Raw genomic sequence first — 57,671 nt, 5'->3', positions numbered from 1 at the left:
AGTGCGTTGTTAAGATAATTGTTTTTCCTTCACTTGCTAACTTTCGAATTGTTTCCCAAAACGTTCTTCGAGACGTAATATCCATTCCAACTGTCGGCTCATCTAAAAATAACAAATCAGGATTTCCTGCAAGTGCAAGTGCAAAGTTTAACCTTCTTTTTTGCCCACCTGATAATTTCTCACATCTTTGCTTTCGCTCCGATTTTAAATTTGATAACTGTAGCAACGTTTCTTTCGCTACCGGATTCGTATAATAACTACGGAATAACTCAATTGCCTCTTCTACTGTAATACTATCAATCACACTTACTTCTTGTAGCATCGCACCGAGGCTATTACGAACATCTCTATGCTTGGGACTCTTTCCAAATATAGAAACAGTTCCTTCCGTCGGATCCTTTAATCCAAGCATCATCGACATCGTCGTCGTTTTCCCTGCACCATTCGGTCCAAGTAGTGCTACAATTTCTCCTTTATTCACATAAAATGAGACGTTATTTACTGCCTTTTTATATTTAAATGTTTTAGAAACACCATTTACTTCTATAATCTTTTCCATCTCTCCACCCCCGCTGTTTCTTATATTTACATTGTATGTTTTGGAAAACTTAGGAAACAGTATGATGCGTCATGACATCGATATGACAATTGTCATGTATTCCTTATGAGAGGAATCAACCTACATACCGCAAGCGAGTAGCAGGACGAAAATAAACATGATACAATCGGGTAAGATATATATTCGAGGAAGGACAGTGGTTTTCATGATTATTCGTAATGAACAAGATTTAGAAGGCTTACGAAAAATCGGCCGCATCGTTGCACTTGCACGTGAAGAAATGAAAAAAGAAGCGAAGCCAGGTATGACAACGAAAGAGCTTGATTTGATCGGTAAAAAAGTATTAGATGAGCATGGTGCTATTTCTGCACCTGAAAAAGAATATGATTTCCCAGGTGTAACTTGTATTAGTGTAAACGAAGAAGTTGCTCACGGTATTCCAGGAGATCGCGTATTAAAAGAAGGCGATTTAGTAAATGTCGACGTATCTGCTGCACTTGATGGCTATTATGCAGATACAGGTATTTCATTTGTACTTGGAGAAGATGAAGCAAAAGAAAAGCTTTGCCAAGCAGCGGTTGATGCATTTTGGGCAGCAATGAAAAAGGTGAAAGCTGGTTCCAAACAAAACCAAATTGGTCGTGCTGTTTCAAACTTTGCACATAAAAATGGATATAATGTGATTCAAAACTTAACTGGTCACGGTATTGGTCTTAGCTTACACGAAGCACCAAACCACATTTTAAGCTACTTTGACCCAATGGATAATGCGCTTCTAAAAGACGGTCTTGTTATCGCTGTAGAACCATTCATTTCTATGAAAGCTGATCACATTATCGAACGTGGCGATGATGGTTGGACATTCGTTACACCTGATAAAAGCCTTGTTGCACAATGTGAACATACAGTTGTCGTAACGCGCGGCGAGCCGATAATCTTAACAGAAATATAAAATTAAAAATGACCGTTTTTTAGAATTTTTCTACTAAAACGGTCATTTTTAATTTTTGGAAAATATTTGTTAAACTGCTGTTGAACTCTTTAACATTTAAGTATATAATCTTTAGCGAAGGTTACTTCAGCTTATCTTTACTAAAAAGATATTGTAGCTAAGGAGGAAAACACCTTCTTTTTTATTGTTTAAACAGTATCAAAAATGACCGTAGTAACGGATTAGTCGAATATTCTGTAATTCTTATATTCCTCTAACAATGTAAGAAACTATCGTCTTTCAACTTCGGTCCACTAATCGTACAACTCTCTTTAGACAAAATAGATGACTATTTTCAAAGTACATATTGTCTTCATTCTGACCAAAAACAACCCTATCTAGATTTTTATTTCCACATAACTTTAAGGCAAAAATAAGCCTTCACAAGGGGATACACTACCTTGGTTAGTATGTATCGTAAAACTTACCTTTATAACCATTCTTTTTTACTAGATATACATGAAAACTATCTCACATATAAAGGTCTGATATCATTCTTTATATCAGTATTTTTTTCGACATTTTTTGTCGAATTGTGTATATTTCCAAATAACTGTGTAAATATACATTTTGTTTTACGTTAAATAATATTACTTTGAACATAATCCAGTTTGTCTGAGAACGCGTATAGAAACGGAGGGATAGCAAAAACAAATAGCTTATAACAAATACTTTTAATATTCCATTTGTTCGTGTGGAATAAGTCCCCAATGGACAAATGAATGTTCAGAGGAGGAAAAATGAAAAAACTTTTCAATGTATGTTTAATTGTATTCGTACTATTTTCGCAACTTGCTAGTTTTCCATACAATCAAGTAAAAGCGGAAACCTTAACAGGAGATTCCTTATTTGACACTGTTGAAATGAAAGATGCAACGAATCATATTATTGACGAAGCAAAAAATCCTACCAACTTAATAAAGATAGGATCAACCATTCAATTAGAATACGCTTGGTCAATAAAGGATCAACAAGTTGCACATGCAAATGATACAGCAGTAGTTCAAATACCACTTGCATTAAAAGTATCTAAAGATTTGCAAGGGGATTTAGTAACAGATCAAAAAAATATTGGTCAATATTTTATAACAGCTAAAGATAATAAATTAAAATTAATATTTAATGATCAAGTAGAAAATTTGAAAGACGCTAAAGGAAAAATTAAAGTTGATACCGTGTTTAACTCAACTTTAAAAACTGGAGAAAAATCAGTTCAAATCGCTTTTCCTTTAGGAACAATGGTTCAGCCTATATCAGTTCCTGTTCAGGTAGAAGACTCTAAAGAAGATGGCACCAAACAGGATACTAATAAACAAACGCAAGATCCAGTAGCTAAACCTGTTACTGACAATCCGGAGCAGGATCCAGCAACTAAGCCTGTTACTGATAATCCGGAACAAAACACAGCAACTAAACCTGTTACTGACAATCCGGAACAAAACACAGCAACTAAACCTGTTACTGATAATCCGGAACAAAACACAGCAACTAAACCTGTTACTGATAATCCAGAACAAAACACAGCAGCTAAAATTGCTACTGACAATCCAGAACGAAAGCTAGCAAGCGACCCTGCTGAAAATACAAATTCAGGTCCAAAGCAAATAACAACAAACATTTTAACCGGTGTAAAGTTGACGGATAAAGACGGAAAACCATTTACAGAGGATAACCGTCCAAGTACAGATTCCCCTGCCAATATTGAATTTACATGGGAGCTTTTAAAATCAATGAATGTGAAAAGCGGAGATTACTATATCTTTGATCTTCCTAAACATTTTAAGATTTACAATACAATTAACAGTCCTTTATATGATAGTGAAAACAATCAAATTGGTAATTTTACTGTTACAAAAGACGGAAAAGTCACGATGACATTCAACGATTATGTTGAAGAGCATCCAGATGTTGCTGGTAACCTACAATTAAAGACAGAATTTAATAAAGCTGAAATTAAAGGTACAACAACACAAGAAATTCCTTTCCCAATTAAAGATAAGGATGTTTCTATTACAGTTGACTTTAAGCCTAATGTACAAACAGCTACGAATAAAAAAGGGTTACCTGATAGACCAATTAATACAAATGAAATTAATTGGAAAGTAGAGATGAACAAAACGAAAGACACCCTTAAAAATGCTGTTTTTAAAGATAACATCCCACAAGGTACAAGCTTAAATAAAGATTCTATTAAAGTTTATTATTTAGAAGTTGATGTTAATGGGAATGTAACGCGTGGTACAGAAGCTGAGCCAACAGATTACAATATTATTTCATCAGATGGATCAAAATTGGAGATTGCTTTTAAAGATTCTATCAATAGAGCATATCAAATCGAATATGCCACAAAAATTACTGATGAAAATATTAAAAGTTTCCGAAATAACGTTACGATAACGAGTGATAATCAAAAGCAACAAAACGCAAGCTCTACTGTAACGGTTTCTCGTGGTACACACTTAAATAAAACAAGTAAATATGATCCAAAAACGCAAACAATTGAGTGGACAATTACTTACAATGGTGATCAAAGAGAAATCAAAAAAGCAGATGCGATTTTAAAAGATATTTTTGACGATACACACGAACTAGATGCAAATTCTATTGTTGTGAAAAACGCTTCATATAATGAAAAGGGAACGCTTGTAACAGGAGACGCTGTTAATAATTACACTGTAAGTAACAAGAAGAATGGATTCGATTTACAGTTTAATGATGATATTAATAGTGCTTATGTTATTACCTATAAAACCAAGCCAACTAATAAAGTTATAGAAGATGGAAAAGTAAAAAATAAAGTTACAGCTGATAATGATTCAAGTAAAGAAAATGAAGCTAGCTTCAAGCAGCAAAATATTATTAAATCTAATAATAAAGCTGAAACAAATTATAAAGACAAAACAACAACTTGGACAATTATAGTAAATAATAACAACTATCCATTAAACAACGCGATCATTACGGACACCTTTGATCATGGTGGATTACAATTAAAAGATAAAAAACTAGAAATTAAAGACGGAAATTATACCCTTCAAGCTGGGACTGACTATGTTTTAGATGCAACAGATAAAGGCTTCAAAATTACTCTTATAGGTACATATCAGTCTAATATGACAAAGACACTAGTCGTAAAATATACGACAGACTTTGATTATACAAAGCTAGAAAGTGGTAAAACTTCATTTAAAAATACAGGTAACCTATCTTGGATAGATATGGATTCTAAGCCACAATCAAATAAAGTTGAAGCTAATTTCGATCCTGATACTTTCACAAAGGCAAATGGTTATAAATACGGTTCTTATAACGCCCAAACGAAGGAAATTACTTGGATAATAGGCTTTAACTATAATAATGTTGAGATTAAAGATCCTTATGTTATAGACGTAATACAAGATAAACAAAAGTTAGTTCCTGGATCCATTGAAGTGCGCGATATGATTTTAAATGGAAATCCTGATAATGCACAACCTGGTAATGCTGTACCAACTGAGAAATATGAACTTGAAGAACCTACAGAGAAAAATAAAAACACCCTAAAGGTTCATTTCAAACAATCAATTAATTCACCTTACTATATTATCTTTAAAACAAGCCTTGATGGTGAACTTATCCAAGGCACCTACAAAAACGAGGCAGATTTAAAAGATGGCTCTAAAATTGTTAACACCCTTACAGGTGACACTCAAGTAAATAAAGGTGGCAGCTTCGTTACTAAAAAAGCTGTGCAAGACGACAACTATATTAATTGGAGTATCGCAATTAACGAAAGCCAATCAACCATTGCAGATGCGGTTGTAACAGATGACCCAACCGAAAATCAGGTAATTGTAGAAGATTCATTCCACTTATATCCTACAACTGTTGATCCATATGGAAATTTAACAAAAGATACAGTAAACGAATTAAAAGAAGGAACAGACTATAAACTCAAAATAACAACAGACAATAATACTGGAAAGCAACATTTCGAAATTGCCTTCTTGAAAAAAATTGATCGAGCTTATATTTTAGAATATCGCTCACTTATTAATGCAGACGATAAAGAGAAAGTAAGTAATAAAGCGAAAATCACAGGCAATAAGTTGACAGTTAAAAACACAGAAACTACTGAAACGATTGAAGTGAGAATGTCTTCTGGTTCAGGCGGAGGATCTGCTACCAAAGGTCGTGGAAACCTTGAAATTATAAAGGTAGATAACGACAATAAGAACGTACTATTAGCTGGGACAGAATTTACTTTATACGATCGTACAGGTAAAACTGTTATCCGTAAAATTACAACAGACAAAGACGGTATCGCTAAATTTAATAATTTAAAACGCGATAAATATTTATTAAAAGAAACAAAGGCTCCTGAAGGCTATGTAATTAGCTGGGATTTAAAACAAGGGAAAATTGTTGAACTTGGTACACAAGAGACTACAACATATAAACTTGCAAATAAGAAGTTTGTCGGGAAAGTAGTTTTAACAAAATCTGATGACCTGAACAAAAACGCAACACTACAAGGCGCCGTTTTCACACTACTAGATAAAGACAAAAAAGTAATTCCAGAACATGAAGAATTAACAACAAATAATAACGGACAAATTATTATAGATAAACTAAAACCAGGAACTTACTACTTACAAGAAACGAAGGCTCCTGAGCATTATCAATTAGATAGTAAACTTATTCCGTTTACTATCTCTGAAGATCAAACAACAGTAGTAAACCGAACTGCGACAAATACTTTAACTAAAGGATCTGCTCTTTTAACAAAAGTGGATAATTATAATAAAACTTTAGCAGGGGCAGAGTTTACTGTTCAGGATCGCAACGGAAAAAATATTCCTGGATATGAGAAATTAACAACAAATGAACATGGGCAAATAGAAGCAAAAGATTTACGTCCGGGTAAATACCAGTTTGTCGAAACAAAAGCTCCTGAGCATTATGAATTAGACAAAACGCCTATTCTATTTGAAATAGAAAAAAGCCAAACTACAGCCGCTTCTATTACAGCAAAAAACGCTTTAATTAAAGGTGGCGTTACGTTAACAAAAGTGGATGATATTGATGGCACTTCCCTTGAAGGTGCGGTATTCAAAATTGTTAACGACAAAAATGAAGATGTCCGTACAAACTTAAAAACAGAAAAAGATGGAACTTTGACCGTTAAAGATTTAGATCCTGGTGATTATCAATTTATTGAAACAACACCACCTAAATACTATGACTTAAATAAAGAACCAATTCCGTTTACAATTGAGAAAAGTCAAACAAGCATTATCTCAATTACTGCAAAAAACAGTTTAACAACAGGTGCTGTTGAGCTATTAAAAGTCGACGAATTTGATAAAAAGACTCTTCTTGCTGGAGCTATGTTCAAAATCGTGAATGATAAGAACGAAGACGTTCGTACAGAATTAACTACCGATACAAACGGAACTGTTAAAGCTTCTGACTTACGTCCAGGCAAATACAAATTTATTGAAACGAAAGCTCCTGAACATTATGAACTGCGATCAACACCAATTGAATTTACAATTGAGAAAGGTCAAAAAACACCGATTGTTATTACAGCTGAAAATGGTCTATTACCAGGCGATGTTGAACTAACAAAACTCGATGATACTGATGGCACTGCACTTATAGGTGCCGTATTCAAAATTGTTAATAACAAAAATGAAGATGTCCGTACAGAATTAGTTACGAATCAGGAAGGTAAAATTATTGCTACTGGTTTACGCCCAGGTAACTATAAATTTATCGAAATGAAAGCTCCTGAGCATTATACCTTAAATAAAACACCGATTGAATTTACAATTAAGGAGAGCCAATCGACTGCTATTAACGTTACAGCTACTAATAGCTTAATAAAAGGCGGTATTGAATTAACAAAAGTTGATTCTGTAAATGCTAAGGAAACCATTGAAGGTGCAGTATTTAAAATTGTTAATGACAAAGGTGAGGATGTTCGTACGGAACTTACTACTAATAAAGACGGTAAATTAGTAGTACAAGACTTACGTCCGGGTAATTATAAGCTAATCGAGACGAAGGCTCCTACTTATTACGATGTAAATGAAGAGCCAATCGAATTTACGATTGAAAAGAGTCAACAAAAACTCATCCCTATTACTTTCAAAAATAGTTTGACGAAAGGAAAGGTCAAATTAATTAAAGAAGATGACGTGGAGAGCGCGAAAGCTCTTGCTGGCGCTGTATTCACATTACAAGACGCAACTGGCAAAGAAATTATGAAAGATTTAACAACAGATGCACACGGAGTATTAGTCATCCCTGATTTAGCACCAGGTGATTATCAATTTATTGAAGTGAAAGCTCCTGAACATTATAAATTAGATCAAACACCTATTAAGTTCACAATTAAAAAAGGTAGTAAGGAAGATCTTCCTATCCCTGTTACTGTAAAAAACAGTTTACTTACAGGTGGCGTCACTTTAACAAAAGTTGATGATGTTGATGGCACTACTCTTGAAGGTGCAGAATTTATAATCGTTGACGCTCATGATACTAAAAAGGTAATTCGCAAAGGTTTAACGACTGATAAAAACGGTAAAATTACTGCTTCTGATTTACGTCCTGGAGACTATCAATTTGTTGAAGTAAAAGCTCCCAAAGACTATACCTTAAGCAAAGAGCCTATTCCGTTCACTATCGAAAAAAGTCAAAAAGAGAATATTACTGTTACTGCTACTAACAGTTTAAAGAAAGGTGCAGTAACATTAACAAAAATCGATGACATCGATCGTACGATGCTCGAAGGTGCAATCTTTAAGATTGTTGATATGGACGGTAAGGAAGTTCATACGAATCTTGTTACAGATAAAAATGGAAAAATTTCTGTTTCTGATTTACGCCCTGGAGACTATCAGTTCATTGAAACAAAAGCTCCTGAGCACTATGTATTAGAAGAAACACAAATTCCATTTACAATTGAAAGAAGTCAAACGAAAGAGATCAATGTTACAGGTAAAAATGCTTTGAAAAAAGGTAGCGTTGAACTAACAAAGATTGACGATATTGATATAAATACAAAACTTGCTAACGCCGTATTTAATTTATTAGATGCAGACGGAGAGCTAGTTGAAGAAGGCTTAAAAACAAATGATGAAGGTAAAATTGTTGTTGAAAATCTACGTCCTGGTACGTATCAATTCGTTGAAACAATTGCTCCTGAACATTACGATTTAGATAAAACACCGATTGAATTTACAATTAAGAAAAGCCAAACTGAAACTCTTCACGTTACGGCTAAAAACGCTCTAACAAAAGGTGCAGTGGAACTTTCTAAAGTAGATGACATCGATGACACTAAACTTGAAGGCGCAGTATTTAACATTGTTGATATGAAGGGTACTGTAATTCATAAAGGCCTTGTTACAAATGGTAAAGGGAAGATCGAAATTAACGGCCTACGTCCTGGTGATTACCAATTCATCGAAACGAAAGCTCCTAAGCATTACGTTTTAGATGAAACACCAATCAATTTCACTATTGAAAAAGGACAGAAAAAAACTATTTCTTTAACTGCTAAAAATAGTTTAAAACAAGGTAGTATCGAATTAATTAAAGTTGATGATTTAAACAATCAAACAAAACTTGCCGATGCTGTGTTTAATTTACTAGATCAAAACGGGAAAGTACTTAAAACGGATTTAAAAACGAACAGTGAAGGAAAAATCATTGTTGAAAACTTACGTCCTGGTACGTATCAATTTGTCGAAACAACGGCTCCTAAACATTATGATTTAGACAAAAAGCCAATTGTAGTTACAGTTGAAAAAAGCCAGAAAGATATTGCTACTATTACTATGAAAAATAGTTTAACAAAAGGCGGCGTGGACCTTACTAAAGTGGACGACGTCGATGGTACTACTCTTGAAGGCGCAGTATTTAACATTGTTGATATGAAGGGTACTGTAATTCGCGAGAAGCTTACTACAAATTCAAGAGGTAAAATTAGCGTTTCTGACTTACGTCCGGGTGATTATCAATTCATCGAGACAACGGCTCCGAAACACTACGATTTAAACAAAGAGCCAATTCCATTCACAATCACAAAGAGCCAAGCTGAGCCTATCTCTGTTACAGCTACAAATAGCTTAACGAAAGGCACTGTGGAGCTTTCTAAAGTGGATGATGTTGATGGTACCGCTCTTAAAGATGCGATATTTAAAATTACTGATATGAATGGTAATGACATTCGCACTGAGCTTACAACAGATGTACATGGAAAAATCTCTGTTCCTGATTTACGTCCAGGGGACTATCAGTTTATTGAAACGAAAGCTCCTGAACATTATAAATTAGACAGTACACCGCTTAAATTTACAATTAAGAAAAGCCAAGCAGAGAAGCTACAAGTCACTGCCACTAACAGCTTAATTGAAGGTGCGGTAGAGTTAATTAAAGTTGATGATATAAATCCAGACACAAAACTTTCTGATGCGGTATTTAACATCATTGATGCGAAAGGTAAAGTTGTTCGCACGGATTTAACTACTGATAAAGACGGGACAGTTTCTGCTTTTAATTTACGTCCAGGAGATTATCAATTCGTTGAAACGAAAGCTCCAAAAGATTATGATTTAAATAAAAAGCCGATTCCTTTCACTATCGAGAAAAGCCAGCCAACTCATATTTCTGTTACTGCTAAAAATGGCTTAACTAAGGGTGGCGTGGAATTAACGAAAGTTGACTCTTTAGATGCGAAAGAAACGCTGGAAGGTGCGGTATTTAAAATTACTGATATGAACGGTAACGACATTCGTACGAATTTAGTTACCAATAAAGACGGAAAAATCATCGCTAAAGACTTACAACCTGGAGACTATCAATTTATTGAAACGAAAGCTCCGAAACATTATGAATTAAATGAAGATCCAATTAAGTTCACAATTGAAAGAAGTCAAACAAAACATGTCTTCGTTACAGCTACTAACAGCTTAACGAAAGGTAGTGTGGAGTTAATTAAAGTTGACGATATTGAAGAAAACACAACACTTGAAGGTGCAGTATTTAAAATTGTTAATAAGGATGGACACGACGTCCGTACTGATTTAACTACTGATAAAAACGGCCGTTTAGTTGTGGATGAATTACCACCAGGAGACTATGAGTTTATCGAAACAAAGGCTCCTAATCACTATGACTTAAACGAAACACCTATTAAGTTCACAGTTAAAAAAGGACAAGAAAAAATCGCTTCCGTTACTGCTACGAATAGCTTAACGAAAGGCGCGGTTGAACTTTCTAAAGTGGATGACGTTGACGGTTCGGTCCTTAAAGATGCAGTATTTAAAATCGTCGATATGAACGGGCACGACGTTCGTTCTAATTTAACTACTGATAAAGATGGAAAAATTTCTGTTTCTGATTTACGTCCTGGGGACTATCAGTTTATTGAAACGAAAGCCCCTACTGGATACGATTTAAGTGCTAAGCCAATTCCTTTCACAATTACGAAAGGACAATCTCAAGTTACTTCTGTTACAGCTTTAAATAGTTTAACAACAGGTTCAATGGAGTTAACTAAAATTGATATTGATCACCATGGAACACTTGAAGGTGCCATTTTCAATATTTTAGATCACGACGGAAAAGTAGTACGAGAAGGTCTACAAACAGACGGGCATGGTAAATTAATCGTAAATGATTTGAAACCTGGTAATTATCAATTAGTGGAAACAAAGGCTCCTACAGGCTATCAATTAAATGCATCACCAATAAACTTTACAATTGAAAAAGCTCAAGCTACACCACTACAAATTACAGTTTCAAATAAAAAAATCGATTCTTCATCAGGTGGAGATGATAAACCGATTACTCCTCCTAATAAAGAAGAGGAAACAGGTAAAGAAACTTCTGAAGAACTAGAAAAAGGAAATCCTGACACACATGGTAAAGAAACTTCCGAAGAACTAGAAAAAGGAAATCCTGACACACATGGTAAAGGAACTTCTGAAGAACTAGAAAAAGAAAACCCTGAAACACAAATAAACAAACAGCAAGATGACCGAAATAAGGGTAAAGAACTTCCAAATACAGGTCACAAAAATGATCCTACTCAAACAGTAGGCATCTTACTTCTACTAGCTGGTTTGTTAAGTATTTTAGCTACAAAACGAAAAAAATATTATTAATAGTTTTTCACACCTAATCAAATGAACATTTGATTAGGTGTTTTTTTATGCAAAAAAGGACGATACATAGAGTATCGTCCTTTTAACGGGGTGAGGCTGCCCAAAAGTACGGAAAACCTTTGAACAGCCTCGTATTTTCATATGGATGCCTTACATATATCACTGATAATAAGTATGAAATGCGGAAACATATTTATCATCACATGATTCAAACATGAGAAAAGAAACCCTATAGGATTCTTTTCTCTACATAATCTAAAGTTTGGGTACACTAGATTCATGCAATGTAGGAGCTTTCCAATCAGAAAGCGAACCTTCATTTAAAATGATAGCATACATATCTCCGTCAAAAATATGCAAATATGCATATAGAGTTTTTTATTTATCAATGTCAGAATATTGAAAAACAAAGAAGATAAAGATAAAATAAAGTCATTATCCGTCTTCTTTTGTCAGTCAGAGAGAATAGAAGAATAGGAGAGGAAAAATGAAAAAATCTTTGAAACAAAAAATAGTAAGCTCTTTGCTTGCTGTATCACTCGCTGTTAGCTTAGCTCCAATTGGACAAGCCAAAGCTGATTCCACGTCAGAAATCACACAGACTTCACCTATCACAAAACAAGTTGATGCAAGCCGCGCCATCGAACACATCCGTTTCTTATCCGAAACAATTGGTCCTCGCCCTGGTGGGACGAAATCAGAAGAATGGGCTTCTCGCTACGTTGGTATGCAGCTTAAATCAATGGGCTATGAAGTAGAATATCAACCATTTCAAGTGCCGGATCAATACGTTGGATTTATTGAATCACCATTATCCACAAAACGTAATTGGCAAGTCGGCGCTGCCCCTAACGCACTAATTTCTACAGAAGCTGTTACAGCTCCTCTTATCTTTGTTCAAGGTGGAACAAAATTAGAGGATATCCCAAATGAAGTAAACGGAAAAATTGTTCTGTTTGAAAGAGGAATAACAGTCGCAGACTATAATAAACAAGTTGAAAATGCTGTTAGCAAAGGAGCAAAAGGTGTCCTTTTATACAGTTTAATTGGCGGACGTGGAAATTATGGACAAACCTTCAATCCCCGCCTAACGAAAAAGCAGTCTATCCCTGTCTTTGGTCTTGCTTATGCGCAAGGAAATGCATTTAAAGAGGAAATCACTAAAAAAGGGACCACTCTTCTTTCTCTAAAAGCGAGACATGAATCTAGCTTAACATCACTTAATGTCATCGCTAAAAAGAAACCAAAAAACAGCAAAGGTAATGAAAAAGCTGTCGTTGTAAGTTCGCACTATGATAGTGTCGTTGGAGCACCTGGAGCAAACGATAATGCTTCTGGTACAGGATTAGTATTAGAACTGGCTCGTGCTTTTCAAAATGTAGAAACTGATAAAGAAATTCGTTTTATTGCTTTCGGTTCTGAAGAGACTGGCTTACTTGGCTCCGATTATTACGTTAATAGTCTATCCCAAAAAGAACGCGATCGAATTTTAGGTGTCTTTAACGCAGACATGGTTGCAACAAATTACGATAAAGCAAAGAATTTATATGCTATGACGCCTAACGGTTCTCCAAACCTTGTAACAGACGCAGCCTTACAAGCAGGTAAACAATTAAATAATGACCTCATACTACAAGGTAAATTCGGCTCTAGTGATCACGTACCATTTGCTGAAGTTGGTATTCCTGCCGCCCTATTTATTTGGATGGGTGTCGATAGTTGGAATCCATTAATCTATCATATTGAGAAGGTATACCATACGCCTCAAGATAATGTGTTAGAAAACATTTCGCCTGAACGTATGAAAATGGTATTAGAAGTTATCGGGACAGGAGTTTATAATACACTTCAAAAATCTGTTGCTCAAACTGAACAGAAAGCTGCTTAATCATTTAAAAGACCACTGATTTTTATCAGTGGTCTTTTATTGAGAAAATATATATATGCATAAAAGCATATTCCCTCCTGCTCATTATCCTATACAATATTAAGTGTAACAAAAATGATTACAACTAATAAGGAGGCCTTTTCTACTATGAAAAAAATGATTTTAGCCAGTGCTTTAACTTTAGCAGGAATTACTGGCGCTACCGCTTTTATTCCTGAAACAAAAGTCGCTGCTGCCACTCAAGAACAAAGCTTTACAAAATTTTATTCTTTGCAAACTGGAAGTAGTTCTGAACAAGAACCTATTTTCCTTCAAAAAGGACAGGAACTAACAATTCAACCTAACAGTAAAACTCCTAGTTACAGTGTTTATGACTCAAATCATAACCTTATTGGACGCTATTCTGATGGTTACGGCCGAATTTTCACTGCAAAAACAGATGGAAATATGTATGTTCAATTTCATGCACCTTTCGTTTACTATAGTCCTGTTAGCTTTTCCGTTACGTATACAATCCAATAAAGTGAAACTTTAATCAGTGGGGGTTTTCTTCATCCACCACTGATTATTAGTTGAACCAATCGAACTTTTATGGGCAGTTGATCCCCCACCTAAATTCTTTGCTTTCGCTGAATTTTGAGGTGGGGGTCTTACTGCCCATTAAAGCGGGATAAAATAAAGGGCCTTTCTCAAGGCCCTTTATTTTATTTCCCAATTCACTTTTACAAAACCATCTTTCACCATTAAACCACTTATATTAAATACATACTTTTCATTTGCTTTTAATGTAGCTTTGAAAGTACCTTTTTTCGATTCACAGATCTCTTTTAATTCTCTTATACCTTCTCCTTGCCTTTCATACAAGCTAAAACATAAACTCCCACGTTTTGCATCTGTCTCATAAGAAAATGTTACTTCTGTATCTTTTGCATACTCAAGTTCAATATCTTTCCCAGCGATATCCCATGATGAAAATTTTGCCTCGTAACTGGTCTCCCCTTTCTTCTCATTTTCTAAATATATATCACCAGCTCTCCACATATCATCTAACGTTTGAACGAAAGCAAAGCCGCTCAGTAATACAAACATCGCACTTGCAAATATGACAACTAATGTTATCTTTTGTTTTTTCATAGCCTTCATCGTATGTTGTCCTTCTATTTTCTTGGTACTTCTTCTTATCATATATAACAAAACTCCAATAAAAAATGGCAATACAATCGCTATAACACTCCACCACTTACTTATTCCACGCGTTTTCGCATCTGTATACACCCATGATGCTACACATACTAAAAGTGCTATAAAAGTCAAAAGCATTGTAATCCCAGCTATCTCAAATACTACAAATGGATTAGCGAACTCTATCATGTAATTTATACTCCTTCTTTAAAAATGACTGTATGACAACATATATAGGAACGTATAGATGCATCATAATCACACTTGCTATCAACATAGGGACTTTATGATTCAAATGAGTGACAAACTGCTCCATAACAACTGTTAATAAAATAATCCAAATAGCATGAATACAAATAACCCATCTCTTCTCTAATTTTCGAGCATTTCGTACGCTCTGTTTCGTATTATTTATCAGCTCTTCGCTTGGAATCGTGTCTTCAGCTAAGCTGCTCCTTATCTTCTGATCAAACTTATCTTCTGTCATAAACGAACCCCTCCAAATGTTCCCGCATTTGCTTCTTCGCATAATTAAGGCGGTATTTCACCGTACCAATCGGTATATTTAATATTTCGCTCATTTCTTTATAAGAGTATTGTTCATAATAGTAGAGTACGAGCACGGTTTTATATTTTTCATTCAATAGCTGTATAACTTCCCGTATCATTTCCACTTCCACTTTTTGAATAAATTCTTCTGATATATTCACTTCATCTGCGAAATCTATTTCTCTCCCATCCTCTTTATGAAATAAATCCAATACGCGATCTTTCCACCTTTTCTTCTTACGATAAAAGTCATAAAATGTACGAACACAAATTGTAGTAATCCATTTTTTATAATTTTCCACACAAGAAAGTTGGTGCCTAGAGGAAAAAACTTTTATCCAAGTCTCTTGAAAAATATCTTCTGCATCTTCTTTCGTTTTCGCTAATTTATAGCATAAGGAATATATTTGCTGCTTATATATATCAATTAATTCTTCTACCTTTTCTTCCATCTTAAACCTCCTGTCATTTATATAAGACGACGCAATTTCTCCCTTTGTTTGATAAAATTTTATTTTTTTATTATCTCCATACAAAAAGGCAATCACAACATCGTGTGATTGCCTTTTACTGAAAACGAAAAATCGGCTAGAATACTCGGTGGCTTCGCGCCTTCCTCCGAGGTAAAGTACGCCTCTCTGTCAGGAGCTCCATCCCCCTCCTATTCTGAACGAGTCGCTTCCGCTTTTCTTTATTACATTTTTTCTGGTGCAGATACTCCTACGATTGCTAATGCATTTTGAAGTGTAGTGCGTACTGCTTTCATTAACTCATAGCGAGCTTTACTTAATTCTAAGTTATCTTGGTTTAATACTTTTTCTGCATTGTAGAAGCTGTGTAATGCTGCTGCTAATTCAAATGCATAGCTTGTAATGCGGTGTGGCAGACGTTTTTGTGCTGCATCCGCAACTACAGCTGGGAATTCACCAAGTTTTTTCAGTAACTCTACTTCTTTCTCCGAAGTAACAAGCTTGTAATTCACGTCTCCGCCTGCAGCTAATCCTAACTCTTCACCTTGACGAAGGATACTGCATACGCGAGCATGAGCATACTGTGCATAGTATACTGGATTTTCATTAGATTTTGATACGGCTAAGTCCATATCAAAGTCTAAATGAGAATCACCGCTACGCATTGCGAAGAAGTAACGCATTGCGTCCACGCCTACTTCTTCCATAAGCTCACGAAGTGTAACTGCTTTACCTGTACGCTTACTCATCTTCATTTTTTCACCATTTTGGTACAGTTGTACCATTTGGATGATTTCTACTTCAAGTGTTTCTTTATCGTAACCAAGTGCTTGAATAGCAGCTTTCATACGAGGAATGTAACCGTGGTGATCAGCACCCCAAATGTTGATTAACTTATCGAAACCACGCTCTAATTTATCACGGTGGTAAGCGATATCTGGCGTTAAGTATGTGTAAGAACCGTCGTTTTTAATTAATACACGGTTTTTGTCGTCACCGTAAGTCATAGAACGGAACCAAGTTGCACCGCCTTCTTCAAAGATCTCGTCACGCTCTTTTAATACTGCAAGTGCAGCATCGATTTTTCCGTTTTTATATAATGATGTTTCTGAGAACCATACATCGAATTTAACACGGAAGCTTTCTAAGTCTTTTTGAAGTTTTGCTAACTCATATTTTAAACCGTATGAACGATAGAACTCATAGCTTTCTTCAGCATCAGCTTTTGCATAACGATCGCCAAACTCTTCAGCTAAACGCTTACCGATTCCAATGATGTCCGCACCATGGTATCCGTCTTCTGGCATTTCTTTCTCTAGGCCTAAAGCTTGCATGTAACGAGCTTCAACAGAAAGAGCTAAGTTATGAATTTGGTTACCAGCGTCATTAATGTAGTATTCACGAGATACATCGTATCCTGCTTTTGCTAATACGTTACATAAAGTGTCACCTACTGCCGCACCACGTGCATGTCCTAAGTGAAGGTCACCTGTTGGATTCGCAGATACGAACTCAATTTGTACTTTTTCACCTTTACCAGTATTCGTTTCACCGTAAGCTTCGCCAGCGTTAACGATTGTTGGGATTAAGTCTGTTAAATAGCTATTATCCATGTAGAAGTTAATGAAACCAGGTCCTGCGATTTCAATTTTTTCAATAGAAGCTTTTGCTTTATCGAAGTTTGCAACTAATTCTTCTGCAATCATACGAGGTGCTTTTTTCGCAACACGTGCAAGTTGCATTGCCATATTTGTAGAGAAGTCACCATTTGTTTTATCTTTTGGAGATTCTAATACAACGTTTGGAATCTGTTCTTCTGTCGCTAATTCTGCCTTTAATACAGCAGCTTGAATTTCTTCTTTAATTAATCCTTTTACTTGTTCTAAAGAATTCATTATTTTGCCTCCTTCAAATTAAGTGTAATTGTATATCTGCCAGCTTCTTGTTCACTTAGAAGCAATGCGTACGTTAAGAAGAGTTGTCCTTTTTTCTTTTCATCCGACCATTTAAAAAGAACGTTATCAGTTTTCGTTTGCAATGCAAACGTACCAAGTTCACTCGTATACGTACCAGTTGTCCATTCACCTTTCACATGCGTTTGACGCATTGAAACAGCACCTGAACGCATAATGAGAACTTGTTCACCTTGAATTTTAATAATTGTTTTCACTTCGCCCTGTTCGTTCGGCTCTTGGAATGTTACATATGTACCTTGACCTTTTACATAGTATTGACCATTTGCTTCAAAAGCAACGGTTTCCTTCCTCGCCCCTTCACGGATTTCTGTTACGAAATGAACGTGTACCGGCAAGCCTGCAAGTTGTTTCTCCACGTCTTGCACACCTTTCAAATGTTATAGATATTAAATACTACTTATAATAAATCACTTTTCCTATCATATCAAAAAAAACCTCTGTCTGTCTGCTGAAAAATCAGGAAAACTCTATTTCAAAAAATAATTCACTTCCACTTTATTTCATATGATAAAATGTTTTTTAAATCTAAATATTCTTTCATTTAAAGAGGTGAGTTATGTGCTACCGACAAAATTGAAAAAAGGTGATGAAATTAGAGTTATTTCACCCTCTTGTAGTTTAAGTATTGTCTCAAATACGAACCAAGAGCTTGCAATAAAAAGATTAACCGACATGGGCTTTCAAGTTACATTCTCAACATATGCTGATGAGATCGATCGATTTGCTTCCTCTTCTATTTCTTCACGTGTTCAAGATCTTCATGATGCATTTAGAGACCCTAATGTAAAAGCCGTTTTGACGACACTTGGCGGATATAACTCTAATGGTTTATTGAAACATCTCGATTATGACTTAATTCGAGAAAACCCGAAGTTTTTCTGTGGCTATTCTGATATTACCGCTTTAAATAATGCAATTTACACAAAAACAGGACTTGTTACATATTCAGGCCCCCATTTCTCTTCATTTGGAATGGAGAAAGGTCTCGAATATACGACTGATTATTTTTTAAAATGCTTAACTTCTAATGAACCTATTGAAGTCCTGCCATCTGAAACATGGAGCGATGATTCTTGGTACATCGATCAAGAAAATCGAGAATTTATTAAAAATGAAGGTTATGTTTCGATTCATGAAGGCGAAGCAACTGGAGAGATTATCGGTGGTAATATGAGCACATTGAATTTACTACAAGGTACACCATATATGCCAAACTTACAGGATAAAATATTATTTCTTGAGGAGGATAGTTTAACTGGAAAAGCTACCCTTAACACTTTTGATCGTTATTTACATTCTCTTATGCAGCAACCTAACTTTGAACATATAAAAGGCATCGTCATAGGAAAGATGCAAAAAGGTGCACAATGTACGATAGAAGACATTCAAGAAATGATCGCTTCAAAACCTGAACTTGCACATACCCCTATCATTGCAAACGCAAGTTTCGGGCATACAACCCCGATTTTCACTTTCCCAATTGGTGGACGTGCAAAAATCATTTCTAACAAAGAAAAGACATCGATCACCATTTTAACGCACCATAAAAGGAGCGAATGAGTCGCTCCTTTTATGGTTTTTCTATTTTCTCCAATGCTTTTTGCGGAATTGATTCTTTTGAGATTTCAGCCCATCCTTTTCCTTGCGTACCTTTTGCATAAATTTTTATAAATTCCCCCGTATGCAATTCACGGTTCATCATTCTTTTCACAACTTGTAACTTTCCGTCTTCTGTATACCCTTTAAATGTATACAAGTATTCACCGGCTTTTTTCTCACCTTTATCTATAACCGCATAATAATCTTGTATTTCTTTATTTGAAAAGAAGTTGTCTACAAAAGCATGTACACCTTCTGTTTTTGTGTTTAAATAATATGCTGTTCCCCCTAAAATAATGGCGAACACAGCTAAAACTTTAATTACCAATTTCATAAATGCGCCTCCTGTTTGCACTTCTTTCTCACTAACCTTATGTCTATACATGTATTATACGAAAAACAACATACTATACTCTATCGAAACGCCTTACACTTTCCTTACATTATTGTAAGAGTTTTTCCCTTTATAGCAAATTCCCATCAAAAAAATTTTCCGTTTACCAAACTTTTATATTATTATTGAATGATACGAATTTTTATTACAAAAATCAAAGGAGACAGTTTTCAAATGGCTATCTTGCAAGGTTTAGCACTATTACTTGTTGTACTTTGTCTATTTACACTTTTTAGTTACCGTGCTCCTTACGGCATGAAAGCAATGGGTGCTTTAGCTAATGCAGCAATCGCAAGTTTTCTTATTGAAGCATTTCACCGTTATATCGGTGGAGAAATGTTTCATAATGACTTTTTACAATCAGTAGGAGAAGCTTCTGGTAGTATGAGCGGTGTCGCAGCGGCAATTTTAGTCGCATTAGCAATCGGTGTTTCACCCGTATATGCTGTTTTAATCGGTATCGCTACTAGTGGATTCGGTATTTTACCAGGATTTTTCGCTGGATACATTTGCGCTTTCGTCGTGAAATTTCTCGAAAAGAAATTACCGGCTGGTGTAGAATTCTTAGCAATTTTATTTATTGCTGCACCAATCTCGCGCGGCATGGCCATGCTTATGGATCCGCTCGTGAACGCAACACTCGGTAAAATCGGTTCTATGATTTCAGTTGCAACTACAGAAAGTCCTATCATTATGGGTATTATGCTTGGTGGATTAATAACAGTTATTTCTACCTCTCCATTAAGTTCTATGGCACTAACTGCAATGCTTGGATTAACAGGTTTACCAATGGCAATTGGTAGTCTTGCCGTAGCAGCCTCAGCCCCAATGAACTTTATTTTCTTTAAACGACTAAAGATTTGTTCAAAGAAAGATACAATTGCTGTAGCAATCGAGCCTTTAACACAAGCCGATGTTGTTTCAGCAAATCCAATTCCAATTTATGCGACAAACTTCGTTGGCGGTGCGCTTGCTGGTATTATTACATCTCTGTTCCAGCTCGTTAATAATGCGCCAGGAACAGCATCACCAATCCCAGGACTTCTTGTCTTATTCGGATTTAATGACGTTGTAAAAGTAACAATTGCTGCTGTATTATGTGGAATCGTTACCACTATTGTTGGATACATCGGATCAATCGTATTCCGCAAATATCCAATTCGTTCTGCTGATGAAATTCGCGGCATTACTTCGGAAGAGAAGGTTGCATAAGAAAAAGAGCTATTCTCATCGTTTGAGAATAGCTCTTTTTTTATCCAGTTACGCCTCCTAGACCCTTGCGTCTAAGAACCTTATTCACCGGATCTAAACAGTCGGCTTCACTTTTACTTCACCCAACCGAGCAGCATTTCCCGCACGAATTTGCTTGCTGCGACTGGTGTTTGATCACTATGGTCGTAGACAGGAGCTACTTCTACTAAGTCTGCTCCAACTACATTTATATTTGAATTTGCAATTGCCACGATGGAATCTAATAATTCTTTAGATGTGATACCTCCAGCTTCTAACGTTCCTGTTCCTGGAGCGTGAGCTGGGTCTAATACGTCAATGTCGATTGTGACATAAACTGGGCGTCCTGCAAGTTTCGGTAATACTTCTTTTAACGGTTCTAATACGTCAAATTTATATAAGTTCATACCTACTTCTTTTGCCCATTCGAATTCTTCCTTCATTCCAGAACGAATACCGAAAGAATATACGTTTTCCGGACCAATTAAATCGCACACTTTACGAATAGGTGTAGAGTGCGATAAAGGCTCCCCTTCATACGATTCACGTAAATCAGTATGAGCATCCATATGGATGATTGCTAAATCCGGATATTTTTTTGCCATTGCCTTAAAAATTGGCCAAGACACTAAGTGCTCACCGCCGAGACCTAGTGGAAACTTATCGGCATCTAAAAGTTTTGATACATACTCTTCAATCATGTCTATGCTACGCTGTGGATTTCCAAATGGTAATGGAATATCACCCGCATCAAAATATTTTACCTCTTCTAGTTCACGATCTAAATATGGGCTATATTCTTCAAGACCAATTGATACTTCACGAATACGTGCAGGGCCAAAACGAGAACCTGGACGGTAGCTTACTGTCCAATCCATTGGCATCCCGTAAATAACTGCCTCTGACTCTTCAAAACTTGGATGACTTTTAATAAATACTTTACCTGAATAAGCTTCATCAAAACGCATACTCTTTTCCTCCTTATGTGGAACTTAAGGTATCCCAACCTTTCATTATTTCTCAAATTTGGAGCGAGCTGCTCCTCTTTCTCGATTTACCGGTGTCTTCTTTTTTAACAATAAGAAGACGATTTTCTTTACAGGAGTGTAAGTAGCTAGCATGTTCAAGTCTTCTGGACAAACACCTTAAATGAGCTACCTACACTTTATTTGTTCAAACTCGATTTCTTACTTAATTAAATCGCCAACAAATTTCGGTAATGCGAATGCTGCATTGTGTAATTCTTTTGTGTAGTATTTCGTTTCGATTTCGTGGAAACGCTCTTCACTTACTTCTAGTGGATCATGTTGTTTAGATCCGATTGTGAATGTCCAAAGTCCACTTGGGTAAGTTGGAATGTTCGCTGTGTATAAACGAGTAATTGGGAAGATTTCTTTTACGTCTTTAAACACAGTTGTAATTAGTTCTGGTGTGAACCAAGGGTTGTCCGTTTGTGCAACGAAAATACCATCTTCTTTTAACGCTTTTGAAATTCCAGCGTAGAAGCCTTTTGTAAATAGGTTTACTGCTGGTCCTACTGGCTCAGTAGAATCTACCATAATTACGTCATATTCATTTTCGCTTTCTGCGATGTGTAGGAAACCGTCTCCTACTTTTACTTCTACACGCTCATTATCTAATGCACCTGCAATTGATGGTAAGTATTGTTTAGAGTACTCAATTACTTTTCCATCGATTTCAACAAGAGTTGCTTTCTTTACGCTTGGGTGTTTTAACACTTCACGAATAACACCACCATCGCCACCACCTACAACTAATACGTTTTCAGGGTTTGGATGTGTAAATAAAGGTACGTGCGCTACCATTTCATGATAAACGAACTCATCTTTTTCTGTTGTCATAACCATGCCGTCTAAAATAAGCATGTTTCCGAACTCTTCCGTTTCAACCATATCAAGTTTTTGGAATTCTGTTTGCTCCGTATGTAATGTGCGGTTAATACGCGCCGTAATCCCAAAATGTTTTGTTTGTTTTTCAGTGAACCATAGTTCCATCGTACAATCACGCCTTTCAATGCAAATTTATAATAGGGACATCATTAATGTCCCCTAACAAAAATAAAACAAAACATCCAAAAAGTATAGTTAAAAGTACAAAAATACCGAAAATATATTTTAGTCAGAGGGTTCTAACATATATGCGAAAAGGGATTGCCCTGTAATAGGAAAGAAAACCCTTTCTTAAGAAAGGGCTTTTCTCTCTACTTCTACCGGTTTTCGAACCGGAATTAAAATCATTACACAACCGACTAACACAACAATTCCACCGACTAAAAACGGACTTTGTGGTGAAACAGTGTGGCCGATGATTCCTGATAAGATTGGAGCAATTGCGCCACCCAACCAACGAACGAAGTTATAAACACCTGATGTAACAGATCTTTCATAAGGTGAAATATCCATTACATAACTTGTAAATAATGCATTATTTAATCCAGATGCTAATCCTGATAGAACAATTAATACAATTTGTAACCACATAACTTTCACGAAGAATAGTGCGATTAAGAAAAGCGCAAATACGAGTAAACTGCCTTTCAACAATGCTTTCGGCTCATATTTACCTTCCAGCTTATGAGCTAAAATTGCTGAACCGTAAGCTAACGCTAATCCCCATCCGCAAAATACAAACCCTAATTGAATAGCAGATAAATGCATAATAAGTGGTGAATATGCCAATACAACGAAAAATCCGTAGTAGTATAACATTCCTGAAATCGCACCTTGCATAAACGGTTTATATTTCACTAGGTTAAGTAATTCTCCTACGCCTGCCGCTTTACGCTTCACTTTTTGCTCCGGTTCTTTTACAAAAAAGAAAACTAAAATAAATGCTAAGAAAATTAAAATACTCGTCGCAAAAAATGGGTAACGCCAAGAATGTCCACCTAATATACCGCCTAATAACGGTCCGCCTGCCATCCCTAAACCGATAGCTGCTTCATATAACCCTACCGCTTCATGAACTTCTTTACTTAATGCAATCAATAATGTCATCGCCGTTGCAAAGAACATCGCATTTCCTAATCCCCATCCAGCGCGGAAAAGAGATAATTGAGCAATCGTTTGCGATATACCGCATATAAACGCAAATACAGTCACGATCGCAAGACCGATCGTCATCATTCGTTTATCACCAAATCTCGATGCGAATATTCCAGCTGGTAACATCATAATTGCCATCGTGAAAATATATGCTGTAAATAACATCTCTACTTGCCAATGCGATGCACCAATTTGCTCAGCGATGCTTGGCAAGATTGGATCGACTACCCCTATACCCGAAAAGGCAAGAAAGGTAGCCACCACTGTAATCAATCTCCCTAGTTTTTGTTTGCTCTCCATTTTGATTACTCTCCTTTTGTATTCTCTAAAAATGTCGCTGCGCGATGTAAACTATCCTCGAGTTCCGCCTTTACGCGCTGCATTTGCTCCATTTTCTCGTCTAGCGTTTGCACTTGTTTTTCAAGCATCTCTTTAATTTCTTGAATCACTTCGCGGTCACGAGGGTTCTCACTATTTCTTCTTTGCTCCATTCGTTCTTTTAACGATAAGAAATGTTGCATTTCTTGAAGCGTAATTCCTAACACTTCTTTCGCTTCCACAATTCTTTTAATTCTGGCGATATCCTCGTCTGTATACAGGCGAATGTTCCCCTCACTACGTTCAGGGGGATGAATTAAACCAATTTCCTCATAATAACGAAGTGTACGTTTTGTTAAACCAACTTGCTTTGTGACTTCATCAATTTTATACATGTCTATTCCTCCCTTCACTCAATTATTACATTTTACGTTAACGTTAACTTTTGTGCAACTGTTAGACTTTTGTAAATGTTTTTCCCATTCAATTGTATTTTTCCAAAAGCAGTTTCATAATGAAAGAAAAGAAACGATAAGGAGATTTCCCTATGAATAAACCACTTATTTTCGCCCACCGCGGGGTAAAAGGAACACATCCTGAAAATACGATGATTGCTTTCCAAGAAGCCGAACGCATTGGAGCCCATGGCATCGAGCTTGATGTCCACCTATCAAAAGATGGTGAGCTTGTCGTGATTCACGATGAAACAGTAGATCGCACAACAAATAGTATCGGTCTTGTTTCTGAAAAAACGGTAGCGGAATTACAAGCTTTAGATGCTGGCAGCCATAAAGACCCTTCTTTCCATGAAGCAAAAATCCCAACGTTACGCGAAGTATTCATTTGGCTATCTACAACAAAGTTACAGCTCAACATTGAGTTAAAAACAGATGTCATTCACTATCCAACTATTGAAGAAAAAGCTATCGCTCTCGTTCGTGAATATCATCTATCTAATCAAATTGTATTCTCATCATTTAACCACGACTCTATTTCATTATTAGCAGAAATAGCTCCTGAAATCCCAAGAGCAATTTTATATGACACACCACTTGCTGATCCGATTGCTGAAGCAAAAAATAGAAACGCAACTGGTTTACACCCAAACTTTCAATTATTAACAAAAGAATTTGTCCAATTTGCACAAAATCAAGGGTACGCTTTCCGCCCTTATACAATTAACGAATACAAAGATTTACAAATTATGATTGACTATGGCGTAGATGTTATTATTACCGATTGGCCAGCACGTGCCTTTGAGCTCCTTTCTTAATTGAAGGAGCTTTTTGTTTTCGAAATTTCATTGTTTAAAATAACCGAAAACCCTCAATACTAATACAATAATGTTTGTATTAGTATTGAGGGGCTGAAAAAGATGGATCAAACTATGAATCCGAAACTTAAAAAATATAAACGTCTTTTCTTCACCGTAATGTTTTCTTCTGTTCTTTTTTTCGTTTTTTCCTTTTTTGTTATTATTATAGTTGCAAAAATTATGGGACCTCCTCCTGTTGCTGTCCCGCAAACGAGTGTCTTTTACGCTAATGATGACACTGTTATCGGACAAAATAATGAAATGCAAAAACGTTACAATGTATCTCTCAATGAAATCTCTCCTTATGTAAAAGAGGCGACACTATCTATAGAAGATCAACGATTCTACAAACATCATGGCTTTGATATGAAACGTATTGCTGGTGCTATTGTTGCCGATTTAAAAGCGATGGCAAAAGTCCAAGGTGCTAGTACGATTACACAACAGTATGCTCGTAACCTATACTTAGATCATGATAAAACGTGGAAACGTAAACTATTAGAAGCGATGTACACAATCCGCCTTGAAGTGAACTATAATAAAAATCATATTTTAGAAGGATATTTAAATACAATTTATTACGGACATGGTGCTTATGGTATCGAAGCTGCGTCCCGTCTATATTTCGATAAAACAGCAAAAGAATTAACATTAGCGGAAGCTAGTATGCTCGCAGGCATTCCGAAAGGACCTAGTGTCTACTCTCCCTTTTTAAAAGAGGATCGTGCGAAAGGACGACAATCTCTCATATTAGACGAAATGGTAGAACAAGGTTATATTACGAAGCAACAAGCAATATCAGCAAAAAAAGAGCCACTAACTTTTGCCTCATTAGATACAAAAAAAGTGGCAGAGATTGCACCTTATTTTCAAGATGCTGTACAAGCTTCTCTTCTTCGTGATATCGGATTAGATGAACAAGCCTTACAAAAGGGTGGCCTGCGTATTTATACAACACTAGACCCTAAATTACAATCTGTTGCAGAGCAAGCTGTAAAAGATCACATACCTGACACAACAAACATACAAACCGCACTCGTCTCTATGAATCCAAAAACAGGTGAAGTGGCTGCCCTTGTGGGAGGAACCGATTATAATAAGAGTCAATTTAACAGGGCTACACAAGCCGTTCGTCAGCCTGGTTCTACATTTAAGCCATTTCTATACTATGCGGCACTAGAACGAGGATTCACCCCTGCTACGCGCTTAAAAAGCGAATATACGGTATTTACTTTAGGCGACGGTGTTTCAAAGTATAAACCAAAAAACTATAAAGATTATTATGCAGATGATTTCGTAACGATGGCACAAGCTCTCGCAGTTTCTGATAACATATATGCTGTGAAAACGAATTTGTTTTTAGGTGAAGATATCCTTACAAAAACAGCGAAACAATTCGGAATTACGAGCGCATTAAAAGATGTTCCATCTCTTGCTCTTGGCACATCTCCTGTAAAACCAATTGAAATGGCGAATGCTTATAGCATGTTCGCAAACGGTGGAAAAGAAGTAAAACCGATGTTTATTCGCCGCATTATGGACCAGGAAGGAAACATGTTATACGATGCTCATCTGGAGAGTAAACAAGTTCTCGATAAAAGCAAAGCGTTTGTGATGGAAGAAATGATGACGGGCATGTTTAATAAAAAACTGAGCAGCTATGCTGCTGTAACTGGTCAATCGATGTTATCTAAACTATCAAGAACATATGCCGGAAAATCCGGTTCTACTGAAACAGATAGTTGGATGATTGGATTTACCCCGCAAATCGTAACGGGTGTATGGGTTGGATACGATCAACCTAAATCGATTTCAAACGTAGCAGAACAAGGATATGCAAAAAGAATATGGACCGATACGATGGAAAAAGGATTAGATGGACAGCCTAAAAAAGAGTTTAAACAACCAAGTGACGTCGTTGCAGTCGATATTAACCCTGAAAACGGAAAAATCGCTACAAAAAATTGTCCAATTTCAGTGAAAATGTATTTCGCAAAAGGTACAGAACCGACTGAATATTGTATGGATCATGTTGATGATAAAGAAGAATTTGAAAAGACAACTGAAGAAAAGAAAAAAACAAGTTGGTGGAAAAAATATCTTCCTTGGTAAAAAAAATAGCTGACGGGCATCCGTCAGCTATTTTTTATTCACTTAATAATGCACGGCGCAATTCTTCACTAGATTCGTTCCAAATCGCTTCATTATGTTCTTTCAAGAACGTACCAAGTACTTTTTTAGATACTTCATCCATATGGTCAACCATAATGTAACGCTTCATTGATTTATCCATTTTGTTTACGTGCTCTGGAAGTGATTTATATCCGCGGCGAATTTCACGGTCAACTGTCATTTCACAAGCTGTTACACCTGCATAATAAGCACCTGTCGCCGTTCTTTCAATCGTTACCCACACAAGCCAAAATGGTTTTCCGTTTGGAACTTCATCTTTATTTGTTAAAAACTTAATACCTTTTTCGACTGTACTACGTGCATGCATTGCACCGATATCGACAAATGCTGTTTTCTCTAGTACATCGACAAATACAGGTGAAATGTTTTCTAGACTTAATGCTCCAACACCAAAACCACCATGTCCATCTGTTGAATCATTTTTCACGATATTAAAACCGATTTTTTTCTTTTTCTCTGTCATATGAAAATTCCTCCTCACTTAATGATTATAAAAGGCCAAAAATAGGCGCAATGATACTGTCTAAAAATACAAATACATATGGAATGACAACATTAAAAATAGGTTGAATTGTATAATTGCTAAGCGGTGTAATAACAAGAATTAATAACGCTATTGCTCCATACTTTTCATACTGTGTCATTTTCGCACGAATATTTGTTGGTGCTAGATCTTCCACAACTCGATACCCATCAAGTGGCGGAATTGGCAATAAGTTAAATACAAGTAATACGATATTAAGCATAATAAAAATCCGGAAGAATTGAGCCAATGTATCTGCTACTGCAAATGGAATTGAGTCTAATACACCAAATGTTAATAGGCTATACCAAATAATTAAACCAATTGCACTTAAAATTAAGTTACTAATTGGGCCTGCAATTGAAACTAATATACCTGCAAGACGCGGCCTTTTAAAGTTATATGGGTTAACAGGAACAGGTCTTGCCCAACCAAAACCAAGAATTAATACAGCGATCATCCCAATAGGGTCTAAGTGCGCCATCGGTGATAATGTTAAACGGCCTTGCTTCTTTGCTGTATCGTCTCCAAATTTATATGCAACATATGCATGCGCAAATTCATGCACTGATAACGCAATAATAATGGCCATTGCTACCAACGGAATTTGTTGCAATGGGTATCTAAATAACTGATCCATGATTCATCTCCTCTTCAATCTGTCAAAAAAGAAAATATTTGTTTTTTCGATTGTTCTTCCCCATAATCCGCTATAATAAGAGTGTAACTTACATAAAAGGAGCGATTATATATGCCATACGTAACAGTGAAAATGCTAGAAGGACGCACAGAGGAACAAAAGAAAGCTCTTGCTGAGAAAGTAACAGCAGCAGTAAGCGAAACAACTGGTGCTCCTGAAGAAAACATCGTTGTTTTCATCGAAGAAATGTCTAAAAACCATTATGCAGTTGGCGGAAAACGCTTAAGCGACAAATAATTTCAAGTTCTTTCATAAGAAGCAGCTCTTAGCTGCTTCTTATTTTTTTCCTTCTAGTAACTCGATGATTCTCTCTTTATATTTTCCTTTTCTTCCATCTTCATAGATTAAATCATGCGGATAGAATAGTTTTTGATCCCTTCTCTTCTTACCAGTAATTGCCTCAACAATATCCGATTCACGCGAAAGCTCTCTAAGCTCTCCATTTGGCATAAGGAGTAAGATTGGCAGACGCTCTTCTTCTTCACCAGCACGGTAAAAGTCGTACGGCAAGTCTGATGTTGAATCAACTACTAAATAGTATTCTGGATCAAGTCCAATCTTTTTAAATAAGCTACTTAATTCCATCCAATTATCTAAACCGTGCTTATCTGTAAACTCTACATATTTAAATAGGTTTCGATTCATAAAACGACGGCATAAATCACTTAAAATTGGATCTTCTTCGTCTTGCCATACTTGGAAGTAATAATACATAACGTTCTCGTCTAACTTTAAATAATCCTCTACTGTTACTTCTTCTTCAAATAAAGAATAGAAATGAACCGGATGATTTTTAAATGTATAATACTTCTCATGCAATGATTTTGCACGGTGTAAAATCTTCGTTAAAATAACTTCGGCACTGCGCGTTACCGGATGGAAATATACTTGCCAATACATTTGATAACGACTCATAATATAATGCTCAACAGCATGCATACCACTATTTTTAATGACTACTTGATTTCCATATGGACGCATGACACGTAGTATACGTTCCATATCAAAGTTTCCATACTTTACGCCAGTGAAATACGCATCTCTTAATAAATAGTCCATACGATCTGCATCAATTTGACTGGAAATCATGCTAATCGCTAATTTATTAGTAGATGTTTTCGCGATTACATCGGCTACCTTTTGCGGAAAGTCTTTATCCACACGACTTAATATGCGATTAATTTCCGTATCTCCAACGATAATCTTTTGCGTAAATTTCTCATGATCTAATGAAAATACTTTTTCAAACGAGTGAGAAAATGGGCCGTGACCGACATCATGAAGTAATGACGCACATAAACATAACAATCTATCTTCAGCATTCCAGTTCGGTCTGCCATCAAACACATCATCAATCATACGACGAATAATTTCATATACACCTAACGAATGAGTAAAGCGACTATGCTCTGCACCGTGAAATGTAAAAAATGTCGTTCCAAGCTGCTTAATACGGCGCAAGCGTTGAAATTCTTTCGTTCCGATTAAATCCCAAATAACACGATCGCGTACGTGCACATATTTATGTACCGGGTCTTTAAACACTTTTGTTTCGCTGAGTTTGTCGTTTAAATATACCACCTTCCGACATCCCCCTTTCTTTACTGCATTCTTACTATATATTATAAACGAAATAGGAAACAGAAAGAAATGAAAGACTATATTAATTGCCCTTATATAAAGAAAAAATCACTTTTACCGAAGTAAAAGTGATTTCTGTTTATACATTATTTCCCTAAAACGAATTCAGCAACTTCATCTAAGATCATTTCTTTACCTAGAGGGAAGTAACCTTTGTTTACGTCTTCGTTTTTAATTGTAAATACGTGGTTGTTTTTAACAGCGTTCATATTTTTCCAAATTGATTCTTCTTGGAATTCTTTTAGACGCTGAGAACCGTCACCAGTTGTAAATACGAATAAGTAATCTGGGTTGTAATCGATTAAAGCTTCTTTTTGTACTTGTACTAGTGGTTTATCCGTTGGTGTACCTTTAACTGCTGGTAATTTTAAATCGTTAAAGATTACGCTACCGTAACCGTAGTCACCGTATACGCGGAAAGCATTTGGATATGCAGCCATTTTCATAAATTTAGCATCGCCAGTTTTCGCAACGATTTTATCATGTAATTTGCTTGCTTTTTCATCATACTGTTTGAACCATTCTTTTGTTTCTTTCTCTTTACCGAAGATTTGACCTACTTCTTCGAATTTTGGACGCCATTGATCTAATGGAGTTTTTAACATAACTGTTGGTGCAATTTTAGATAATTGATCATAAATCTTTTCTTGACGATTGTTTACAAGAATTAAGTCTGGTTTTGCAGCAGCTACTGCTTCGATGTTAATTTTATCGCCCCAAGCAGAACCAACTGGTTTTACGTCTTTTAATTTCTTTTCAATATGTGTATCAATTTTTTCTTGAGATGTATTAGCAGTAATAATTGGTTTCATACCAAAAATTAATAATTCTTCTGTTGAACCACTAAGGTCAGCAATTTTCTTTGGATTTGCAGGGATTTTAATTTCCCCTTTTGCGTGTTGTACAGTGCGCTCTTCAGTCTTCGCATCCTTCGCATCTGCTTTCTTCTCTTCTTCTTTGTTAGAACAAGCTGCAAATAGTACAGAAGTAACGACTAGTACCATTGCTAATAGTGCCATTTTAAAATTCTTCATGTTCCCACTCCTTCTAGCTGTATTTATCTTATAAGTTACAATGAACTCTAAGAAACGAGGATAACAATCAATCAATATATATTTATTAATTGTTGCTAATAACCCATTCTAACGGGCGTTCAACCTCCCATTCGTATATAAGAAGCTCAACGTCCATTAGAAGTCCCCCTCCTAAAGAGGGGGTTCTACTTATGCTTTTTTACGTAATTGATTATTAATCATCATTAAATCGTATGTTAAACAAATCGGTTTACAGTTTACTGGACATGGAACGATTTGAGCTTCAATCTCAAATACACTGCGAAGCGTTTCACTTGTCATCACTTCATCTGGCGTTCCTTGTTTCATTAACTTACCTGCTTTTAATGCAATCATATGATCTGAGAAACGAGAAGCATGGTTTAAGTCATGGATAACCATAACAATCGTTCTACCTTCTTCTTCATTTAACTTTTTCAATAAATTTAATATTTCTAATTGATGGGCCATATCTAAGTACGTTGTCGGTTCATCTAATACGAGTAATTCTGTTCCTTGTGCAAGGGCCATCGCAATCCATACACGTTGACGTTGCCCGCCTGATAACGCCTCTGCTGAACGATTTGCGAATTCTGTCATTCCCGTCACTTCAAGTGCCCAATGAATGTAACGATAATCCTCTTCTTTCAACGTTCCAAATCCTTTTTGATGAGGAAAACGTCCATATGAAACAAGTTCAAACACAGTAAGGCCAGTTGGCACTTCTGCAGTCTGTGGTAAAATCGCCATTTTCTTTGCGATTTCTTTTGTTGGTTGTTTCTCGATTGCTTTTCCGTCAAGATAAACAGTACCTTTTTTCGCCTTCAAAATACGAGAAGCCGTTTTTAATAATGTGGACTTCCCACAACCATTTGGTCCAATAATTGTTGTAATTTTCCCTTCCGGAATTTCAACTGTTAATCCATCAATAATTAACCCTTCATTATAGCCAACAGATACCGCATCAACTGCTAAAGTTACCATACAAAAAGCCTCCCTTTATTTTGTCCTCATAAGTAAGTATATGAAATATGGTGCACCAATTACAGAAATAACAAGACCGACCGGTATTTCTGAAGTTGTTAACACGCTTCTTGAAATTACGTCTGCGAATAAGAGTAAAAACGTCCCTATTAGTGCAGCAGTAGGCAGCATAATTTGATGTTTACCACCAACAAGGCGCCTCGCTAAATGCGGAGCCATTAAACCGATAAAACCAATTCCTCCGGCAACAGCGACAGATGCACCAGCTAAGCAAACTGCAATAAATAATAATTTACGTCTTTCCTTTTCTACATTTAAACCAAGACCAACAGCTGTAGAGTCGCCTAGGTTCATTACATTTAATATGTGCGCCTTACTAATAGCAAGTGGCAAGAAAATAACCATCCATGGAAGTACACTTAGCACGAACTTCCAATCTGTGCCCCATAGACTTCCTGCTAACCAAATCGTAGCAAAGCGGAAATCGTTAGATGTCATCTTCATAGAAAAAATTAAACTAACAGCACCAAACCCAGCTGCAACAGCGATACCAACTAGTATTAATCTCGTTGATGAAACGCCGTCTTTCCACGCTAGTAAATAAATAATAATTGCTGCTAATATCGCACCAACCAACGCAAAGAATGGAAGGATAAATACAGATAAAAATGTACCAGTCCCAACTTTCCCGAAGAAAAAGTAGACGAATATAACAACTGTTAATCCCGCTCCAGCGTTAATACCGATAATACCTGGATCAGCAAGTGGATTTCGTGATAACCCTTGCAAAATCGCACCTGACATCGCTAAAGCGGATCCGACTAATATAGCAATAACCATACGCGGCATACGGAATTCAAATAAAATAACAGACTGATCTTCAGCCCCAAGTCCAACCAATGACTTTAATACGTCCATTGGCGGTATTTTAAATGTCCCTGTATTTAAACTTACTAAAAATACAGTAACGATTAATCCTAATAAGATTGTTAAAACAGAAACGTTCTTTTTTGTTAAGACACTTGTCCTCACATTTTCCCTCTCCCTTCGTTACGTGCTAAGTAGAGGAAGAATGGAACCCCAATTAGCGCTGTAATTGCTCCAATTGGCGTTTCAAACGGCGGATTAATAACGCGAGATAACATATCTGCACTTTCAATTAACAGCCCACCTAAGACCGCAGAACATGGAATAACCCATCTATAGTCTGAGCCTACAAGGAAACGAGTCATATGTGGGATTACAAGACCAACAAATCCAACCGATCCTGCCATAGAAACTGCAGAACCTGTTAACACAAGAACAAGTACTGTTCCGATAAATTTAATTAATGTCGTATTTTGACCAAGTCCAATTGCAATTTCTTCACCGAAGCTTAAAATTGTAATATACCTCGACATCATAATTGCAATAAAGAGACAAACAAGGCCAATTGGTACTAACATATTAATACTTTCCCATTTCACTCCCGCAACTCCGCCTGCATTCCACATACTCACCTCTTGGGCAAGGTTGAAATATAGCGCAATTCCAGATGAAATGGCCCCTAATAAAGCACTAATTGCTGCACCGGCTAAAGCTAACTTCACAGGTGTTAATCCACCTGGTGAAGAAGACCCAATTCCATATACAATGCTCGCTCCAAACGCAGCTCCAATAAAAGATGCGATAACGAACATTAAATAAGGTGAATTAGGGAAGAATGCATACATAATTGCAATTCCAAATACAGCTCCATCTGTAATTCCCATTAACGATGGTGAAGCAAGTGGATTTCGCGTCATACCTTGCATAATTGCCCCTGATACCGCTAAAAAGGCACCTGCAACTACGCCCCCTATTGCTCTAGGCATGCGAAGTTCTTGAATTACGTTATGATGCGTAATAGAACCGTCAAACTGAAACACAGCTTGCCATACAGTCTTTAAACTAATATCTGCAGCACCAAACGAAATAGAAACTGCCATGCTTAAAGCTAACAAAACTGTACCTGCTACTAAAATAATAGAAGCAACGAGCGGTCTGCTCTTAATCTCTTTAACATTCACATCTTGATGTTCTATACTCCTTGCGCTCGCTTCCATACCTCAACCATCCTAACCAACAACATATATTTAATAAAATGAAATTTATTCTCAAATAGTAATAAAAAAATTAGGTTAATTGATCTTTTCCTGATAATGATTCTCAGAATCAGACACTTTCTATTCTACCTATCGCTTCAAAAGACTGTCAACCATTATTTTGAAATACAAATTTATATAAATTGAAATTTGAATGAACAGATGATGCCCCTCCTTCATTGAATGTTAATCTACTCAATTGTATTTTCGTAGAATAACTCATTCCTCTTATGGGCATAAAAAAGAAGAGTAATCTATTCACTCTTCTTTTTCTTACTTATTTAACTTTGCTTCAATTTTTATAATTAATTCATCTTCTGTTGGAGCCGCGACTGGACGATTATTTACAAATGCGAATGATTTTTTACGGCCAGGGCCACAGTAAGACTGACACGCAACTTCAATCGTTGCACATGAATCTACTTTTTTTAACTTTGGAATCAACGTTTTAACGTTCGTTGCCTGACAATCATCACACACACGAAATTCGTTCCCCATTATATAACACTTCCTCTATTTTAAACTTTTCTCAAGTACATTTAAAAATAAACACTAAATGGTATTTTACCGCTCTTTGAAGCTCGTTGCAAGTTTCCCTATAAAGCTCTTTCTTCATATTAATGCTACATATTTATATGTTCTCCTACAGAAGCTTACGTCATTCTTGGCAAAATTTATACCTTTCATCGAAATCTACCATATTTTTAAAAGCTTTGTATAAAAGCTCATTTTTTTGCCCATTATAAAAATAGGAAGTTCATAAAAAGAAAGGGAGTTGAATCTATGAAAGTAAGACAAGATGCTTGGACGGATGAGGATGATTTATTACTTGCTGAAACTGTACTTCGTCACGTTCGAGAAGGAAGTACTCAATTAAATGCATTTGAAGAAGTGGGTGATCAATTAAATCGTACATCGGCTGCCTGTGGTTTCCGTTGGAATGCTGTTGTTCGCTATAGTTATGAACAAGCTCTTCAACTAGCAAAAAAACATCGTAAAGATAAAATGCGCGCTGCAAGCGGTGAACAAGCGAAAAAACGTTTACTTTATACACCACCAGCTTCAGATTCGATAACTGATTACGAAGAATTCGTACAAGAAGAATCAATTGTACAATATAAAGAAGTTATTCCATATCAAGAATCTACTGTTCCTGCTGCAAAAAGCTCTATGACCATGCAAGATGTTATTTATTTTTTACAAACAGTCGGATCTTCAAATATAAAAATAACAGCTCTTGAAAACGAGAATACGAGATTGAAGCAAGAAATTAAAGCGCAAATCTTGCGAAATGAAGAACTAGAAAAGAAACTAGAAAAATTAGAACAACAATCTCATACTGTACAAGAGGATTACGAAACACTTATGAATATTATGAACCGTGCTCGTAAATTAGCAGTAATGGATGATGAGGAACGCTCACAAACATCTTTCCGAATGGATCGAAATGGTAATTTAGAAAAGATTGCAGAATAAAAAGGATGCATGCAATGCATCCTTTTTTATTATTTCACTTCCACCATATGCACTTCTTCTACGTTAGAACCTTTCTTTATATCTGGGAAAATCTTTTCCTTTGGATTCTCTTTAAAAGCTGCTAATCCAATCGTTTTTACCGGTTCATTTATCTTTGTATATTCGGCATCACTAACAACTGCATACATATCCGCATATTTACGAGCATCACCGATTACTATATTACCCTCATACTTCATTTTCTTTCCATCAATTACTACATCATTTTGTGTATCTTTAGCAAACACTATTCCCACTTCACCTGAAACAGACGGCAATACTTTAATAGGTTCTACATCTTCTTTCACTACTTTTTTCAGCATGTTTTCTTTTACCATCTTTTCAGCTGTTGTTTTATTCATAATTAAAACCTTTTTCTCATTAACAGTTCCTAATTTTGCTTCAAATGTATTTTGGGATTCAATTTTATCTTTATATTGATCCATTGTTTTTTGAACGCCTGCTTCATCTCCGTACATAACAACTCCTGTTGCTTGTGGTGCGATTATATCCATAATAGAACAACCGCTAAATACAGCAGCGGACATAATTGCTACGATTCCTAATTTAACTTTTTTCATTTGTATTCCTCCTAAAAGCATAATTGCATCTCTTAGTTTAACTATTGCAGCTCGTTTAACCAATTCACTTTCCTTACAACAATATTACAATTTAGTAAGATTTCTTCCTAAAACTACTTTCTACATTTTTTGCTATAATAGAGATTGTCATTTTAAAGATAAGGGGTTAGTTATATGAGCAATTCCCGTTCCATTTTATCTCAGCCAGAGTGGCGTATTGTAGATCAGTCTAGTTTGGGACCAACATTCCATGCATTGCAGTCATTCGCAATGGATGACACACTGTGCATAAGCATTGGAAATGGTCAATCAGCTGCAACAATGCGTTCTTGGGTTCATCACAATACAATTGTTCTTGGCATTCAAGATTCACGCCTACCACACTTGGAAGAAGGTATTTCCTTTTTACAAGAAAACAACTTCAATGTTATCGTTCGTAATTCCGGTGGACTTGCAGTCGTACTTGATGAAGGTGTTTTAAACGTATCACTTTTATTCCAAGAGACCGAAAAAGGTATCGATATTGATCTTGGATACGATACAATGTGGCATTTAATTAAGGAAATGTTAAACGATTACGATGTTACAATCGAGGCAAAAGAAATTGTTGGTTCTTACTGTCCTGGTAGCTATGACTTAAGTATTCGCAATCAAAAATTTGCTGGCATTTCACAGCGACGTATTCGCGGTGGTGTCGCTGTCCAAATTTATCTCTGCGCTACAGGAAGTGGCTCTGAGCGTGCCGCACTCGTTCGTGATTTCTACAACCTAGCCATTCAAGGAGAAGAAACACGCTTTACGTATCCTGAAATTGTACCGAGTACGATGGCTTCACTTTCAGAATTACTTGGCGAAACCATTACAGTACAAGATTTAATGATGCGCCTTTTAAAAACATTGCAGCAATTCGCTCCAAAGTTAACACCATCTCAATTAACAATAGATGAAATACCTTTATATGAGACGAATTTACAACGTATTATTGATCGTAACAATAAAGCACTTGGCTTAGAAAAATAAAGACCGTCGCTATAATAGCGACGGTCTTTATTTCAATTCATTATAGAATTAAAGTGCTTGAGCTGCTGTAATTAAAGCTAACTTGTACACTTCTTCTTCGTTACATCCGCGAGATAGATCATTTACAGGCATATTTAAACCTTGTAAGATTGGTCCTACTGCTTCGAAGTTACCTAAACGTTGAGCGATTTTGTAGCCAATATTACCAGCTTCTAAGCTTGGGAATACGAATACGTTAGCATCACCTTTAATTGTAGAACCTGGAGCTTTTTTCTCAGCTACAGACGGTACGAATGCAGCATCGAATTGGAATTCTCCATCTAAAGTTAATTCAGGAGCCATTTCTTTCGCAATGCGAGTTGCTTCTACAACTTTTTCTGTTTCTGGAGATTTCGCAGAACCTTTTGTAGAGAAGCTTAACATAGCAACGCGTGGATCAATACCGAATAGTTCAGCAGTTTTCGCACTCTCGATACCAATTTCAGCTAAATCTTGGCTGTTTGGTGCAATGTTAATTGCGCAATCAGCGAATACATATTTCTCTTCTTCACGTACCATGATGAATACGCCAGAAGTTTTTGTAACGCCTGGTTTTGTTTTGATAATTTGAAGTGCTGGACGAACTGTATCAGCTGTAGAGTGAGCTGCACCACTTACTAAGCCGTGTGCTTTACCCATGTATACAAGCATTGTACCGAAGTAGTTTTCGTCTTTAAGGATTTTACGAGCGTCTTCTTCAGTTGCTTTACCTTTACGGCGTTCAACGAAAGATGCTACCATTGCATCCATTTCTTCGTATGTAGCTGGGTCATAAATATCAACGCCTGCTAATGTTAAATTCATGCTAGCAGCTTTTGCGCTAATTTCTTCTTTATTACCAACTAAAATTGGTTGTACTAACTCTTCTTTTGCTAAACGCTCTGCAGCGCCTAAAATTCTTTCATCAGTTCCTTCAGGAAGTACGATAGAAATGCCTTTTCCTTGAACTTTTTCTTTTACTGTTGTAAATAAGTTGCTCACGAATAAACCCTCCTATATATGTTAAAAAACTCTATCTTTAAGAATACTGCTTTTCCTCTATATTTTAAACTTATAGCTCCCAAAAAATAGATAAAATGAAAATGATTATATTTTCATAAAATTCAGCCTAGAAATAAATCCCCTTTAAGCCTTATCTTCTCCTATTTTCAAGTAAATTTAAATGTGACAATTTTATGCGCTAAGGCTTTATATAGATGATTTTAAAACTATATATGCTATAGTTAACGTGTAAAACTATCATTAACTGAGGTGAATAGAATGAGTGAAGCAACAACAACGTTAGATGGCTGGTATTGTTTACATGATTTACGTTCTATTGATTGGGCTGCATGGAAAACATTATCTAGCGACGAACGCGGACAAGCTGTGTCTGAATTTTTAAATGTCGTTGAAAAATGGAATGAAGTAGCTACCGGGAAAAAAGGTAGTCATGCAATGTATACAGTTGTTGGCCAAAAAGCTGATATTATGCTTATGATTTTACGTCCAACAATGGAAGAGTTGAATGAAATTGAGACAGAATTGAATAAAACAACATTAGCTGAATATATGGTTCCTGCATACTCTTACGTATCTGTTGTTGAACTAAGCAACTACCTTCCAGCTGATGAAGATCCATATCAAAACCCACAAATCTTAGCTCGCTTATATCCAGAACTACCAAAAGCAAATCACATTTGCTTCTACCCAATGGACAAGCGTCGCCAAGGTGATGACAACTGGTACATGCTTCCTATGGAAGAACGCAAAAAAATGATGTACAGTCATAGTAAAATCGGTCGCCAGTACGCAGGTAAAGTACGCCAAGTTATTTCAGGATCAGTTGGATTCGACGATTTTGAGTGGGGCGTAACATTATTCGCTGACGATGTTCTTCAATTTAAAAAACTTATATATGAAATGCGCTTCGATGAAGTAAGTGCTCGTTATGGTGAATTCGGAACATTTTTCGTTGGAAACATTTTACCAGACGAAAAGGTAGAGAAATTTTTACACATATAAAGTGAAACTTTAATGAGTGGGGGGTTTTGTTCATCCCCACTCATTATCATCCCTCACCAATCGGGCTTTTACGAGCAGTTGATCGCCCACCTAACTTCTTTGCTTTCGCTTAATTTTGAGGTGGGGATCTTACTGCCCGGCAAATAACGGGGCAAATCGTGAAAAAGGAACGAAATTCGTTCCTTTTTTTATTACCCTCTATATTTCTCTTCAAAAAACTTCTTTTCTCCGCAAATTTGAACAAAAATCGACAAATTCCTTTCAAATTCCTTACAAAATTGTAACCTTTCTATATCCAAATTTATGCTAAAATGGTACGAGCTACATGCTAATAACGATGCGAAGGTGATAATCTATATGAAGAAAATCTTGTCTATTTTACTAGTGCTTTTATTGTCAATTTATTCCTTAGGAGTAACAACATCCCATGCGGAAGAAAAAATACACATTGAGGCAGCTGCTGCACTTCTATTTGATGCAGATACAGGAAAAATACTGCATGAACAAAATCCAGATGAATTACTAGCTATCGCTAGTATGTCAAAACTAATTGTTGTTTATGCTGTATTAGAAGCAATTAAAGAAGGAAAAATCACTTGGGATACAAAGGTAAACATTTCTGATTACGCTTATGAAGTTTCACGTAATAATGAATTCTCTAACGTTCCGTTTGAAAAGGGACGTCAATATACTGTAAGAGAGTTATATCATTCTATCGTTATCTTCTCTGCAAACGGATCTAGTATTGCCTTAGCAGAACTTCTTGCAGGAAGTGAGAAAAACTTCTTAAATCTTGCAAATGAACATGCAAAAAAACTAGGGTTAAAGAAATATAAATTTGTAAACGCTACTGGGTTAAATAACGCTGACTTAAAGGGAAAACACCCTGAGGGAACGGATCCGAATGGAGAAAATTCCATGTCAGCTCGCGATATGGGTATGCTTTCAAAAGCAATGATTACAAAGTATCCAGAAATGCTAGAGGATACAAAACAAAGATTTAGAAACTTCCCAGATAATCATCCGAAACCAATTCGTATGGAAAACTGGAACTGGATGTTACCAGGTGCTGCTTTTTCTTATGAAGGAACAGATGGTTTAAAAACTGGTAGTTCTGATACGGCTGGATACGGATTCACCATTACAGCAAAACGTGGTGACTTACGCCTTATTTCAGTAATTATTAAAACAAAATCAATGGACGAGCGTTTCACTGAATCTCGTGCATTAATTGAATATGGATTTAATAACTTTGAAAAACAAAAATTAAAAGTAGATAAAAACAACACAATCTCTGTAGTAAAAGGTAAAGAAGATCAAGTAACTATTGCACCTGAAAAAGAAATAACAGTAATTGCGAAAAAAGGTAGCAAAGATCCTTATAAAATTGGGACTGAAGTAGATAAATCCCTTGCTGAAGATGGACATTTAGTCGCTCCTGTTAAAAAGGATGCAAAGGTAGGTTCCATCGTTCTAGAACCAACTGATAAATATGGATTTTTAGATGGAAATAAAAACATGAAAGTTACTGCAAAAACGACAGAAGAAGTTGAAAAGGCAAATTGGTTCGTATTAACAATGCGCTCTATCGGAGATTTCTTCTCAAACTTATGGTCTAAAGTATTTTAATGATGGAAAGCTAGCTCACGCTAGCTTTTTTTATTTTCCTCTCTCCATGTAAAACTTCGTTTGGTTGTCATATCTGAGTCCTTTTTCTCATACGTATGAACTAGTAATCGTTACACACTTCATCTAGAAATAAACCTCTTTCCACAAGGTATTCCAAAAAGAGAGGTGACACATAATGGGTGTTATTGCTTATAACGAAGAAGATGTAAAGTTATTAGCTAGACTGATGCGTGCTGAAGCCGAAGGAGAAGGACAACAAGGAATGTTAATGGTCGGAAACGTAGGAGTAAATCGTGTCCGCGGAAATTGTTTAGATTTTAAAAAAATACGTAATTTACGTCAAATGGTTTATCAAAATCCTGGCGGTTTTGAAGCAACGCAAAAAGGGTATTTTTATCAGCGTGCAAGAGAACAAGATATCGCATTAGCAAGGCGAACGATTCAAGGACAACGTTTTTGGCCCGCCAACTTTTCCTTATGGTTTTTTAGACCGGAAGGCCCTTGTCCACCAACTTGGTATAATCAACAAAACTCTGGTCGCTTCAAAAAGCACTGCTTCTTCCAGCCATCTGGCGAGGATTGTCCTGGCGTATATTAAGGATTGATAATGAGGAGGGATTTTTGGATGGCACAGCAACAAAACCCGTATTACGGAACAGGTTTCTATCAACCATCTGGAACTTATGTACAACCGCAACAAATGACCCAACAACAACAGCAACAACAGCAAGCGATGCAACAACAAGCTGCGCAAGCTCAATATGCCGTTTCTCAAGGCATGTTACCATTAGAACAGTCGTATATTGAAAATATTCTTCGCTTGAACAAAGGCAAGCAAGCCACCGTTGTAATGACTTATGAGCGTGGTAGTTCACTCGGTACACAATCTTATACAGGTATTATTGAGGCAGCTGGCCGTGACCATATCGTAATTAGTGAGCCCCAATCTGGGAAACGCTATTTACTATTAATGATTTACTTAGATTATGTAGAATTCCCAGAAGAAATTACGTATTTACCTAGTCAACAAGCAACTTATGCTCCAAGACCATAAAAAAAAGCTGGCATATGCCAGCTTTTGTTTTTTATAACCCTTTTACAACTGCAGTTCCGACTAAGATCCATGCCACGATAAACGCTACACCACCAAGAGGTGTAATTGGGCCAAAGAACTTAATACCTGTCGTACTTAATGCATACAAACTACCTGAAAACATAATAATCCCAGCTACCATAAGCCAGCCAGCAGTAGTTAAAAGTGATGATTGAATTTTATCCATTAATAAAGCAACTACGAATAGTCCACCTGCATGAAACATTTGATATGTAACGCCTGTTTTCCAAACTTCTAACATTTTTGCAGAAACTTTATTTTCTAAACCGTGTGCTCCAAAAGCCCCTAGCGCAACAGATAGCCCTGCCGCAATACAACCTAGTAAAAAGAAAATTTTCATCTTAATTCCCCTTTTTTTACCTTTATCATAAGCAATTTTTTCATATAAGCCAAACGATTTATCTTCTAAAAATCAAATAAAGAATTACCGTTTGCGCCTTCTTCTTTTATATAAACAGGTTCTCCAGAAACCGGCATAACTGGTTGAACTGTCGTCATAGGCTGAGATCCAATTACTTGTGATGGAATCTCAGGTTCTCTATACATAGAAGGCTCAGCTTGTTCATCTAATAATAAATCACATAACGCTCGCACAACTAATAAATGCGCTTTTGATTGTTGCCCTTCACTGCTTTTTGCCTTTGCAATTTCATTCGCCATTTTATTTAAAATCTTATCGCTCGATATTTGCATTCCTTGTCACCTCTTACTTTGTAGTTCTTTCTCAAATTGTCCTAGCTTCTCTACTGAACCAAACACTATTATCATATCATGTTCTTGTAGTTTTTCCTGCCCCGTTGGATTATGTATAACATTCCCATTTCTCAAAATCGCTAAAATTGTTACATCAAATTGATTTCTCACATCACTCTCGAGTAATGATTTACTAGCTAAAATAGAGCCCTTTCCTACTGCAATCTCTTCAATTACAAATGACTGCTCCACGCCATACAGTACTGTATCAATATAATGAACTGTTAGCGGATTCGCAATACCTTTTGCAATATGAATTCCTGCCATGCTAGATGGATTAATCACCTTATTCGCCCCAGCCCGCTTTAATTTGTCTTCAGTTTCTGGTTTTTCTGCTCTTGCCACAATTTTAATTGCATCGTTTAATCCTCTAGCCGTTAATGTAATAAATACATTTTCAGCATCATTTGCTACGATGGCAACTAAACCAGCTGCCTTTGAAATTCCAGCATGATGTAACACTTGGTCTTCCGTTGCATCTCCGTGTATATACAAAAGTTTTTCCTTCTCTAATATGCTTTCATCTTTATCCACAACGACAAATGGAATTTTCTTTTCTTGCAATTCATGTACAACTTGAAGCCCTACTCTACCACAACCACATACGATAATATGATTTTGTAACTGCGCTATTTGTTTATCCATCTTCTTCCTCCGCACTGCATGAAATAAATTCCCTTCAATAATCATAGCTGCCACTACACCAATTGCATACGTAACGATACCGACCCCGACCGGTATGATAAGAAGCGCAAAAACTTTTCCTGCCTGTGTTACAGGAACGGCATCTCCGTATCCAACAGTTAATACAGTAATCATCGTCATCCAAAATGCTTGAAACAAACTAATCTCTTCAATCGTCATAAATCCTACCGTTCCTAGAATTACAACAAAGGTCATACATATAACTGCTATCCATAATTGCTTACGTGCATTCATATCGTGTTTCAACTCTTTTCTCTATCTACAATCTTTGCCAGCGGAAATGAAATACATATATACTAGATACGGAATCTATGAAAGAGGTTGATATAATGAAAACATTTCTTTCCGCCTTACAATGGGCGCTATTTATTTTAGCTGGAAGCCTTATCGTACCAATTAGCGTCGCAACTAGTTATGGTCTCGATGGCGCTGAAGCTATTGCATTTGTACAAAGAACATTATTTGTTCTTGGCTTTGCTGGCCTACTGCAAGCTATATTTGGGCATAAACTTCCTATTCAAGAAGGTCCTGCTGGACTTTGGTGGGGGATTTTCTCCCTTTATGCAAGTTTAGGTGTCGTATTATTTGGATCCAGCAATGAAACGCTTAAAGTCCTTCAGTATGCTTTCCTATTAAGTGGTATCATTTGTATTATTCTTAGCATTTTTGGAATCATCGATAAACTAGTTCGCTATTTTACACCGACAGTCATTGGAACATATTTATTTCTTCTTGTCGCGCAACTTAGCGGGTCCTTCTTAAAGGGAATGTTCGGCCTTGACGGACAACATACAGAAGTACAAGCTGACGTATTTATTCTTTCACTCATTGTTATTTTACTATCCTTTTTCATCATGAAGCTACCTATTATTGGACAATATTCCGTTCTTTTCAGTATCGTCTGCGGCTGGATATTATTCGCATGCTTCGGATTATCAAATCCAGTAACGCCTGTGACAGATATAATCCGTTTTCCGTCTCTATTTGTTTTCGGAATGCCTCGTATTGAATGGAACATGGCAATTACAGTCGTTTTCGTTACACTATTACTTCTAACAAATATGTTAGCAAGTATTCGCGTTGTGCAAAGGATTGTCTCTAAGTATGAAAAGAATGCAGCACCAGATCGTTTTAAACAAGCCGGCATTATAACAGGAATCAATCAATTGCTAGGAGGCCTTTTTTCAGCTATTGGACCTGTCGCGATTTCTGGATCAGCAGGATTTATTGCAACGACTAATATTTATAAACGACTCCCATTTATTTTAGGTTCAAGCTTTATTATTTTCGTTAGTATATTCCCAAAGATTACTTCATTCTTTGCGGCGATACCTGTCGCAGTCGGATATGCTGCCATTTATCCTGTATTTGCAAGCATGATTGGTCTTGCCTTTCGCGAATACGAAACAGTACAAGATAAAGAACGATTATTTAAAGTGGCGGGTCTTTCGATCTTTACAGGAGTCGGGGTTATGTTTGTTCCAGCAGAAGCATTTTCTACGCTCCCACCATTTTTAGCATCGTTTTTAAGTAACGGTCTCGTTCTTGGATCTGTAATGGCAATTTTGCTCGAAATACTATTTTCTCGTTCAACAGAAAAACAACCATCGTAAATTGGAAAACTTCCATTATTGCACTCTACCTTTAGAGTTGTTACGATAATGATAAAGTGCAAGCTAATCAGGCGTTAGCGGTATAAATTATCGTGGGCAACACGCTCATGGTAATTTATACTAACAATATAGGACTTTTCCTAACTTCACATAAAGAAGTTCGATGTCTTACTATATATTCCCCAATATCTTCATAAAACTTTATTTCTATTTCAACAAAGAGAGGAATTTTCAATATGACTTATAAAATGATTGTTTTAGATTTAGATGATACTTTATTACGTGACGACCATACTATTTCACCCCGTACGAAAGAGGCTCTAATGACTGCACAAGAGCAAGGTGTAAAAGTTGTACTTGCTTCTGGGCGTCCAACGTTTGGTATGCGCAATGTTGCGAAAGAACTTCGTTTAGAAGAATACGGCAGTTTCATTCTATCTTTTAATGGCGCAAAAATTATTAACTGTAAAACAAACGAAGAAATCTTTAGTAGTACGCTATCTCCTGAAATCGTTCACAACCTATTTGAAATTAGTAAAACTGAAGATGTATGGATTCATACTTATATGGGCGATGATATCGTAACGGAAGAAAATAATCCTTATACTGAAATTGAGGGCGATATTACTGGTATGCCAATTGTTGTAGTAGATGACTTTAAAGCTGCTGTTAAAGAGCCTGTAGTAAAAGTATTAATGAATAAAGAAGCTGAACGCCTTGTTGTAGTAGAAAAGAAACTACAACAACAACTAGAAGGTCAATTAAGCGTGATGCGTTCGAAACCATTCTTCTTAGAATTTACTGAAGCCGGTGTTACAAAAGGAACGAGCTTAAACAAACTGATCCAAAATCTTGGCATTAAGCGTGAAGAAGTTATCGCAATGGGCGATAGCTATAACGACCAAGCAATGATTGAATTTGCTGGTCTTGGCGTTGCAATGGGCAATGCACCAGATGATATTAAGGAAATTGCCAACTACGTAACAGATACAAATATGAACGATGGCGTTGCAAAAGTCGTAGAGAAATTTGTACTAAAAAACGAAGTACTTGTTTAATATTTTCATTCACAAAACCTATTTGAAGTCAAACACTTCAAATAGGTTTTTATTTAAATTACCACGCTTTTGTGACTATATTTTGAACTTTGCACTATTCTCGTAGTGTAAACTTTCTTTTTGTATATAATGAAACAAAATAGACTATTTTATTTTGAAAAAGAATACAAATTTACTATATACAAGCATACATTAAAGGAGGCTACTTCATGTTATCTACACCAATCGGACGATTAAGAGCAATTGGACTTGTTGAGGGGATTTCTTTCCTACTACTATTATTTGTAGCAATGCCATTAAAATATTTTGCAGGATTTGCTACAGCCGTTAAAATTACAGGCATGGCTCATGGTGTTTTATTTATTCTATTCATCTTTGCGGTAATTCAAGTAACAATCGTACACCGTAAATCAATTTTATGGGCACTTGGAGCATTCGTTTCATCAATTATCCCATTCGGTACGTTTGTACTAGATGCAAAATTAAAGAACGAACAACAATAATAACAAAAAGGTAGTTAACGACTGTTAACTACCTTTTCTATTTATAGATTTGGAATTTCCCAATCAATTTCTCTCTCGCCCATATTAGCTAAAATCGTATTTACTTTAGAATATGGTTTACTACCAAAGAAACCACGTCTTGCTGATAGTGGACTTGGATGTACAGATTCGATAATATGGTGCTTCTTATTCGTAATTAACTTTTTCTTCGCCTGTGCATGGCGTCCCCACAATATGAAAATAACCGGCTTTTCACGTTCATTTAATAGCTCAATTACGCGATCTGTGAAATGCTCCCATCCTTTCCCTTTATGAGAATTTGCTTCACCTTGTCGAACTGTTAGTACAGTATTTAATAATAAAACTCCTTGCTCTGCCCACTTTACTAAATAACCGTTATTCGGGATTTCATAACCATATTCATCCCGAAGTTCTTTATACATATTTAGCAATGACGGCGGCGTTTTAATACCAGGTTGTACTGAAAAGCTTAAACCATGCGCTTGATCCGGTCCGTGATATGGGTCTTGTCCTAAAATAACGACCTTTGCATTTTCATAACTTGTATATTCTAGAGCATTAAAAATATCTTCTACTTTCGGATAAACAACATGTGTGCTGTACTCTTCTTTCAAAAAATCAGCTAGTTTGCGATAGTATTCTTTCTCAAATTCCAGTGCCAATAATGGCCCCCAATCATTTTTTAAAACATTTTTCATGCTTTCACTTCCCGTCCAATTAATTCACCATATCCTGCTTTGTAAATACTACAAACGAAATAATAAGGGACACAACGGCCCATACAGTTAAATTCATTAAAGAAAACCCCATCGATAACCCTTGTAATGCAGGTAATTTTCCTGATAGATAATCTGTTAATGATAAATTCACACTAAAAATATATTTCGCACCTTCCCAAGATGTTGCGAATGAGCTTAAAATACCACCTGCAATTAGTGCGGCTAACATAACGCCCATACCAGCTGGTGTATTTCGAATTAAAACGGAAACCATAAATGATATAGTTCCGACAACGATAGCAACAAACCAAGCTAATCCATACGCCATCAAAATATATTGCCACTGCGGAATAAGATGTACAAAATTCGTATTTAACGTTTCCTTATCAATAACAAACCCAGTTAAAACGGGTAAATTCCATCCTGAGTATCCAAATACAAGCCCTGATAATACGTAAGCAAACAAACCGACAAGGAGCAGTATGAGTGAAATGAAAAATAACATCGTCAAGTACTTACTAAGGAGTATTTTCCAGCGCCGAATCGGCCGCGTAAGTAACATCTTCATCGTTCCATCACTTCGTTCTCCTGAAACAATATCAATAGCTACAATCATTACAAGAAGCGGAATAAACAATGTAATTCCTTGCTCAATAAACGCCCTTACAAAAGTGGGTGCGCCCGGTGCCATCGGGTTAATATCATGATCTAAATAATATTGTTGCTGCTCCACTCTTACCTTTAGCCAATCACGCCATTCTTCTGGTAGTCTAGAATTGTTCAAGCGGTTTTGAGAATCAACAATTTGTTGTTGCAGCGAAACTTTCCAATCCGTTGTACCTAGCCTTTTTTGTGTCGTTTCTACTTCACGATACTGCGCATACACAAAAAGTGGGATCAAGATTGCTAAAATAAGCATGACAACAAAAATACGTTTCTTACGATAAATTTTCTCCGATTCATTTAAAACTAGATTCGCAAATTCACGCATGCTGCTCACCCCTTGTGAGTTCAATAAATAAATCTTCTAGCGTAAATACAAGCTCCTTAACGCTATGCACATCTATCCCATTTTCTACAAAGTTTTTATTCCAACTACTTATAGATGCAATATCCATGCGGCATAGTAATCGATTATCTTCTATACTCACTTCTCTTACTTCCTTAGCATCTTCTAGCATATCTTTCGCTTTAGAAATCGGTGTAACAATCCATTCTACACGATCACTTGCTGTTTTAATTAAATCCTCAATCTTGGCAACTGTTATCATTTTTCCTTTATGAATAATCGCAACCCGATCGCATATCATTTGTACTTCACTTAGCAAGTGACTTGAAATAAACACACTCATATTTTCTTCTTTCACAAGCTTATGTATAAATTCCCTAAGTTCTCTAATTCCAGCTGGGTCTAAACCATTTGTCGGCTCATCTAATATGAGCAATTTTGGATTTCCAAGAAGCGCTTGCGCAATGCCGAGGCGCTGTTTCATACCAAGTGAGTACGTTTTTACCTTATCGTGAATTCTTTCATCTAAATGAACCATTTGAGCAATTTCAATAATACGTTCATCTGATATATCACCTAGCATACGGGCAAATTGCTTTAAATTTTCCCATCCAGTTAAATATGTATACAGTTCTGGGTTTTCAACGATACTCCCTATTTGACGCATCGCTTCTCTGAAATTTTCCTTAATTGAATAACCACCGATAGAAATCGTACCTTCTGTTTCTTTAATCAATCCAACTAACATTCGAATTGTAGTTGTTTTTCCGGCACCATTCGGCCCTAGGAAGCCAAACACTTCCCCTTGTTTTACATCGAAGGAAATATTCTCTACAATTGTCTTCTTTCCAATTACCTTCTTCACGTCTCGTACGGAAAGTATCGTCGTCATTTTACCCCTCCTTGTTCTAGTTTTAATTTACTCACAACATTTTGAACTAATCGGTCTGCCATATATGTATACCCTACTTCATTCGGATGAAAATGATCGGAGTATAATAATTCTTTCCCACGATTTTGGAATAAATCAAATGTCGGTGTAATATACACATTTTTATCATTTAGCGCTAATTTTTCTAAAGATGCATTCCAGTCTACAACGATGTTTGAAGAACCTTTTAAATCTTCTACATCTTCAAAAGGATTGTATAAACCAAGCCAAAAAATAGGGCTACCTGTATTTAACTTACGAATTTCTTCTATTATTTTCTTCGCTTCATTTTGGAACGTCGCCGTATCAGGACGGTATGTTTCTAAATCTATCTTTCCAAGCGATTCCCAACCTGGAAATAAATCATTTCCTCCAATTGTTAAAACGATTACATCTGCTTGCTTAATTGAATATTGAGCGCCACTACTCTCAATTTGTTTTAATAGATCGGGCATTTTTGCACCACTAACAGCTAAGTTTGTTAATGCAACCTTTTGCTTATAATCTTTTTGTAAATCCTCTTTCATACGCCCAATATAGCCAATTCCTTCTTTATCACCAACACCACGTGTTAATGAATCACCTAAACTAACGATTTGTAACGTTCCCGTTTTCTTTTTCTCTTTTGCCACTACATCGGTCTTTTTAATTAAATTTGAAGCTTTCGGATTTAACACATCATTTACACCTGAAACAAAGCCATATGCAAATAAACAGAAAGATGCAATTGTAATGAGTAGAATTACTTTTACTACTTTTGATCTCATATCAAAACCCCTTTTAGCCCTCATAGATTGTCCATAATTATACCAAACGCAATTTTGAAAAGCGATTTTCACACCTTATCTATTATGTTGTTTCCCTATGTACTAGTTCTGGCAATAACTCTACGTGCTTTACATCTATTTTCTCATCATTAATCTTTTCATATAATAATTCAAATGCCTTCACGCCAACATTTTTACTAGAATACGAAATCGTCGTAATGCCTAAAATATCTGCGACATCTTGATCATCACAACCGATAATCGTAATATCTTCTGGAATACGAATTCCTTGTTTTTTTGCTTCCGTTACCATTCCCGCTGCAATATGGTTGCAAGATACAAGAAACGCAGTTGGTTTCACTGACATACAGACCCATTCCCTGATTACATTACGTCCATCTTCCACTGTAAAACAGCCCTTAAACTTCCAGGCCTCTATCGGTGTTACAGCAATCTGTTGAAGCGAATCCTCATACGCTTGTTTTCTTCTCTGACTATTAATGCTATTACTTCTTCCAATGCAATACCCAATACTTGTATGGCCGGCATCTATTAAGCTCTTCATGCCGCGCGAAAAGACTTTATAGTAATCAATATGCACACTCGAAATGAAATTCGAGTCTATTTCTTCACACATAACAATTGGACCAAATTTCGTATATTCTTCAAGCTTTTCCTTACTATTTGCTCGGGAACATATAATAACCCCATCAAGCTTTTTCATTTTTAACATATTCAAAATTTCTAATTCTCTTTCCTCACTATAATTCGTCTGACAAAGCATCATATTATAGTTATTCTTTGCTGTTTCCTTTGATATTCCCTCGATAATAGCGCTATAATATTGATCATTTACGTGCGGTAATAAAACACCAATGACATTCGTTTTTCCTTTCACTAAATGAATTGCATTCACATTTTGCGTATAATTTAATTCTTCTATAATTGTTAAAATTTCTTTTCGTTTCTGTTCATTCACATATGGATGATTATTCAATACACGTGAAACAGTTGAAACAGATACTCCAGCAAGTTCAGCAATCTTCCTTATATTCGTCATCTCATTTTCCCCTTCTCGAAAAAATTCTCCCTTGACCTGGTAAGCTTTCCACAATATATCCTTTCCTAGCAAATACATTTTGAAAGGATATACAACTATGCTTCGATTCAAATTAGAATATATATTTTTCATTGGCGGTCTACTCATTCTCGCCATCGGTATTAATATGATGACGACAATTACTTCTTTTGGACTTAGCCCTTATGATTCCTTCTTTATTGCACTATATCAAAATTTCGGGGTAAGTATCGGTTTTTGGATTTTCATGATTAATTTTGCTTTTACCCTTATCGTTCTCTTTTGGAATAAAAAACAAATAACAATTGGTACAATCGTAACGATGGTTCTTATTTCTCTTTTTGTTGATTGGATTGGTTCCATTACAACTATTATGGACACTATCCGTTCTCTTCCAAAATATATAACACTTATTTGCGGAAATCTATTCGTTGGAGCTGGGATTGGTCTTTACGTCTCTACAAACCTTTGCGCAGCACCTCAAGAAGCTTTCGTTTTAACCGTTGCTGAGAAAAAGAAATGGACATTTAGAAGAACAGAAATTTCATTAGCGTTTTTATTTTTAACATTAAGTTTTTTATTAGATGGACCTATCTATTTTGGAACAATCATCTTATCCTTTACAACAGGCTGGATTATCCAAGCATTTATTCAAATTGGTACGCAGATTTTAAATAGAAAAGAGCCTGTTAAGCAAGCTGCTTAACAGGCTCTTTCTGTTTTATGATAAGGGATACTACTTAGCATCCCCTTCAATTCGATAGTTTGCTTTCAAACAATCTATTTCTTCATACCCTTGCAACGTATGTAGAATATAATCATAATCAGCAAGAGACGCACGATGCGTCACGATTACAATTTCAGCCTTCCCTTTCTCTTCAAGCGGCATTTGAATAATCTTTTCAAAGCTAACGCCACGCTCAGAGAATAATGAAGTAATTTTTGCAAATACACCAATTTCATCTTTTACATGAAGTCTTAAAAATTTCTTCACAACAATTTCGTCTGGCTCTTTTAATACTTTTTTATACTGCGGGGATACCGCACTATTTCCGTTTACACCTAATCGAATATTTTGCATTACAGCTACTAAATCTGAAACAACAGCTGTTGCTGTCGGTAAACTTCCTGCACCTGGCCCATAAAACATCGTTTCTCCGACCGCTTCACCATACACATATACAGCGTTATATTCGTTTTGCACAGCCGCAAGAGGATGTGTATTTGGAAGTAGTGTCGGTTCAACTGTCACCTCTAATTTTTCACCATCTCGCTTCGCAAGACCGATTAATTTAATCGTGTATCCTAAACTCTTACTGTATTCAATATCTTCTTCTGTAATAGAAGTAATCCCTTTTACCTTTACATCTCCAAGCTCTACATTTGTAGAAAAACCAAGGGTAGCCAAAATCGTCATTTTTCTCGCTGCATCTAAACCTTCCACATCTGATGTTGGATCTGCTTCTGCAAATCCAAGTTGTTGGGCTTCTTTTAACACTTCGTTATATGCTCTCCCTTCATCTGACATTTTCGTCAAAATAAAATTTGTCGTTCCATTTACAATTCCCATTACTTTCGTAATAAGATCTGAAGAAAGTCCTTCTACGATACTTCGTAAAATCGGAATCCCTCCGGCTACACTCGCTTCATAAAACAAATCTGCTTTATTATCTTTTGCTACCGCTAACAGTTCCGCCCCATGTAACGCCATTAAATCTTTATTGGCAGTCACAACATGCTTCCCACTTTGTAAGGCTTGCAAAATATATGCTTTTGCATCATCAATGCCACCCATCACTTCGATGACAACGTCAATATTTGGATTATCTAAAATTTCATTTGCATCTTGTGTTAATAGAGTAGAAGGTACCTCTACTTCTCTCTCTTTTTCAATATTTTGTACTAGTACTTTCGTTACTTTTACAGGACAACCTACTTGGTGGATAAGTCGCTCTTGATGATCTGTAATGATACGAACTACACCGCTACCAACTGTCCCAAGACCTAATAAACCAATTTGAATTTCTTTCATAATCCTGTCCACCCCTCAAAAATTGTGTTTAGATGAAATTATATGAGTAAAAAATCTGAAAAACAATGTTTTTTGAACATTCGGAAAAATATAAGTTAATCTTTACAAAGAAAACGTTGCCACGTGTTACACAATCTTTTTTTATAATACATAAGGGGTTTCTTGATACACGTAATAATTCAGCCAATTAGAGAATAATAGATTCCCATGGCTTCTCCACCTTACAAGTGGTTTCTCATTTGGATTATTATGCTTAAAATAATTTTTCGGCACATCAATATTTAACCCTTTTTGGCGGTCCCGTTCGTATTCTTGCTTTAACGTATCACAACTATATTCACTATGCCCGAGCGCAAACACTTGCCTTCCTTCTTGCCCAATGACAAGGTGAACACCCGCTTCCTCAGAATTTGCTAATAATGTTAAGTCTGTCACCTCTCTAATATCACTCTCTCGTACTTCTGTATGACGAGAATGCGGGGCAAAAAACAATTCATCAAACCCTTGTAACAATTTCACATGTTGCTCACAGACTTCATGTTCAAATACACCGAACATTTTTTCCTTAAGAGGATGCTTTGGAACACCATAATGATGATACAAGCCAGCCTGTGCCCCCCAGCAAATATGAAGCGTAGATGTTACATTCTTTTTTGAATACTCCATAATACGTTTAAGCTCTTCCCAATAATCTACCTCTTCAAAAGAAAGAGTTTCAACTGGTGCTCCTGTAATAATAAGTCCATCAAATTTCTCATTCTCAATATCACGAAATGTTTTATAGAAACTCGTTAAATGGTCCTGCGCTACATTGCGAGACAAATGTGATTCCATATGAAGTAAGTGAACATCTAATTGCAACGGTGTGTTGCCAATTAAACGAAGTAATTGCGCTTCTGTTTCTTGCTTTGTAGGCATTAAATTTAAGATAGCAATTTTCAATGCCCGGATATCTTGTGTTTCTGCTCGCTCCTTCGTCATTACAAAAATATTTTCCTTCTGCAACACTTTGCGAGCTGGTAAATCTTTATCAATTATGATCGGCATGTTCTTTGCCTCCGACTAGCGCTGCTTCTAAATCTGCAATAATATCAGAAACATCTTCTATACCAACCGATAAACGAATTAAATCTGATGTAACGCCAGCTAGACGCTGATCTTCAGCACTTAATTGTCTATGCGTTGTGCTAGCAGGATGTATAACGCAAGTTCGTGCATCCGCTACATGCGTTACGAGAGTTGCTAGTTTTACATTTGCGATAAATTCTTTCGCTGCTTCTAATCCGCCCTTAATGCCGAATGTTAAAACACCACTAGCACCTTTTTTCAAATACGTTTGTGCTAACGAGTAATTTTCATTGCTATCTAATCCAGGATAATTCACCCATTCAATACGTTCATGGTTAGCGAGCCACTTAGCAACTGCGAGAGCATTTTCACTATGACGCTCCATTCTTAAATGCAGCGTTTCTAAGCCGATATTGCTAATATACGCATTGAATGGGCTCATACAGTTTCCGTAGTCTCTTAATAATTGAACACGCGCCTTCACAATATAAGCTGCTGCACCAAAATTTTGAACGTAACTTACGCCGTGATAACTTGGATCCGGTTCAACAAGTTCAGGATATTTCCCATTTGTCCAATCGAAGTTCCCTCCGTCAATGACAATGCCGCCTAAAGAGCTTGCATGACCATCAATATATTTCGTCGTAGAATGAACGATAATATTTGCTCCGTGCTCAAATGCTTGGCATAAATAAGGAGTTGCTAATGTATTATCCACGATAAAAGGTACTTCTAACTCTTTCGCTGCATCTGAAAATTCTTTGAAATTTAAAACGTTCATCGCTGGATTTCCTAACGACTCTGCATAAACAAGTTTCGTCTTATCATTAGCAAGGGCCACAATTTCATCAGCACTTAAATTCGGATTAAAGAACGTAACGTCAATACCAAGCTTACGCAAACTCACTCCAAATAAATTAAACGTTCCGCCATAAACTGTGGAAGAACAAAGCAAGTGGTCTCCGCTACTACAAATATTTAAAACAGCAAGCATAATAGCAGCCTGCCCAGAAGCCGTTGCAACAGCTCCTACACCACCCTCTAAATCCGCTAACTTTTGCTCAAATGCAGCTAAAGTAGGATTTCCAATACGCGTATATATATATCCTTCTGCCTCTAAATTAAATAGCGCTGCTAAATCATCTGAAGTATCGTATTTATACGTTGTACTTTGATAAAGTGGCAAAACACGCGGTTCACCATTCTTTGGTGTATAGCCACCTTGCACACAAATTGTTCCTTTTCCCCATGATTCTCCCATCTCTCATTCTCCTTTCTTTTATACAAAATAAAAAAACTGCTCCTTTCCTGAAAACAAGAAAGGAGCAGTTTGAAAACACGCTCTAAAGGCTCTTTCTTATCTTTCAGGATTATTACCTGCAGGATTTGGCACAATTCCGTTATACGGCTGTTGCCAAGGTTTCATCGGGCCTGTCCCTCCACCTTTTCTTGATAAGACTATGCAATTACCGTTGATTTTATAGCAATAATTTCCTAATGTCAATCAGTTTTTCTGAATGTTCTAAATTAAATACAAAAAAATTCAACATGCATAACAAAAGAAATATATTCCATATTCATTTGAAAAAGACCTTTTAAAACCCACGATTACTATATAAAATTAAGTACGTAGTTTAACTGTATACATTTCAAATTCTCACGAGACCTCAATATATTGAATAAGCCCACCTCTCAAAAAGATACTATACATATTCCTTTCACAGTAGCATATTTAATCCTTTCGACATTGAAACTTACATAACGGAGGTATAACATGACAAACACAAAGGACATGCACTATATACTCGTCCTATACGGCATTCTTTTAGGCTCTATAGTGGGAGCTACAGTCTGGCTATTTTTAGTTACAATAAATATCGGAATTCACTTTATTTGGGGATACTTACCTACTATTTTCTCTTCTCCCCCGTATTACACTATTTGTGTAACAACTATCGGTGGTATTCTCGTTGGTTTAACCCAAAAATACTTCGGCACATATCCACGTCTTATGCCGGAAGTGATGAGTGAATATAAAAAAACAGGTAGAATTGAATACCGTTTTGTACATAAAGCTACTTTAACTGCAATTATCGTTTTAATATTTGGAGCTAGCTTAGGTCCCGAAGCAGCACTTGTTGGAATTATCGGTGGACTTTGTACATGGGTAGGGGATCGCTTTACATTCGCATTAAAAGGAATGAATGAACTAACAGAGGTTGGAATTGGTGCTACTTTAAGTGTAATTTTTAACGCGCCATTATTCGGTTATTTAGCTCCAAATGAAAATGAGGGTGAGCAAATTAACGAATTTTCTAAAGGAAAAAAAGCAATTGTATATTTAGCTACTACTTTCGCTGGCTTTTCCATTTATTTATTACTTAGTAAATTCGATAATCGCGGATCCTTTATCGTTGATTTTGGGGAAGGTTCCCTTTCTCTTAATGAATGGATTGCCTTTCTACCACTTGCTAGTATTGGTGCTATAGTTGGTTTCTTTTATTTCAAATTTGAATTCACATTAGAGAAATTAATCCATCCCTTCAGGGAATACAAACTATCACTTGGAATTATCGGTGGTATTTTATTAGGAATTACAGGAA

At 36.3% G+C, this 57,671-nt stretch carries 52 protein-coding genes and 1 riboswitch (2 of these 53 running past the window's edge); of the genes, 20 read left to right on the top strand and 32 right to left on the bottom strand.

The window, feature by feature from the left end; all coding sequences use genetic code 11:
* Window positions 1-559 carry the 5' portion of an ABC transporter ATP-binding protein gene (locus MKX31_RS24355; RefSeq protein WP_098101714.1) on the bottom strand. It extends 344 nt beyond the left edge of the window, so 559 of the gene's 903 nt are visible here — the first part of the coding sequence; its start codon is at window positions 557-559; the stop codon falls past the left edge of the window.
* A 157-nt stretch (window positions 560-716) separates the two neighbouring features.
* Between MKX31_RS24355 and map the strand changes: the two genes are divergently transcribed.
* From map to MKX31_RS24335, 4 genes are all read left to right on the top strand, one after another.
* On the top strand, window positions 717-1,511 hold the full coding sequence (map, locus tag MKX31_RS24350) for a type I methionyl aminopeptidase (protein WP_002096176.1): 795 nt from the start codon (window positions 717-719) through the stop codon (window positions 1,509-1,511).
* Between the two features lie 779 nt (window positions 1,512-2,290).
* Window positions 2,291-11,707, top strand: coding sequence for a SpaA isopeptide-forming pilin-related protein (locus MKX31_RS24345; protein WP_340981614.1), 9,417 nt, complete (start codon window positions 2,291-2,293; stop codon window positions 11,705-11,707).
* A gap of 487 nt (window positions 11,708-12,194) precedes the next feature.
* Entirely contained in the window at window positions 12,195-13,595 is a 1,401-nt protein-coding gene (locus tag MKX31_RS24340) for a M28 family metallopeptidase (protein ID WP_340981613.1), read from the top strand.
* Between the two features lie 147 nt (window positions 13,596-13,742).
* On the top strand, window positions 13,743-14,117 hold the full coding sequence (locus MKX31_RS24335; protein ID WP_000738235.1) for a hypothetical protein: 375 nt from the start codon (window positions 13,743-13,745) through the stop codon (window positions 14,115-14,117).
* Between the two features lie 177 nt (window positions 14,118-14,294).
* On the opposite strand, the gene MKX31_RS24330 is transcribed toward MKX31_RS24335, so the two are convergent.
* The 5 genes from MKX31_RS24330 to MKX31_RS24310 form a co-directional block, all read right to left on the bottom strand.
* A complete protein-coding gene (locus MKX31_RS24330) occupies window positions 14,295-14,966 on the bottom strand; it encodes a hypothetical protein (RefSeq protein WP_064476083.1) in 672 nt (223 codons plus the stop codon).
* The gene (locus tag MKX31_RS24325) at window positions 14,950-15,264 is read right to left on the bottom strand and encodes a hypothetical protein (RefSeq protein WP_048560431.1); all 315 of its coding nucleotides are present in this window, start codon (window positions 15,262-15,264) and stop codon (window positions 14,950-14,952) included. Before MKX31_RS24325 ends, MKX31_RS24330 begins: the two co-directional genes overlap by 17 nt.
* Entirely contained in the window at window positions 15,251-15,778 is a 528-nt protein-coding gene (locus tag MKX31_RS24320) for an RNA polymerase sigma factor (RefSeq protein WP_064476081.1), read from the bottom strand. The genes MKX31_RS24325 and MKX31_RS24320 overlap by 14 nt, the downstream gene beginning before the upstream one ends.
* 242 nt (window positions 15,779-16,020) lie before the next feature.
* The gene (gene argS, locus MKX31_RS24315) at window positions 16,021-17,691 is read right to left on the bottom strand and encodes an arginine--tRNA ligase (RefSeq protein WP_001086442.1); all 1,671 of its coding nucleotides are present in this window, start codon (window positions 17,689-17,691) and stop codon (window positions 16,021-16,023) included.
* Complete coding sequence (locus MKX31_RS24310) at window positions 17,691-18,128, bottom strand: DUF1934 domain-containing protein (protein WP_000414871.1); 438 nt, start codon at window positions 18,126-18,128, stop codon at window positions 17,691-17,693. Before MKX31_RS24310 ends, argS begins: the two co-directional genes overlap by 1 nt.
* Before the next feature lie 202 nt (window positions 18,129-18,330).
* Here MKX31_RS24310 and MKX31_RS24305 point away from each other — a divergent pair, with 202 nt between their 5' ends.
* Entirely contained in the window at window positions 18,331-19,332 is a 1,002-nt protein-coding gene (locus tag MKX31_RS24305; RefSeq protein ID WP_064476079.1) for a S66 family peptidase, read from the top strand.
* 10 nt (window positions 19,333-19,342) lie between these two features.
* Here MKX31_RS24305 and MKX31_RS24300 read toward each other — a convergent pair whose 3' ends face one another.
* On the bottom strand, window positions 19,343-19,705 hold the full coding sequence (locus MKX31_RS24300) for a YxeA family protein (RefSeq protein ID WP_064476078.1): 363 nt from the start codon (window positions 19,703-19,705) through the stop codon (window positions 19,343-19,345).
* 234 nt (window positions 19,706-19,939) lie between these two features.
* Between MKX31_RS24300 and MKX31_RS24295 the strand changes: the two genes are divergently transcribed.
* A complete protein-coding gene (locus MKX31_RS24295; protein ID WP_064476077.1) occupies window positions 19,940-20,977 on the top strand; it encodes a PTS sugar transporter subunit IIC in 1,038 nt (345 codons plus the stop codon).
* A gap of 113 nt (window positions 20,978-21,090) precedes the next feature.
* On the opposite strand, the gene speB is transcribed toward MKX31_RS24295, so the two are convergent.
* The 4 genes from speB to MKX31_RS24275 all read right to left on the bottom strand — a co-directional run bounded on the left by speB (window position 21,091) and on the right by MKX31_RS24275 (window position 24,773).
* Window positions 21,091-21,963, bottom strand: a complete 873-nt coding sequence (gene speB / locus MKX31_RS24290) for an agmatinase (protein ID WP_001209823.1) — start codon at window positions 21,961-21,963, stop codon at window positions 21,091-21,093.
* A gap of 219 nt (window positions 21,964-22,182) precedes the next feature.
* Window positions 22,183-23,010, bottom strand: a complete 828-nt coding sequence (gene speE / locus MKX31_RS24285) for a polyamine aminopropyltransferase (RefSeq protein WP_064476076.1) — start codon at window positions 23,008-23,010, stop codon at window positions 22,183-22,185.
* 186 nt (window positions 23,011-23,196) lie between these two features.
* Complete coding sequence (locus tag MKX31_RS24280) at window positions 23,197-24,360, bottom strand: MFS transporter (protein WP_064476075.1); 1,164 nt, start codon at window positions 24,358-24,360, stop codon at window positions 23,197-23,199.
* A gap of 5 nt (window positions 24,361-24,365) precedes the next feature.
* Window positions 24,366-24,773 (bottom strand): MerR family transcriptional regulator, encoded by a 408-nt coding sequence (locus MKX31_RS24275; protein ID WP_061680054.1) that lies wholly within the window; start codon window positions 24,771-24,773, stop codon window positions 24,366-24,368.
* A gap of 152 nt (window positions 24,774-24,925) precedes the next feature.
* On the opposite strand from MKX31_RS24275, the gene MKX31_RS24270 reads away from it, so the two are divergent.
* The gene (locus MKX31_RS24270; RefSeq protein ID WP_064476074.1) at window positions 24,926-25,651 is read left to right on the top strand and encodes a glycerophosphodiester phosphodiesterase; all 726 of its coding nucleotides are present in this window, start codon (window positions 24,926-24,928) and stop codon (window positions 25,649-25,651) included.
* 102 nt (window positions 25,652-25,753) lie between these two features.
* A complete protein-coding gene (locus MKX31_RS24265; protein ID WP_088047726.1) occupies window positions 25,754-27,805 on the top strand; it encodes a transglycosylase domain-containing protein in 2,052 nt (683 codons plus the stop codon).
* Between the two features lie 34 nt (window positions 27,806-27,839).
* Here MKX31_RS24265 and MKX31_RS24260 read toward each other — a convergent pair whose 3' ends face one another.
* Window positions 27,840-28,349 (bottom strand): YwhD family protein, encoded by a 510-nt coding sequence (locus MKX31_RS24260; protein WP_064476072.1) that lies wholly within the window; start codon window positions 28,347-28,349, stop codon window positions 27,840-27,842.
* 25 nt (window positions 28,350-28,374) lie between these two features.
* Window positions 28,375-29,049, bottom strand: coding sequence for a site-2 protease family protein (locus MKX31_RS24255; protein ID WP_000372469.1), 675 nt, complete (start codon window positions 29,047-29,049; stop codon window positions 28,375-28,377).
* A 111-nt stretch (window positions 29,050-29,160) separates the two neighbouring features.
* On the opposite strand from MKX31_RS24255, the gene MKX31_RS24250 reads away from it, so the two are divergent.
* The gene (locus tag MKX31_RS24250) at window positions 29,161-29,346 is read left to right on the top strand and encodes a 2-hydroxymuconate tautomerase (RefSeq protein ID WP_001147171.1); all 186 of its coding nucleotides are present in this window, start codon (window positions 29,161-29,163) and stop codon (window positions 29,344-29,346) included.
* 39 nt (window positions 29,347-29,385) lie between these two features.
* Here the strand turns inward: MKX31_RS24250 and MKX31_RS24245 are convergent, their stop codons facing one another.
* From MKX31_RS24245 to MKX31_RS24220, 6 genes are all read right to left on the bottom strand, one after another.
* Complete coding sequence (locus tag MKX31_RS24245) at window positions 29,386-30,690, bottom strand: HD domain-containing protein (protein WP_000262747.1); 1,305 nt, start codon at window positions 30,688-30,690, stop codon at window positions 29,386-29,388.
* A gap of 146 nt (window positions 30,691-30,836) precedes the next feature.
* A complete protein-coding gene (locus MKX31_RS24240; protein WP_000787720.1) occupies window positions 30,837-31,784 on the bottom strand; it encodes an ABC transporter substrate-binding protein in 948 nt (315 codons plus the stop codon).
* Between the two features lie 189 nt (window positions 31,785-31,973).
* Window positions 31,974-32,786: an ABC transporter ATP-binding protein gene (locus MKX31_RS24235; protein WP_088047725.1), complete on the bottom strand. Its 813-nt coding sequence runs from the start codon at window positions 32,784-32,786 to the stop codon at window positions 31,974-31,976.
* Between the two features lie 15 nt (window positions 32,787-32,801).
* Entirely contained in the window at window positions 32,802-33,818 is a 1,017-nt protein-coding gene (locus MKX31_RS24230) for a FecCD family ABC transporter permease (protein ID WP_088047724.1), read from the bottom strand.
* Window positions 33,815-34,870, bottom strand: a complete 1,056-nt coding sequence (locus MKX31_RS24225) for a FecCD family ABC transporter permease (protein WP_088047723.1) — start codon at window positions 34,868-34,870, stop codon at window positions 33,815-33,817. The genes MKX31_RS24230 and MKX31_RS24225 overlap by 4 nt, the downstream gene beginning before the upstream one ends.
* A gap of 312 nt (window positions 34,871-35,182) precedes the next feature.
* Window positions 35,183-35,407 carry a DUF1450 domain-containing protein gene (locus tag MKX31_RS24220; RefSeq protein WP_002089811.1) on the bottom strand — a complete coding sequence of 75 codons (225 nt, stop codon included), beginning with the start codon at window positions 35,405-35,407 and terminating at the stop codon, window positions 35,183-35,185.
* Between the two features lie 285 nt (window positions 35,408-35,692).
* On the opposite strand from MKX31_RS24220, the gene MKX31_RS24215 reads away from it, so the two are divergent.
* On the top strand, window positions 35,693-36,385 hold the full coding sequence (locus MKX31_RS24215; RefSeq protein ID WP_088047722.1) for an RsfA family transcriptional regulator: 693 nt from the start codon (window positions 35,693-35,695) through the stop codon (window positions 36,383-36,385).
* A 29-nt stretch (window positions 36,386-36,414) separates the two neighbouring features.
* On the opposite strand, the gene MKX31_RS24210 is transcribed toward MKX31_RS24215, so the two are convergent.
* Complete coding sequence (locus tag MKX31_RS24210; RefSeq protein WP_088047721.1) at window positions 36,415-37,005, bottom strand: lipoprotein BA_5634 family protein; 591 nt, start codon at window positions 37,003-37,005, stop codon at window positions 36,415-36,417.
* Window positions 37,006-37,179: 174 nt separating this feature from the next.
* On the opposite strand from MKX31_RS24210, the gene MKX31_RS24205 reads away from it, so the two are divergent.
* On the top strand, window positions 37,180-38,025 hold the full coding sequence (locus MKX31_RS24205; RefSeq protein WP_088047720.1) for a lipoate--protein ligase family protein: 846 nt from the start codon (window positions 37,180-37,182) through the stop codon (window positions 38,023-38,025).
* A gap of 48 nt (window positions 38,026-38,073) precedes the next feature.
* On the opposite strand, the gene pta is transcribed toward MKX31_RS24205, so the two are convergent.
* The gene (pta, locus tag MKX31_RS24200) at window positions 38,074-39,045 is read right to left on the bottom strand and encodes a phosphate acetyltransferase (RefSeq protein WP_000067226.1); all 972 of its coding nucleotides are present in this window, start codon (window positions 39,043-39,045) and stop codon (window positions 38,074-38,076) included.
* Window positions 39,046-39,324: 279 nt separating this feature from the next.
* Between pta and hemQ the strand changes: the two genes are divergently transcribed.
* The 4 genes from hemQ (at window position 39,325) to gerQ (ending at window position 42,751) form a co-directional block, all read left to right on the top strand.
* A complete protein-coding gene (gene hemQ, locus MKX31_RS24195; protein WP_088047719.1) occupies window positions 39,325-40,068 on the top strand; it encodes a hydrogen peroxide-dependent heme synthase in 744 nt (247 codons plus the stop codon).
* A 357-nt stretch (window positions 40,069-40,425) separates the two neighbouring features.
* Window positions 40,426-41,697, top strand: coding sequence for a serine hydrolase (locus MKX31_RS24190; RefSeq protein ID WP_242289921.1), 1,272 nt, complete (start codon window positions 40,426-40,428; stop codon window positions 41,695-41,697).
* 175 nt (window positions 41,698-41,872) lie between these two features.
* Window positions 41,873-42,295, top strand: coding sequence for a cell wall hydrolase CwlJ (cwlJ, locus tag MKX31_RS24185; RefSeq protein WP_000538163.1), 423 nt, complete (start codon window positions 41,873-41,875; stop codon window positions 42,293-42,295).
* Between the two features lie 27 nt (window positions 42,296-42,322).
* Window positions 42,323-42,751, top strand: coding sequence for a spore coat protein GerQ (gene gerQ / locus MKX31_RS24180; protein WP_064476065.1), 429 nt, complete (start codon window positions 42,323-42,325; stop codon window positions 42,749-42,751).
* Between the two features lie 31 nt (window positions 42,752-42,782).
* On the opposite strand, the gene MKX31_RS24175 is transcribed toward gerQ, so the two are convergent.
* The 3 genes from MKX31_RS24175 to MKX31_RS24165 all read right to left on the bottom strand — a co-directional run bounded on the left by MKX31_RS24175 (window position 42,783) and on the right by MKX31_RS24165 (window position 44,503).
* Window positions 42,783-43,151, bottom strand: a complete 369-nt coding sequence (locus MKX31_RS24175; protein ID WP_000688322.1) for a DUF423 domain-containing protein — start codon at window positions 43,149-43,151, stop codon at window positions 42,783-42,785.
* Window positions 43,152-43,216: 65 nt separating this feature from the next.
* Entirely contained in the window at window positions 43,217-43,504 is a 288-nt protein-coding gene (locus MKX31_RS24170; protein ID WP_001167358.1) for a YwdI family protein, read from the bottom strand.
* 6 nt (window positions 43,505-43,510) lie between these two features.
* Entirely contained in the window at window positions 43,511-44,503 is a 993-nt protein-coding gene (locus tag MKX31_RS24165; protein ID WP_064476063.1) for a potassium channel family protein, read from the bottom strand.
* Window positions 44,504-44,598: 95 nt separating this feature from the next.
* On the opposite strand from MKX31_RS24165, the gene MKX31_RS24160 reads away from it, so the two are divergent.
* From MKX31_RS24160 to MKX31_RS24150, 3 genes are all read left to right on the top strand, one after another.
* Window positions 44,599-45,882, top strand: a complete 1,284-nt coding sequence (locus MKX31_RS24160; RefSeq protein WP_064476062.1) for a purine/pyrimidine permease — start codon at window positions 44,599-44,601, stop codon at window positions 45,880-45,882.
* A 236-nt stretch (window positions 45,883-46,118) separates the two neighbouring features.
* Window positions 46,119-46,940, top strand: a complete 822-nt coding sequence (locus MKX31_RS24155; protein ID WP_103655220.1) for a Cof-type HAD-IIB family hydrolase — start codon at window positions 46,119-46,121, stop codon at window positions 46,938-46,940.
* 209 nt (window positions 46,941-47,149) lie between these two features.
* The gene (locus MKX31_RS24150) at window positions 47,150-47,443 is read left to right on the top strand and encodes a DUF3817 domain-containing protein (RefSeq protein WP_048542756.1); all 294 of its coding nucleotides are present in this window, start codon (window positions 47,150-47,152) and stop codon (window positions 47,441-47,443) included.
* A 41-nt stretch (window positions 47,444-47,484) separates the two neighbouring features.
* Here the strand turns inward: MKX31_RS24150 and MKX31_RS24145 are convergent, their stop codons facing one another.
* From MKX31_RS24145 to MKX31_RS24125, 5 genes are read right to left on the bottom strand one after another with little or no spacing between them, the layout of a single operon-like run.
* Window positions 47,485-48,162 (bottom strand): uracil-DNA glycosylase, encoded by a 678-nt coding sequence (locus tag MKX31_RS24145; protein ID WP_064476060.1) that lies wholly within the window; start codon window positions 48,160-48,162, stop codon window positions 47,485-47,487.
* Window positions 48,163-48,181: 19 nt separating this feature from the next.
* A complete protein-coding gene (locus tag MKX31_RS24140; RefSeq protein WP_154131287.1) occupies window positions 48,182-49,174 on the bottom strand; it encodes an ABC transporter permease subunit in 993 nt (330 codons plus the stop codon).
* A complete protein-coding gene (locus MKX31_RS24135; RefSeq protein WP_088047717.1) occupies window positions 49,167-50,084 on the bottom strand; it encodes an ABC transporter ATP-binding protein in 918 nt (305 codons plus the stop codon). The genes MKX31_RS24140 and MKX31_RS24135 overlap by 8 nt, the downstream gene beginning before the upstream one ends.
* On the bottom strand, window positions 50,081-50,962 hold the full coding sequence (locus tag MKX31_RS24130; protein ID WP_141525220.1) for an SGNH/GDSL hydrolase family protein: 882 nt from the start codon (window positions 50,960-50,962) through the stop codon (window positions 50,081-50,083). Before MKX31_RS24130 ends, MKX31_RS24135 begins: the two co-directional genes overlap by 4 nt.
* Before the next feature lie 10 nt (window positions 50,963-50,972).
* On the bottom strand, window positions 50,973-51,950 hold the full coding sequence (locus MKX31_RS24125; protein WP_098111030.1) for a LacI family DNA-binding transcriptional regulator: 978 nt from the start codon (window positions 51,948-51,950) through the stop codon (window positions 50,973-50,975).
* A 97-nt stretch (window positions 51,951-52,047) separates the two neighbouring features.
* Here MKX31_RS24125 and MKX31_RS24120 point away from each other — a divergent pair, with 97 nt between their 5' ends.
* Window positions 52,048-52,674, top strand: coding sequence for a YczE/YyaS/YitT family protein (locus tag MKX31_RS24120; protein ID WP_064476056.1), 627 nt, complete (start codon window positions 52,048-52,050; stop codon window positions 52,672-52,674).
* A gap of 30 nt (window positions 52,675-52,704) precedes the next feature.
* Here the strand turns inward: MKX31_RS24120 and MKX31_RS24115 are convergent, their stop codons facing one another.
* The 3 genes from MKX31_RS24115 to MKX31_RS24105 form a co-directional block, all read right to left on the bottom strand.
* Entirely contained in the window at window positions 52,705-54,000 is a 1,296-nt protein-coding gene (locus MKX31_RS24115) for a homoserine dehydrogenase (RefSeq protein ID WP_098111028.1), read from the bottom strand.
* Between the two features lie 141 nt (window positions 54,001-54,141).
* Window positions 54,142-55,047, bottom strand: a complete 906-nt coding sequence (metA, locus tag MKX31_RS24110) for a homoserine O-acetyltransferase MetA (RefSeq protein WP_064476054.1) — start codon at window positions 55,045-55,047, stop codon at window positions 54,142-54,144.
* Complete coding sequence (locus MKX31_RS24105) at window positions 55,031-56,329, bottom strand: bifunctional O-acetylhomoserine aminocarboxypropyltransferase/cysteine synthase (protein WP_000504750.1); 1,299 nt, start codon at window positions 56,327-56,329, stop codon at window positions 55,031-55,033. The genes metA and MKX31_RS24105 overlap by 17 nt, the downstream gene beginning before the upstream one ends.
* Window positions 56,330-56,422: 93 nt before the next feature.
* Window positions 56,423-56,527: riboswitch (SAM riboswitch) on the bottom strand.
* Between the two features lie 315 nt (window positions 56,528-56,842).
* On the opposite strand from MKX31_RS24105, the gene MKX31_RS24100 reads away from it, so the two are divergent.
* On the top strand, window positions 56,843-57,671 hold the 5' portion of the coding sequence (locus MKX31_RS24100) for a chloride channel protein (protein ID WP_064476052.1). 404 nt of this gene lie beyond the right edge of the window; 829 of the gene's 1,233 nt are visible here — the first part of the coding sequence; the start codon lies at window positions 56,843-56,845; its stop codon lies off the right edge, out of view.

The sequence above is a fragment of the Bacillus sp. FSL M8-0063 genome (assembly GCF_038005545.1).
GTDB lineage: Bacteria > Bacillota > Bacilli > Bacillales > Bacillaceae_G > Bacillus_A > Bacillus_A wiedmannii.
Note: the sequence above shows the minus strand (reverse complement) of the source record. Positions and strands in the feature narration are given on the sequence as shown.

What these genes read in the sequence shown, in the direction of transcription:
- MKX31_RS24325 (WP_048560431.1), bottom strand. Translation starts at nt 15,264, where the DNA reads ATGACAGAAGATAAGTTTGATCAGAAGATAAGGAGCAGCTTAGCTGAA.
- MKX31_RS24300 (WP_064476078.1), bottom strand. Translation starts at nt 19,705, where the DNA reads ATGAAATTGGTAATTAAAGTTTTAGCTGTGTTCGCCATTATTTTAGGG.
- MKX31_RS24155 (WP_103655220.1), top strand. Translation starts at nt 46,119, where the DNA reads ATGACTTATAAAATGATTGTTTTAGATTTAGATGATACTTTATTACGT.
- MKX31_RS24205 (WP_088047720.1), top strand. Translation starts at nt 37,180, where the DNA reads ATGAGCAATTCCCGTTCCATTTTATCTCAGCCAGAGTGGCGTATTGTA.
- MKX31_RS24235 (WP_088047725.1), bottom strand. Translation starts at nt 32,786, where the DNA reads ATGGTAACTTTAGCAGTTGATGCGGTATCTGTTGGCTATAATGAAGGG.
- MKX31_RS24345 (WP_340981614.1), top strand. Translation starts at nt 2,291, where the DNA reads ATGAAAAAACTTTTCAATGTATGTTTAATTGTATTCGTACTATTTTCG.
- MKX31_RS24255 (WP_000372469.1), bottom strand. Translation starts at nt 29,049, where the DNA reads ATGGATCAGTTATTTAGATACCCATTGCAACAAATTCCGTTGGTAGCA.
- cwlJ (WP_000538163.1), top strand. Translation starts at nt 41,873, where the DNA reads ATGGGTGTTATTGCTTATAACGAAGAAGATGTAAAGTTATTAGCTAGA.
- argS (WP_001086442.1), bottom strand. Translation starts at nt 17,691, where the DNA reads ATGAATTCTTTAGAACAAGTAAAAGGATTAATTAAAGAAGAAATTCAA.
- MKX31_RS24115 (WP_098111028.1), bottom strand. Translation starts at nt 54,000, where the DNA reads ATGAAAGAAATTCAAATTGGTTTATTAGGTCTTGGGACAGTTGGTAGC.
- MKX31_RS24120 (WP_064476056.1), top strand. Translation starts at nt 52,048, where the DNA reads ATGCTTCGATTCAAATTAGAATATATATTTTTCATTGGCGGTCTACTC.
- map (WP_002096176.1), top strand. Translation starts at nt 717, where the DNA reads ATGATACAATCGGGTAAGATATATATTCGAGGAAGGACAGTGGTTTTC.
- MKX31_RS24135 (WP_088047717.1), bottom strand. Translation starts at nt 50,084, where the DNA reads ATGACGACGATACTTTCCGTACGAGACGTGAAGAAGGTAATTGGAAAG.
- hemQ (WP_088047719.1), top strand. Translation starts at nt 39,325, where the DNA reads ATGAGTGAAGCAACAACAACGTTAGATGGCTGGTATTGTTTACATGAT.
- metA (WP_064476054.1), bottom strand. Translation starts at nt 55,047, where the DNA reads ATGCCGATCATAATTGATAAAGATTTACCAGCTCGCAAAGTGTTGCAG.
- MKX31_RS24250 (WP_001147171.1), top strand. Translation starts at nt 29,161, where the DNA reads ATGCCATACGTAACAGTGAAAATGCTAGAAGGACGCACAGAGGAACAA.
- MKX31_RS24265 (WP_088047726.1), top strand. Translation starts at nt 25,754, where the DNA reads ATGGATCAAACTATGAATCCGAAACTTAAAAAATATAAACGTCTTTTC.
- MKX31_RS24210 (WP_088047721.1), bottom strand. Translation starts at nt 37,005, where the DNA reads ATGAAAAAAGTTAAATTAGGAATCGTAGCAATTATGTCCGCTGCTGTA.
- MKX31_RS24160 (WP_064476062.1), top strand. Translation starts at nt 44,599, where the DNA reads ATGAAAACATTTCTTTCCGCCTTACAATGGGCGCTATTTATTTTAGCT.
- MKX31_RS24125 (WP_098111030.1), bottom strand. Translation starts at nt 51,950, where the DNA reads ATGACGAATATAAGGAAGATTGCTGAACTTGCTGGAGTATCTGTTTCA.
- MKX31_RS24260 (WP_064476072.1), bottom strand. Translation starts at nt 28,349, where the DNA reads ATGACAGAGAAAAAGAAAAAAATCGGTTTTAATATCGTGAAAAATGAT.
- MKX31_RS24270 (WP_064476074.1), top strand. Translation starts at nt 24,926, where the DNA reads ATGAATAAACCACTTATTTTCGCCCACCGCGGGGTAAAAGGAACACAT.
- speB (WP_001209823.1), bottom strand. Translation starts at nt 21,963, where the DNA reads ATGCGTTTTGATGAAGCTTATTCAGGTAAAGTATTTATTAAAAGTCAT.
- MKX31_RS24105 (WP_000504750.1), bottom strand. Translation starts at nt 56,329, where the DNA reads ATGGGAGAATCATGGGGAAAAGGAACAATTTGTGTGCAAGGTGGCTAT.
- MKX31_RS24225 (WP_088047723.1), bottom strand. Translation starts at nt 34,870, where the DNA reads ATGGAAGCGAGCGCAAGGAGTATAGAACATCAAGATGTGAATGTTAAA.
- MKX31_RS24275 (WP_061680054.1), bottom strand. Translation starts at nt 24,773, where the DNA reads ATGTATAAAATTGATGAAGTCACAAAGCAAGTTGGTTTAACAAAACGT.
- MKX31_RS24295 (WP_064476077.1), top strand. Translation starts at nt 19,940, where the DNA reads ATGGCTATCTTGCAAGGTTTAGCACTATTACTTGTTGTACTTTGTCTA.
- MKX31_RS24175 (WP_000688322.1), bottom strand. Translation starts at nt 43,151, where the DNA reads ATGAAAATTTTCTTTTTACTAGGTTGTATTGCGGCAGGGCTATCTGTT.
- MKX31_RS24145 (WP_064476060.1), bottom strand. Translation starts at nt 48,162, where the DNA reads ATGAAAAATGTTTTAAAAAATGATTGGGGGCCATTATTGGCACTGGAA.
- MKX31_RS24150 (WP_048542756.1), top strand. Translation starts at nt 47,150, where the DNA reads ATGTTATCTACACCAATCGGACGATTAAGAGCAATTGGACTTGTTGAG.
- gerQ (WP_064476065.1), top strand. Translation starts at nt 42,323, where the DNA reads ATGGCACAGCAACAAAACCCGTATTACGGAACAGGTTTCTATCAACCA.
- MKX31_RS24320 (WP_064476081.1), bottom strand. Translation starts at nt 15,778, where the DNA reads ATGGAAGAAAAGGTAGAAGAATTAATTGATATATATAAGCAGCAAATA.
- MKX31_RS24165 (WP_064476063.1), bottom strand. Translation starts at nt 44,503, where the DNA reads ATGAATGCACGTAAGCAATTATGGATAGCAGTTATATGTATGACCTTT.
- MKX31_RS24170 (WP_001167358.1), bottom strand. Translation starts at nt 43,504, where the DNA reads ATGCAAATATCGAGCGATAAGATTTTAAATAAAATGGCGAATGAAATT.
- MKX31_RS24340 (WP_340981613.1), top strand. Translation starts at nt 12,195, where the DNA reads ATGAAAAAATCTTTGAAACAAAAAATAGTAAGCTCTTTGCTTGCTGTA.
- MKX31_RS24220 (WP_002089811.1), bottom strand. Translation starts at nt 35,407, where the DNA reads ATGGGGAACGAATTTCGTGTGTGTGATGATTGTCAGGCAACGAACGTT.
- MKX31_RS24190 (WP_242289921.1), top strand. Translation starts at nt 40,426, where the DNA reads ATGAAGAAAATCTTGTCTATTTTACTAGTGCTTTTATTGTCAATTTAT.
- MKX31_RS24140 (WP_154131287.1), bottom strand. Translation starts at nt 49,174, where the DNA reads ATGCGTGAATTTGCGAATCTAGTTTTAAATGAATCGGAGAAAATTTAT.
- speE (WP_064476076.1), bottom strand. Translation starts at nt 23,010, where the DNA reads ATGGAACTATGGTTCACTGAAAAACAAACAAAACATTTTGGGATTACG.
- MKX31_RS24335 (WP_000738235.1), top strand. Translation starts at nt 13,743, where the DNA reads ATGAAAAAAATGATTTTAGCCAGTGCTTTAACTTTAGCAGGAATTACT.
- MKX31_RS24280 (WP_064476075.1), bottom strand. Translation starts at nt 24,360, where the DNA reads ATGGAGAGCAAACAAAAACTAGGGAGATTGATTACAGTGGTGGCTACC.
- MKX31_RS24215 (WP_088047722.1), top strand. Translation starts at nt 35,693, where the DNA reads ATGAAAGTAAGACAAGATGCTTGGACGGATGAGGATGATTTATTACTT.
- MKX31_RS24330 (WP_064476083.1), bottom strand. Translation starts at nt 14,966, where the DNA reads ATGATAGAGTTCGCTAATCCATTTGTAGTATTTGAGATAGCTGGGATT.
- MKX31_RS24240 (WP_000787720.1), bottom strand. Translation starts at nt 31,784, where the DNA reads ATGAAGAATTTTAAAATGGCACTATTAGCAATGGTACTAGTCGTTACT.